Raw genomic sequence first — 56,824 nt, 5'->3', positions numbered from 1 at the left:
ATGTCGTTTTCGAATGCCGCATCGGCAACCGAGGAAATCCTGGTGTGGGTCGAGGCGCCGCCTAGCTCTTCCTGGGTCACGCTTTCATTGGTGACGGTCTTGACCACTTCGGGGCCCGTCACGAACATGTAGCTGGTGTCTTTCACCATGTAGATGAAGTCGGTCATCGCGGGGGAATAGACCGCGCCACCGGCGCAGGGGCCCATGATAACCGAAATCTGCGGCACGGCGCCCGAGGCCTGCACATTGCGCCAGAACACATCGGCATAGCCGCCAAGGGAGGCCACGCCCTCCTGGATGCGGGCGCCGCCTGAATCATTGAGCCCGATCACCGGCGCGCCATTCTGCATCGCGAGGTCCATGATCTTGCAGATTTTCTTGGCGTGGGTTTCGCTGAGCGAGCCGCCGAAGACGGTGAAATCCTGGCTGAACACGTAGGTGAGCCGCCCGTCGATGGTGCCCCAGCCGGTAACCACGCCATCGCCGGGGATGATCGTTTCCGCCATGCCGAAATCCGTCGCCCGATGGGTGACGAACATGTCGTATTCTTCGAACGAGCCTGGATCGAGCAGCACGTCGAGCCGCTCGCGGGCGGTCAGCTTGCCCTTGCCGTGCTGGGTGTCGATGCGTTTCTGGCCACCGCCGAGCCGCGCCTGGGCGCGCTTGTCTTCGAGTTCGGCGATGATTTTCTGCATAAGCCAGGCCTCCGCTGCCTCTTGTTTTCGGTCGGACAGTCAGACGCGAACTTGGCGGGCGCCGCGCAAAAATGCAAACGCGTTTATCGGATCACGCAGGGGTAAAGTCAGCCGTGGTCGTGCCGATCTGGCTCAGACCTGCGGCGAAGCGGCGGGCGTTGCGCACATAGCCGTCAGCGGACGCGGTGAGCCGCCTGATCGTTTCGGCGTCGAGTTCGCGGATCACCTTGCCCGGGGCGCCGACCACCAGCGAGCCGTCGGGGATCTCCTTGCCCTCGGTGACGAGAGCGCCGGCACCGATCAGGCAATTGCGCCCGATCCTGGCGCCATTGAGCACGGTAGCGCCCATGCCGATCAGGGTATTGTCGCCAATGGTGCAGCCATGCAGCATGGCCTTGTGGCCGATGGTGCAGCCCGCGCCGATGGTGAGCGGATAGCCCATGTCCGTGTGCAGCACGACATTTTCCTGCACATTGCTGCGCTCCCCGATGATGATCGGTTCATTATCACCCCGCGCCACCACGCCGAACCAGATGCCGGCATCGGCGCGAACGATCACCTTGCCCACCAGTACGGCAGTGGGGGCAATCCAGGCGGTGTCGGGATCGATCTCGGGCGCAATGCCGTCCAGTGTGTAAAGGGGCATGGTATATCCTCAAACAACGATGCCATAGGCTTCGCGCATTTGAGCGATTTCGCCAAGTGTTTGATGGAAGAGGCTCCAGTCATCGCTTTCGGCGACGGGCGCCCAGATGGCTTCGACTTCCTCGATCAGCATGGTGCGCGGGGTCGCTCGGGCGAAGTAGGGATGTCCCAGATTGAGGTCGGGGGCAGCGGCATATCGCTCGAACCCGTCCGCAACAGGCCGGAAGGCTTCGCTGGCATAATGGGCGGCTGACGGGCCGCGCGCCGCCCGGTCAGCGCTGAGGGCGCCGCCGCGCCAATCGAAGAAGAACTGCTCATAGGGCGCATGGCTCTTGGACAGGAATCCGAACAGGTCTATGACGAAGGCGCCGTCGCGTTCGGTGTCCTGTGGCACCAGCCCCAGGCGGCGCAGCAATTGGCGGGGTAGTGCGGTGCGAAATTCCGGCCAGATCGTGTTGAGCGCCGGTTCGAGCTTTTCGATGCTGGAGAGCGGCAGGAGGCACTCCGCCAGGCGGGTGATGTTCCACGCCAGCGTGTCCGGCTGGCGGCCGAAGCTATACAGCCCGCTCTCGTCGAAATAGGCGGCGGTAAAGGCCGGATCGTAGGTGGGCAGGAACCGCCACGGTCCGTAGTCGAAGCTCTCGCCGGTGATGTTGATGTTGTCGGTGTTGAGCACGCCGTGGACAAATCCGGCGGCTGTCCATTGGGCGCCGAGCCGCGCCACGTTACGGGCGACAGCTTCAAGGAACGCGACGGGTTTATCTGCTGCGTCTGCGAGTTCGGGGTAGTAGGTGGCAATGGCATAGTCGAGCAATCGCGCAAGGTTCTCGGTGTCCTCAAGATAAGCCAGCCGCTGGAAGGTGCCGATGCGGATATGACCGTGGCTGAGACGGACCAGAACCGAAGAGCGGGTGGGGGAGGGCTCGTCGCCGCGATAAAGCTGCTCGCCCGTTTCAACCAGTGAAAAGCTCTTGGAGGTGTAAACACCCAGGGCTTCCAGCATTTCGGTGGCCAGCACTTCGCGTACGCCGCCCTTGAGCGTCAGGCGCCCGTCGCCGCCGCGTGACCACGGCGTCTTGCCGCTGCCCTTGGTGCCGAAATCGAGAAGCCGGCCATCCTCCAGATCATAGCCTTGCGCAAAGAGAAAACCCCGCCCATCACCCAGCTCCGGATTGTAGCTGCGGAACTGATGGCCATGATAGCGCAGCGCCAGCGGGCGGGGAAAAGATCCATCGAGCGGCTCGAAGCGGCCGAAATGGGCCAGCCATTGCTCGTCGCTGAGATCGTCCAGCCCGACACGACTGGCCCAGCGCTGGTCGCGGTGGCGCAAGATGGTTTTGGGGAAATCGGCCGGCTCGACGCGATCGAAGAAGGCGTCGCCCAGCAGCTCGTGATTGCGGGATGGTTTGAAGCGGGACATGGCTTGCTAACGCTAGCACATCGCGTCCAGTTCGCCAGTGCAACCCAGCCTATCGCAACCCTGCCTAGCGGGTTGAAGCAAATCGACCTATATCGAACAGGATGAAATCCCAGACCGACATATTGCGCCTCCAGCCGTTCCAGGCCGTGATCTTCGACATGGACGGAACGCTGCTGGACACCGAAAGCGTGTTCCGCACCATTGTTTTTGAAGTGTGCACCGAACTTGGCTTCGAGATGACCGATGCCGTGCACATGTCCATGGTCGGCGGCAGCCATGAGCGGACCAATCAATTGCTGGTGGAAGCCTATGGCGTGGCTTTCCCCTATACGCTGTTCGACGAACGCTGCCGCGTCATCATGCGGGAGCGCAGCCATGGCGGCGTGCCGGTGAAAGCCGGTGCACGCGAGCTGATTGGGGAACTGCGCGAGCGCGGTATCCCGACGGCCGTTGCCACATCGTCGCGCCAGCCTCATGCCCATACCCATCTGGGCGCTGCCGGATTGCTCGATTTGTTCGAGACGGTGGTGACCCGCGATGACGTGCTCCACCCCAAGCCGCACCCGGAGCCTTATCTGACTGCCGCCAAGCGGCTGGGCATCGATCCGCTGCATTGCCTTGCGGTGGAAGACAGCCATGCCGGGGTGAGCGCAGCCCACGCGGCCGGCATGCAGACCGTGATGGTGCCCGATCTGGTGCACCCAAGCGATGAAATCCGGGCGCTCGGCATTGCCGTGCTGGAGAGCCTCGACCACGTTCGGCTGGCCGCTTTCCCGAAGGACTGACGGCCCTAAAATCCTGTCCTGCATGCAAGCCCTGGCCTCACCGCCGGGGCTTTCTGTTTCCCTCCTGCAACAACGGCCGGGAAAAAGCTGGGGACATGTGGGTAATGCGTAAACTTTTACCGATCCGCGTAAGTGGGGGTTCACCAGCACTCAAGCCATTCTGTTTTCAGGGTTTTCATCTGCCCCAAGCTCGATTAACCGTAATTTAAGATGCTAATGGGTATGGTTAAGCAGTTGTAAATTTCGGCTTCCCCTACGGATGGGCCTTGGCTAGTGTGCCGGCCAACCTCTTCGGGGCAGTCCACCACGACAGTTTCCGCAGATTGAAGGCTCGCCGGATACGACCGGACGAGCTCAGGGGCAAGGACGGGGCATTGACGCAAAGCTGGCAATCTATTGTTGTGCGTGCGGTTTCTCACGCGATTGCCCTTGGCGCGGTAGCGCTGGTTTTGTTTATCACTCTCGTCCCCGTCCATGCGCAGACCCTGCACGTTGCAGCCGTTGCGCCCCTTCCCATGCCTGAAGACATCGCCAGTGTTCGCGCGCAGCCGGCCATTGGGCCGACCATCGTTCCCATTCAGCCCGGCCATCAGCCGCTGACCCCGGCCTTGCTCAGCAACTACCTTGAGCGCCAGAAGGAACTTCGCGCCGTCAACGTTCTGGCCTATGGCGAGCCGCAGGAGCTCAACAGCGAAGTGCTGATGGGCTACATTGCCCGCGGCTCGCTGGGCAGCAACAGCGCCGTTTCGGCCATTGCCAGTTTCACCAGCCCTGCCGAAACGCCGCAGCCAGCTCTCAACCCATCCTCTCTCGCTGCCTATATCGAGACCGGATATGAGCCCATCGAGAAGCGCATCGAGCGCGCCAATGCCGAGCGCGATTGCCTGACGCAGGCGATCTATCACGAAGCCCGTGGCGAGAGTGCCGCCGGTCAGCTGGCCGTCGCCAATGTGATCGTCAATCGCGCCCGCTCCGGCAAGTTCCCGTCGACCCTTTGCGGCGTGATCTACCAGAATGCCGAAAAAGGCCGCTATCGCTGCCAGTTCACCTTTGCCTGCGACGGCCGCAGCGATGCTCCCAAGGAGCGCCGCGCCTGGAGCCGGTCTGCTGCGCTGGCTGAGGGCGTATATGCCGAATTCGCGCTGGGCGAGAATGTCGGCGCCGTACCGGGCTCGACGCTGTATTACCACACCACTGCGGTGCGCCCCTCGTGGTCCAGCACCTACAACGCCGTCGCCCAGATCGGCTCGCATATTTTCTACTCGCCCAACTAAGGCGGTCCCCCTCGATATCCTGACGTGCCGAAGCGCCGCCCGGGCGTGATGCCCTGCGGTTGATGGATCGGTGTTTGTCGCAGAAGACTGCGACATGGGGCGAGGTTCGTCCCGGTGCCGGTCGTCCGGCAAAATTGGTAGAGGTGGAACCCACCTCGCCCCATGTTTCCGGGGGCTCTATGGAGTAAGGACCGTCTGCGGCTAGTCGCCCGTGCCGAAAGTCACACCGGGGGCTTTAATCGGTGCCAGATCATCCTTGTGCCACAGGAGATGGAGCGACCCCCACCTCACCCGGCATTCCCGCACCGACCGTTCGTCGCGACCGCGCAGCATGTGCGGGAATGAGGGGATGATGACATGACGCCCTGGGTGGGGGGAGAAGGGGGATAAGCGGGAGAGGTTTTGCTTCAATGCTTTCACACCCACCATTGCTCCCCTCGGGCCTGACCCGAGGGTCTCTGGTCGCTTGTGCCGTGGGGAGAGTGGCCCTCGGGTCGAGCCCGAGGGAAGCATGGTGGGTGGGTGAGATGGTGCCATGCACGGTTGTGGTAGGCGAGATGATGCCGCGCACGGGTTGTGGATGGGCGGCTACGGGCATCGTGCCACATACTCGATCGTCATCCTCGGGCCTGACCCGAGGGGGCTGCACTTGGATGTGGGTTGGGCAAGTATAGAGCCCTCGGGTCGAGCCCGAGGGTGACGCGCGGTGGGGGCGGGGTGATGCGCGGTGGGTTCGGGAGCCCCTATGCCCACCTACTCCGCCGCTTCGGCAAGCTTCGGCCCGGGCTTGGCGTTTGCGCCGTCGCCGAATTTCTCGAAATTGGCGCGGAACAGGCCGGCGAGGTGGATGGCCTGGCGGTCATAGGCTTGCGGGTCGGTCCAGGTTTGGCGGGGCGTGAGGAGAAGGGGTTCGACGCCCGGGACGGTGAGCGGTACGGCGAAGCCGAAGAGGTCGTCGGTGCGCATGTCGGCTTGGTCGAGTTCGCTGTTGAGCGCGGCGCTGAGCAGGCGCCTTGTGGACGCGATGTCGATGCGTTGGCCGGTGCCGTAGCCGCCGCCGGTCCAGCCGGTATTGAGCAGCCAGGTCGAGGCACCGCTTTGGCGGAGCTTTTCGGCCAGCATGTCGCCATAGACCGTGGGGTGGAGCGGCATGAAAGGTGCGCCGAAGCAGGCTGAGAAGGTGGCTTGTGGCTCGGTGATGCCGCGCTCGGTGCCAGCGACCTTGGCCGTATAGCCCGAGAGGAAATGGTAGACCGCCTGTTCCGGCGTGAGCCGGGCAATGGGCGGCAGCACGCCGAAGGCGTCGGCGGTGAGGAATACCACGGTTTTCGGCGTGCCACCGACGCCGCCCTTGGCAATCGCCGGCAGCACATCGATCGGGTAGGCCGCACGGGTGTTTTCGGTCAACGAGATGTCATCGAACAAAGGCCGCTTGACGTCATCGAGAACGACGTTTTCCAGAACCGTGCCGAAACGCTGCGTCGCAGAATGGATTTCGGGTTCCGCCTTGGCGCTGAGCTTGACCGTCTTGGCGTAGCAGCCGCCTTCGAGGTTGAACACGCCGTTCTCGCTCCAGCCGTGCTCGTCATCCCCGATCAGGGGGCGGGCCGGATCGTTGGAAAGAGTGGTCTTGCCGGTGCCCGAAAGGCCGAAGAACAGCGCGGCCTCGCCGTCACGGCCCAGATTGGCCGAGCAGTGCATGGGCAAAACGCCCTGGCGCGGCGCGTGGAAATTGAACAGCGAGAACACCGATTTCTTGATTTCACCGGCATAGAGCGTGCCCGCGATGACGACGATATTGCGGCTCATGTCGAGCGCAATCACGGTGTCGGTGCGGCTGCCATGCCGGGCCGGATCGGCCTTGAAGTGCGGTGCATGGATGATGGTCACGGCCGTTGCATCATTTCCCGTCGGGATGGTCTCGCCCGGCCTGATCAGCAGATTGCGGATGAAGAGGGCATGCCAGGCGCTGGGCGTCAGCACGCTCACGGCGTATTGATGGTCAGGGTCGGCCCCGGCCAGCAGGTCCTGGCGGAACACTGGGCGGTCCGCGAGAGCGCCGATGGCGTCGGCCAGCAGCAGCTCGAACTGCGCGGGATCCATCGCGGCCGTATTGTCCCACCAGACGCTGTCCTGGGTGAGCGCGTCGCGCACGATGAACTTGTCCTTGGGCGAGCGGCCGGTGAATGCGCCGGTGCGCACCGAAACGGCGCCATCGGCCGTGAGTTCGGCTTCCTTCGCCTCAAGCGTACGGGCAACCAGCACGGGGGCGATATCGTTGAGCGATACGGAACCGGCCCGGGCGCTGGCCTTTGCCCTGAGGGCCTCGTGATCGAAACGGTTCATGGCGAAACTCCGTGCCTTGCGGCGGCCGCAACACTTGGCCGCCATGGGGCGCAAGTTACGGGGTGCAGACGCAAAGCGGCCATCCCGAAATGGGTCTTAAGACGGAAGTTGAATAACTGAACCGTGCGGCGTTAGTGTTGAGCAGCGCCGGCGAAGATCTGGCGGCGCCCTTGGCCGCGCCTTATTTAACGCGTAATTGTCGCCTGCAAGCATGCGCACGGAACATGCTGCCGCGTGTTCCAAAGCGTTGAAACAACAAGAAAGGCAGCTCATGCCCAAAATCGCCCTCGTCGATGACGATCGCAATATTCTCACATCGGTGTCCCTGACACTGGAAGCCGAAGGATATCAGGTCGCAACGTATACCGATGGCGCCTCGGGGCTTGAAGGCCTGACCACCGACAAGCCGGACCTGGCGATCCTGGATATCAAGATGCCCCGCATGGATGGCATGGAATTGCTGCGCCGCCTGCGCCAGAAATCCGATGTGCCCGTGATCTTCTTGACCTCCAAGGACGAAGAGATCGATGAGTTGTTCGGGCTCAAGATGGGCGCCGACGATTTCATCACCAAGCCATTCAGCCAGAGGCTGCTGGTGGAGCGCGTCAAGGCGATCCTGCGCCGCGCGGCGCCGCGCGATCCTTCGGCTCCTGCCGGTGCCCCGGGCGAATCTTCGCCCGGCAAGGCGCTGATCGAACGCGGCTCGCTGGTGATGGACGAGGAGCGCCACACCTGCACCTGGAAGGGGCAGCGGGTGACGCTGACCGTGACGGAATTCCTGATCCTGCAGGCCCTGGCGTTGCGGCCCGGCGTGGTCAAGTCGCGCAATTCACTGATGGACGCGGCCTATGATGACCAGGTCTATGTCGATGATCGCACCATCGACAGCCACATCAAGCGGCTGCGCAAGAAGTTCAAGGCCACGGACGACGATTTCGAGATGATCGAAACGCTCTATGGCGTTGGCTATCGCTTCAAGGAACAATAGAAAGCCAAGTGGCCATCATCGATCCCGAACGGGAGCACAAGACCGACGCGTCATCCGAGTGGCGGCAGGCAGAGGGCAAGGCGCCCGCCAAGCCAAAATCCCGTTCGCGCCGGCGTCGTCGCCACATGATGGTCAAGCCATTCTACAAGGTGGTCGAGGCAGTCAACCGCTTCCTCGACTTCACCATTTTCTCGAGCCTGACCAAGCGCATCATCGTGCTGAACATGGCGGGCCTGCTGGTGCTGGTGGTGGGTATTCTGTACCTCAACCAGTGGCGGGCCGGGCTGATCGAGGCACGGGTGCAGTCGCTGCGCGTGCAGGGCGAGATCATCGCGGCGGCGATTGCGGCTTCCGCTACGGTGGATAGCGACGTGATTTCGGTGAACCCGGATCGCCTGCTGCAATTGCAGGGCGATGGCACGGTGTCGTCGCTCTCCTACTATGATCCGAGCCTGGAATTCCCCATCAATCCCGAACGCGTGGCGCCGCTGCTGCGTAACCTGATTACGCCCACCCGCACCCGCGCCCGCATCTATGACCAGGGCGGGCTGCTGATCCTTGATAGCGACAACATCTATGCCCGGGGCGAGGTGATGCGGCAGATCATCGAAACCAAGCGGGAGGAGAGCTTTTTCCTGTGGGACTGGTGGAACGCCATCGTCAGCTGGGTGCCGGGCGATAATTATCCGCCCTACCAAGAATATGGCGTGGATGAAGGGACCCGCTACCCCGAAGTTGCCTCGGCGCTTTCGGGAGCGGCGGCCGATTTCGTCCGCGTCGACAGCCAGAACCAGCTGGTGGTTTCGGTGGCCGTACCGGTGCAGCGGGTGCGTGCGGTGGTCGGGGCCATTTTGCTTTCGACCGCACCGGGCGACATCGACTCCATCGTCTCGCAGGAGCGCTGGGGGATCTTGCGGATCGCGCTGATCGCCGCCGTCGTGCAGATTGCGCTCTCGCTCGCCTTGGCAGGCACCATCGCGGGGCCGATGCGGCGCTTGTCGGAAGCGGCCGAGCGGGTGCAGACAGCGGGCAATGCGCGCGCCGAAATCCCCGATTTCACCGACCGCCAAGACGAGATCGGGCATCTTTCCGGCGCGTTCCGGCGCATGACCGACAATCTCTATAACCGCATCGAAGCTATCGAGCGATTTGCGGCGGACGTGGCCCATGAGCTCAAGAACCCGCTGACCTCCTTGCGCAGCGCCGTGGAAACGCTGCCACTGGCAAAGCGGGCCGAGGACCGCGAGCGGCTCAACGCCATCATCCAGCACGATGTGCGGCGGCTCGACCGGCTGATCACGGACATTTCCAGCGCCAGCCGGCTCGATGCCGAACTAGCGCGCGAAAGCGCCGAACGCGTCGATGTGGAGAAGCTGGCCGAAACCATGGTTGCCATCCAGCGCGATATAGCGGCGGGGCGAGGCGTGCGCGTCGAAATGCACAAGCGCAGCGGCAAGGGCGCAGCCATCGTGCGGGGGCATGAAAGCCGGCTGGCGCAGGTGCTCGCCAATCTCATCGACAATGCCGTCTCGTTCTCGCCGGAAAACGGCGTGGTCCAGGTGGCCCTGGCGACGGACCCGGAAAACATCATCGTCACGGTGACCGATGAGGGGCCCGGCATCACCGGTGATTTCGGCAAGATCTTCCAGCGTTTCTACACCGACCGGCCCGATACCGAGAGCTTCGGGGATCACTCGGGCCTCGGCTTGTCGATTTCCAAGCAGATCGTGGATGCGCACAAGGGTGCCATCAAGGCGCATAATCGCGAGGATCGCAGCGGGGCCGTGTTCACGGTTGTGCTGCCGCGCACCCGCAAATAGGCTGAAGCGATGAGCAAGCCTCTTAATGTACACGGGACCGGTCTGCTGCTGGGCAGCGCCGGCATATTGCTGCGCGGTCCTTCCGGGGCTGGTAAATCGGTGCTGGCGTTGTCGCTGCTGGAGCGCTGGGAAAGCCGCGGCGAGGCGGCCTTTCTGGTGGCCGATGATCGGGTTGACCTGCAATTGGTCCAAGGCCAGTTGCGCATGCATGCGCCACCAAACTTGACCGGCCTGATCGAGTTGCGCGGGCGCGGCATTGTCAATCGCCCGCATCGAAACGACGTATCGCTGCATCTGGTGATCGACCTCGTGCCAGAGTTGATCCGCATGCTGGAAGAAGACGAACTGGTCACCGAGCTCGGCGGGCTGACCCTGGCACGAGCCCCGGTTCCCGCCAGCGGCGTGGTGAGTCTGGGTCACCAGATGCTGCTGGTCGGCGAAGCAATGGCTGCACTTGGCAGGCTGTGACAAAATTGTGCTTGAAACCGCGCCCATGCAGGGCAAGAGTGCTGCCCTGTCGTCCAGATGGGACAGGTTCAGCCTTGCGTAACGTTCCGGACGGATACTGCGCGGGCAGGGGGCATGAATGGCTGCTACGCAGACGCGTTGCGGCACGCTGAGGAATTTTCATGATTGGTCTGGTTTTGGTGACGCATGGTGCGCTCGCCAATGAATTCAAGTCGGCGCTGGAACATGTCGTGGGTCCGCAGGACCATTGCGAGACCATCGCAATCGGTCCCGAAGACAACATGGAAGGCCGCCGCAACGATATCCTTGCCGCAGTGGATAGGGCCGACGACGGCTCGGGGGTGATTATCCTCACCGATATGTTCGGTGGCACGCCATCCAACCTCGCCATCTCCGTGATGCAGAACCGCGCGGTCGAAGTCATCGCTGGCGTCAACCTGCCCATGCTGGTCAAGCTGGTTCGCGTGCGGAGCGAGATGGACATCAGGGACGCCGTCAACCTCGCCCAGGAAGCGGGCCGCAAATACATCACTGTGGCCAATTCGATCCTCGGAGCGAGTTGATGGACGGCGCCGCTGGAGGCGGAAGAGCCGTCGCCCAACAATTGACCATCGTCAATCGCAAGGGCCTGCACGCCCGCGCTTCGGCCCGCTTCGTGCGCACGGCCGAGTGCTTCGATGCCTCCATCAGCGTCATCAAGGATGGCACGTCGGTGGCAGGCGATTCCATCATGGGCCTGATGATGCTGGGCGCCGGTCCGGGATCGACCATTCTCGTGCAGGCCAGCGGCAAGCAGGCGCGCGAGGCGCTGGAGGCGATTGTGGAACTGGTGAACAACGGGTTCGACGAGGATAGCGACGGGGCGGCTGGGTAGCTTCGGTCGCGGAACGCAGCGGAATCTTTCGCATTGTTGGCCAGAAGCGGAGAATGGCATGCGGCGTGCGGTTGCCAGTATCGGGGGATTGGGCCTGGCGCTGGCCTTGAGCCAGTTTCCTGAATATGCCCAGCAATATACCCAGCGCCTGGGTGGGGCCGTGGACGAGTTGCGGGTCATCACCGAAGAGTTCGACCGCGCAGCTTCGGCCGGCGGGCTTGGCCGGGAGGCGGCGCTGGCGCGGTATAATTCATCCAATGACGAGTTCCTCGCCGGACGCGGCACCTCGATGACGGCGACTTTCCAGCGCTTCGAGCAATTGGATGCCACGCTGCAGCAGATCCAGGGTGCCAACGCCATCGAGCGTTTCCAGTCGCTTCCTGCTTATCTCGATAGCGATATTGGCCAGCGCACGCTGGCGAACTACAAGCCCGCCGTCCCGGTCACCATCGAGGGCGTGCTCTATGCGGGCGCCGGGTTCATCCTGGGCTATTTGATATCATCGGGCTTCTGGAGCTTTTGCGCCCTGCCGTTCCGGCGCCGGCGCTATGCCTACAAGTACTAGCATATAAACATTTCTTTATGTCCGGTTGATCCTCGACCCGCGCTTGCGTATAGGTGAGGCAGTGAAATTCACCTGCCCGGAGCCTCCCATGAGCATCAATGCGATCGACTATGCGGTCCGCGACATTTCCCTCGCCGATTTTGGCCGCAAGGAAATCCAGATCGCGGAAATCGAAATGCCGGGCTTGATGGCGATCCGCGAGGAATACGCAGCCGCCCAGCCGCTCAAGGGCGCGCGCATTGCCGGCTCGCTGCATATGACAATCCAGACCGCTGTGCTGATCGAGACGCTGGTGGCGCTGGGTGCCCAGGTGCGCTGGGTCAGCTGCAACATCTTCTCCACCCAGGACCATGCGGCTGCAGCAATCGCCGCCGCCGGTATTCCGGTGTTTGCGCACAAGGGCGAGACACTGGAAGAATACTGGGCCTTCACCGACCGCATGATGGACTGGGGTGATGGTCTCACCCCCAACATGATCCTCGATGATGGCGGCGACGCCACCATGTACGTCCTCAATGGCGCCAAGGCTGAAAAGGACATCTCCGTGCTTGATAAGCCGGGCAGCGAGGAGGAAGAAATCTTCTTTGCCACCATCCGGCAGCGCCTGGCCAAGAGCCCGGGCTTCTTCACCGCGATCCGCAATGCCATTCGCGGCGTATCGGAGGAAACCACGACGGGCGTGATGCGGCTCTATCAGTTGCATGCCAAGGGCGAACTGCCGTTCCCGGCGATCAACGTCAACGACTCCGTCACCAAGTCCAAGTTCGACAACAAATACGGCACCCGTGAATCGCTGGTGGATGCCATCCGCCGCGGCACCGATGTCATGCTGGCGGGCAAGGTCGCCATCGTCTGCGGCTATGGCGATGTTGGCAAGGGTTCGGCTGAATCGCTGCGCGGCGCTGGTGCACGCGTGCTGGTGACGGAAGTCGACCCGATCTGCGCCCTGCAGGCCGCCATGGAAGGCTTCGAGGTCGTGACCCTCGCCGATGCCGCGCACCGCGCCGACATCGTCGTCACCGCCACGGGTAACCGTGACGTGCTGATGGTCGATGACATGCGCAGTCTCAAGGACATGGCCATCGTCTGCAATATCGGCCATTTCGACAACGAGATCGATGTGCTGGGCCTGCGCAACTTCAAGTGGACCAATGTGAAGCCACAGGTGGACATGATCGAAAAGCCCGATGGCAAGCGCCTGATCCTGCTTTCGGAGGGGCGCCTGGTCAATCTGGGCAATGCCACCGGTCACCCCAGCTTCGTGATGTCCGCCTCCTTCGCCAACCAGACACTGGCCCAGATCGAACTGTGGACCAACGGCGAAAAGCTGGAAAAGAAGGTGCATGTCCTACCCAAGCACCTCGATGAGAAGGTCGCGGAACTGCATCTGGCCAAGCTGGGGGCCAAGCTGACCAAGCTGACCAAGACGCAGGCCGACTATATCGGTGTGTCGACTGAAGGTCCGTTCAAGTCGGGTGAGTATCGGTACTAGAACTGCTGGAGGCAGTGGCCAGATGGTGCGGCTGCCTCCTCTTCCTATGGTCGGTTGGAAGCAAAGGCCCAAAAAATCCGGGCCAGTCTTCCCCCGCCCTTGATCCCTCCCCGCAAGGGGGAGGGTGTCGACTTTGGCCGCATGGATCAGATCTATCCCCGCCCACCGTGCTTCCCTCGGGCTCGACCCGAGGGTCACGCCCCGTAGGCACAATCGCTCCGGCTAGGGCTCCCTGAACGGCCCTCGGGTCAAGCCCGAGGGCAACGCGGCGTTCTTGACTGCCCTGTGCCAATGACGCGTCTTGTGTAAATGCTCCTGTTGCGGAGGGTGTCGACCGCAGTTTTTGCGCCGATGTATTCGGACGAGCGAAGTTCCTGCTTCGTTCCGGGTCAATCCTACATATCTGCCCTTTGCCCATAATGCACAGCCATTAAGACTCTTTTAGCTGATTCAGCTGGCCGGTATGGTCAGGGTGATTCGGCCGCTGGGGGACAAGCTGCCGCGTCGGAGGCAGCCGGATTCCCTGGGGGCTCTGCGTTAGGTTGCTTCTTGCAAGTTCAGGCGTACCGGCATTTCAGGCCGGGCTGGCAATGAAACAAGACCAAGAGGGCTGCGCATGGCGCCGGATATCTTCCGGAAGCATTGGGGATTCGCATCGGTTGCGGCAGCCCCTCTTACCCTGATGACCGCGGCCCCCGCCCTGGCACAGGACGTCAATCCAGCCAGTTTTGCTGGAGCCGCGCCCCTCGCCATTGCCACGGGTGCGGGAGCATTCGCGGTTCTGGCAATGGCCGTCGTGCGCACCATGCTTTCGGATGGCAAGGCCGCGCGGATCAAGGCGGCGGAGCAGATTGCGGGCTTGCGGGCGCTGGTGGATGAATATGAGGCGCTGCTTTCCGGCACCCGCGAAGTCACCATCCTCTGGACCGAGATCAGCGGCGGTGCGCCAAGGCTGTTGGGGCAAGCCTCGGCAGTGCTGCCGATCGGGCGGCAGCCCGACAGCGTGCTCAACTTCCATAGCTGGCTGCGGGCAGATGATGCGGACCGGCTTGCAGGCTTCCTCGAAGATCTGCGCGTGCAGGGGCACACTTTCGCCGTCAGCCTCAATGCGCTCGATGGCCGGCTGATCCGGGCCAATGGCTGGGTGCTGGGTGGTGGTGTGGCCATGCGCCTACGGCCCGCCTTCCTGCAGCCAAGCGCCGAACCCCACTTGGTTGCCGCGGCCGCCCATGGCGATCTCGACAGCGTCCGCGCCGTGCTTGACGCGTTGACCAAGCCCGCCTTTGCCCGCGATGCCTATGACCGGCTGATCTTTGCCAACCAGCCCTATCTGCAACTGGCCCGGGCCCTGGGCAAGGATGGCAACGAGGCAAAGCCGCCGGAATTGCTGGAGGGTTCGCGCCTCAAGCAGCATCTGATTGCCTGTACATCGAGCGACAAGGCCGCCACGCTTTCGCTGGCCTGGCCGGGCCAAGGCGCCTTTGAAATGGTGGAGTTCCCCATTGCAGGTGGTCGCGCCGGCTATTTGCGGCCCCTCGAAGATCAGGCGGCCAAGCCGCACGATCCGGGCATCGCGCATATCAACGGCATCATCGATACGCTGGCCACGCCCATCGCCATCTTCAACGGCAAGCGCGAACTGATCCAGTTCAACCAGGCCTATGCCAATCTCTGGCATCTCAGCACCAATTTCCTGACGCTTGGGCTCGACGAGCGGGCCATTCTGGACAAGCTGCGCACCGAGGGCATGCTACCCAACCAGGTGGATTACCAGACCTGGCGCACCAAGCATCTGGAATCCTACGCGCGCAAGGAGCCGCACGAGAACGAGCCCTGGCATTTGCCGGACGGCCGCACCATCAAGGTGATCTCGGCGCCAGCCAGCCCAAGCGGCGGCGTGATCTATGTGTTCGACGACATTACCGAGCGCCTCAAGCTTGAATCCACCAACAAGGCATTTAGCAATGTACAGCGCGAAACCATCAATGCGCTGAGCGAAGCCGTTGCGGTGTTCGGTACCAATGGCCGGCTGACGCTTTCCAATCCACGGCTGTCGGCGCTGTGGAAGCTGCCGATGAACGAGCTGGGGCAGAACCCCCATATCGACCAGATCGCCGAAGCCAGCGGGCGGGCCATTCCCCAGGATGGCGCCAGCATTTGGCGGGATCTCAAACGCGGGATCATCGACCTCAACCCCACCCGCTCGGACCAGACCGGGCGGCTCAATCGCTCCGATGGGCGGCTGCTGGATTATGCCATCACGCGCCTGCCCGACGGGCAGACCATGATGACCTTCCTCGATGTGACGGAGAGCGCCAGCTATTCCAAGGTGCTCAAGGAACGCAACGACGCGCTGGTGGCGGCCGATCTGCTGAAGGATGCGTTCGTGGAGAACGTGTCCTATGAACTGCGCAGCCCGCTCACCAACATCATCGGCTTTGCCGATCTGCTGGCCACCGAAGGCGGGGCGCTCAACGAGCGGCAGCGGGCTTATGTCGACTATATCCGCGCCTCCTCGGTGACGCTGGGCGTACTGATCGACAATATTCTCGATCTTGCCTCGGTTGACGCCGGCATTGCCGAGTTGCGGCCCGAACTGCAGGATGTGAGCGCGCTGGTGGACAAGGCGCGCGCCGGCCTGTCGGCGACCTTCCCTGAGATTTCCGGCGAAAAGCCGATCAACCTGGTGGTGGATGTCGAAGGCGAGTTGCCACCCTTTATCGCCGATGGCACGCGCATCGTGCAGGTGCTCTACAATTTGCTATCAAATGCGGCGCGTTTCTCTCCGCCGGGTGGGGAAATCAAGCTCAGCATTTCCCATCGCGCCGAGCGCATGCTGTTCATCATCGAGGATGAGGGGCCAGGGCTGACCGACGAGATGAAGTCCGCCATCCTGACACGGCTGGACAACCCATCCTCGGGTGGGCGCCAGCGTGGCGCGGGGCTTGGCCTTTCCATCGTCCGCACCTTCGTCAATCTGCACGGTGGCACCATTTCGGCCGAAAAGCGGGAGCCCCGCGGCAGCCGCATCATCGTGAACCTGCCGCGCGACAGCGCCATGGCCAGCGTGGCCGAATAGATGGAGCGCATGCTCCCAAACGACGAGGCAACCACCACCTTCGGCGCCGAACTGGCGACGACGCTGGCGCCGGGTGACCTGGTTATTCTGGAGGGTGATCTGGGAGCGGGGAAAACCGCTTTGGCGCGGGCGGTGATCCGTACGCTGGCCGGCGATCCCACGCTGGACGTGCCCTCGCCCACCTTTGCCCTGGTGCAGCCCTATGAGACGGCCAGGGGGCCGGTGCTGCATGCCGATCTTTATCGGCTGGGTGATCCACGCGAAGTGGACGAGCTGGGGTTGCTGGACAATCTCGATGCCATCGTGCTGGTGGAATGGGCGGAACGTTCGCCCGAGATCGTGGCGGCGGCCAATGTGGTGGTCAGTTTGGCTATTCCCCCCGGTGGGCAGGGGCGGCTGGTCGGCGTGCGCCGGAACTGATCGGGCCCCGCAAGGTTGGTTTCCTATGGAAAAGGAGACCGACCATGCAGATACCGCCCGCTGAGACCATCCCCATGCCCAACGACGGCAATGACCCCGTGCCGCCGATGGGGCCCGGCGAGATCATGCCCGACCGCGAGGATTTTCCCCTCGAGCCAGACAGCCCGGGCGAGCCGCCCAAGCTGCCGCCCAAACAGGCGCCGTTTCCCGACAAGGAGCCGTTTAGCGACCGCTAGGACACTCCCGGAACAGCGCGGCGAACATCGCTGGCATCGGGCGCATCGACCTCGCGATAGAGCCCCTGGATGATGCTGTAGCCGCCGAAAGCCACCAGCCCCAGGGCAGCAATCCCATAGAGCCAGCGGCCGAACGGCAGCGCGTGCACCCAATCGAGCGCTTCCGAGATGCCGCCGGCACTATCCGGCGACACGGTGAGCGCGGCATAGAAAATAAACCCTCCCACCACGGCCAGCAGCACGCCGCGGGCGATCAGCCCGAACTGGCACACGAAATTCAGAGCGTTCGCGTGGGTGGAGGGAATTTTGACGTGCTTGCGGTATTCCTTGGCGGCACCTTTCCAAATCTGGATGAGGCCCGCAACGATGATGCCCAGTGCGGCAATGCCGAGCAAATATGGCCCGAACGGTTGTTGCAGCAACCACGCCGAGGCGTTTTCCTCGCCATTACTGTCACCGCCGCCGCTGCCGCCTAGGGCCATCCTCGCCGCGGTGAGGGCGAGGAACACATTGGCACCGGCGCTGATCAGCGAGCCGACGCGACCGGCAAAACCCTTCCAGTCATCGTCCACGCCATCGGCATTGAGCAGGCCCTGCGCCAGTCGCCACAGCACGTATCCGGCCAGCCCAATGGCGACGAGGCCCATCAGGATGCGCCCGAAGGGCCAGCCCAAAATGGTGGAAAGGGCATCCGACGAACCCTCCGCGCCACCTCCGCCATAAACGGCGGAGGTGAGGGCGAGCCCGCCCAGCAACAGGTAAACGACGCCGCGGGCCATGTAGCCGCCGCGCGCCAGGGTCTCGAAGTGATTGCGCATGCCATGCCTCCATTCGGGAAGGCAACGGGCAGCAACAAAGCTTGTTCCCACGGCTGGAGCGCGGCGCTTATTTTCAGTCGTCGCGCCGCTTGTGGTGCTCGCTTTCCTGGTTGGCGCCGCGCTTGATCGAGCGGTCGCCATGGGAAATCTCGTATTCCCCTGCGGGCTGTTCTACGTCGGCGCGGGCCTCGGCGATCGGGCGTTGATGGGGATCGACATCGACCCCCTTGGTTTTTTCGTGGCCTTCAAAGATTGCCTTCTGCTGCTCGCGGGTCTTGCTACCCTGGCTGGTGCTGTTTTGCGGCATGATGGTCACTCCTTTCGCGGTGAGAAAGGCCAACGCAGGGAGCCGATGCGAGTTGCCCGATTGTGATCGGGACCGGGGAACTTGAACGGAGGCCGCGCCATTGGCCTGTTCGAGGGCATCAAGGAGCTTTTCCATGACCAATCAGCACCCTAAGACCCAGCATCCCAGCGACACCGACCTCAAGCGCAATCCTGGCATCGGGCAGACGACGCGCGGCATCGACCAGGAGGAAATGACCTTCGAAGACGAGGAGGGCGACAACACCATCGAAGGCGACGTGATGAACGACACTGCGGGCGATGGCAGCATAAAGCCCAATCATCGGGGACGGACCAACCAGTAACCGGCTCCTCCGCTCGGCCACCGCTTCCCTGATACTCGGTGTTATCCCGGCCTTGAGCCGGGATTCATCTTGAGTTGGTTGGCTTTTAGGTGGTCTCGACGATCCACCTCGCGGCGCTTGCATGCTCCCCTCAATGCGCCTCGTCCCAATTGTGCGCGGCGTGAGCGTCCACCTGGATCGGCACGGCTAATCGCACCGCTGGCTCCGCCGCGTTCTCCATCACGCGCTTGATGACCGGAATGGCGTCGTTCTCCGTGCCCAAGGGTACTTCGAAGATGAGTTCGTCGTGCACTTGCAGCAGCATGTCGGCTTCGATCCCGGCCCGTGCCAATTCGCCTTCCATGCGGATCATGGCGCGGCGGATGATGTCGGCGGCGGTGCCCTGGATCGGGGCGTTGATGGAGGCGCGTTCGACGAAAGAGCGCTCGCTGGGGTTGTGGGAATTGGCGTTTGGGAAGGAGATCTTGCGGCCGAAAAGGGTCATGACGTGGCCCTCGGCTTTAACGCGCCGGCGTTGCTCGTCCATGTAGGCGCGAATGCCCGGAAAGCGCTCGAAATAGGTCTTGATGTAGTCGCCGGCTTCGCCGCGCGGGATGCCGAGCTGGTTGGCGAGGCCGAAGGCGGAAATGCCGTAGATGATGCCGAAATTGATGGCCTTGGCCCGGCGGCGCACATCGGAGGGCATGCCTTCGACGGGCACGCCGAACATTTCCGATGCCGTCATGGCGTGAATGTCGAGGCCTTCCTCAAAGGCATCCTTGAGGGCCTGGATATCGGCGATATGGGCAAGGACGCGCAGCTCAATCTGGCTGTAGTCGGCCGAAATCAGCACCTTGCCAGGGGCGGCGACGAAGGCGGTGCGGATCTTGCGGCCGTCTTCGGTGCGGATGGGAATGTTCTGCAGGTTCGGATCGTTGGAGGAAAGGCGCCCGGTCAGCACCGAATGCTGCGAATAGGTGGTGTGCACGCGCCCGGTGCGCTGGTTGATATATTCGGGCAGGGCGTCGGTATAGGTGCCGCGCAGCTTGTTGAGCTGGCGCCAGTCGACGATGGTGCGCGCCAGCGGCACGCCCTTGGCGGCAAGGTCCTCGAGCACATCGGCGCCGGTGGACCAGGCGCCGGTCTTGGTTTTGGTGCCGCCCTCAAGGCCCATGCGATCAAAGAGGATTTCGCCGAGCTGCTTGGGGGAGCCGAGATTGAAATTGGAGCCGGCCAGCTCGTAGGCTTCGGCTTCGAACGCTGCGGCGCGCTGGGCGAACTCGCCGGAGAGGCGCGACAGGATCGAGCGATCCACGGCGACGCCGCGGGCTTCCATGCGGGCGAGGACCGGCGCCAGTGGCCGCTCGATGGTTTCATAGAGCGTGGTCATGTTTTCCGCGACGAGGCGGGGCTTGAGGATCCGCCACAGGCGAATGGTCATGTCGCTGTCTTCGGCCGCATAGCGGGCAGCCTGCTCGATGGGCACCTGCGCAAAGGTCTTCTGCGTTTTCCCCGAGCCGATCAGGTCCTTGATCGGGGTGCCGGGCACGCCCAGCCAATGGTCGGTCAACTCGCTCATGGTGTTGAACTGCGGGCCATCGAGCGAATAGCTCAGCAGCAGCGTGTCATCGATGGAGTGAACCTCGATGTCATAACGGGCGAGAATGCCGAGGTCGTATTTCGCGTTGTGGAAGATCTTGAGAATGGACCGGTCGGCGAACATTGGACGAAGCATGTCCAGCGCTTCGCGGATCGGCATCTGGCCTTCCACGGGACCGCCGCCGAAGATATCGGCCTGGCCTTCGGTGTGGCCCAGGGGGAGATAAGCGCCGGTGCCGGGGGCGATGGAGAATGAGATGCCGACGAGGTCTGCTGTCTGGTTGTCGAGCCCGGTGGTTTCGGTGTCCGTAGCGACATGGCCGGTCATCTCGATGGCGTCGAGCCAGCGCTGCAGCTGGGTGGCGTCGCGGATGATCTCGTAGGCATCCGCGTTGAAGGGGATGGCCTTGATGGCCTGGTGCACCGCGGCGGCGTGTTCGACCGTGGCGGCATTGGCGCGGCCGGTTGCGGCTTGGCGGGCGGCGCGGGCTTCGGCACGGGCCTCGTTGTTGAAGCCGACGGCGGGAACCGGCTTGGCGGCAAGCTCCGGATCGGGCTCGAAATCGTCGGGATTGGCATCCAGCAGGCCGGCCAGGCGCTTGGTGATGGTGTTGAATTCCATCGCCTTGAGGAAGGGGAAAAGGTTTTTGGGGTCCATCGGCTGGCGGGCGAGACCGTCGAGATCAAGCTCGACCGGCACGTCCTGCGACAGGGTCACGAGGCGCTTGGAGATGCGAGCAAGCTCCGCATTTTCTCGCAATTTCTCGCGGCGTGCATTCTGTTTGATCTCGTCGACATGCTCGAGCAGGTTTTCGATGGTGCCATAGGTATTGATGAGCTCGGCGGCGGTCTTGACGCCAATGCCGGGGACGCCCGGGACATTGTCGACGCTGTCGCCGCACAGGGCCTGCACTTCGATGACCTTATCGGGCGTCACGCCGAACTTGGTGAACACCTCGTCGATCCCGATCCAGCGCAGGGGCGGCTGGCCGGGGCGCGGAATGGTATCGAGCATGCGGATGGAGCCATCGGCCTCGATCAGCTGCATCATGTCCTTATCGGAGGAAACGATGGTGGCCTTGCCGCCGGCAGCTTTGGCCATGCAGGCATAGGTGGCGATGATGTCATCGGCCTCCCAGCCTTCCATTTCGATGGAGGGAATGGAAAAGGCGCGGGTGGCGGCGCGGGTCAGTGGGAATTGCGGCACGAGCTCGGGCGGCGCGGGCGGACGTTGCGCCTTGTAGTCGGGATAAAAATCGTCCCGGAAGGTCTTGCCGGAATGATCGAAGATCACCGCCATATGGGTGGGCGCGTCCTCGCCCTTGAGATCCTCGGTGAGCTTGTAGAGCATGTTGCAGAACCCCTGCACGCAGCCAACGGGGAGCCCATCGGACTTGCGATTGAGTTGGGGCAAAGCATGGAAGGCGCGGAAGATATAGGCCGAGCCATCGACGAGCAGCAAATGCATGAGCAGCGATTCCGTTGAACGAGCGCGCAGGACTTTAGGGGAGATTGCCTGCCGCCAAAAGACCCCGCGGGCGGAACCGCCAAATGCGTTCGCGCGTTTGCGGCCATTGGGGCAAATCTGCTCCTGCAGGGACAATCGGTTAAGGCGTCATGTCGGACATTACTGCGGAAAGCAAAGCGGGACTCGGAGTGCCGGGTCTCGATGATATTCTTGTGGGTGGATTTGCCCGTGGACATCTCTACCTGCTCGAGGGCAGCCCTGGCACCGGCAAGACGACGATCGCGCTGCAGTTTCTGCTGGAAGGCTTCAAGGCGGGCGAACGGGGGCTTTATGTCACCCTCTCGGAAACCGAGGCAGAGCTGCGCCTGACGGCCCATTCCCATGGCTGGGAAATTGACGACAAGTTCGACGTGTTCGAACTGGCGCCGCCGGACAGCCTGCTCGACAGCGAGCAGCAGCAATCGCTGCTCTATTCATCCGATCTTGAGCTGGGGGAAGCGACCAGGTCGATGTTCGAGGCGGTGGAGCGCCTCCAGCCCGATCGCATCGTGCTCGACAGCCTGTCTGAAATACGCCTGCTGGCGCAAAGCTCGCTGCGTTATCGCCGGCAAATCCTGCTGCTCAAGCATTACTTCGCCCGTAACGGGGCGACGGTGCTGATGCTCGACGATCTGACCAGCGAGGCCAATGACAAGACGGTCCATTCGGTCGCCCATGGCGTGATCCGGCTCGATGAATTGGCCCCGCTTTACGGCGCCGAGCGTCGCCGGCTGCGCGTCATCAAATATCGGGGGCAGGCCTATCGCGGTGGCTTCCACGACTTTGCCATCAAGGCGGGCGGCGTCGATGTGTTCCCCCGGCTTGTTGCGTCCGAGCATCGCACCAAATACGAGCGTATCCCGTTGACCAGCAATATCGCCGAACTCGATGATTTGCTCGGCGGGGGTGTGGCGCGCGGCTCAAGCACTCTGGTGCTGGGGCCAGCGGGCGCCGGCAAGTCGCTGCTGACCCTGCATTTCGCCCGCGCTGCCATCGAGCGCGGCGAAAAGGCCGCGCTGTTCGTGTTCGATGAAGAACTGGGGCTGCTCTTCACGCGGGCCAAGGCGATGGGGATCGACCTGGAACAGATGCGCGACGATGGCAATTTGCTGGTCGAGCAGGTGGACGCGGCCGAACTCTCCCCGGGCGAGTTCGCCCACATGGTGCGCGCGCGGGTAGACGAGGCGCAGGTCAAGACCGTGGTAATCGACAGCCTGAATGGTTATCAGGCCTCGATGCCCGAAGAGCAATCGCTGCTGCTCCATGTTCATGAACTGCTGCAATATCTCAACCGGCAAGGTGCCACGACCTTCGTAACCGTGGCCCAGCATGGGCTGGTGGGAGACATGAAATCGCCCGTCGACATCACCTATCTAGCCGACAGCGTGATCCTGCTGCGCTATTTCGAGGCAGAAGGACGCGTGCGGCGCGCCATATCGGTGATCAAGAAACGCTCGGGCAGCCACGAGGACACCATCCGCGAATATCGCATCGGCAATGCCGGGCTTTCCATTGGCCAGCCATTGACGGACTTTCTCGGCGTCCTGCGCGGCGTTCCCACCTATAATGGACATAACAATCCATTGCTGGACATCGAGGATGAAACGCGCTCCAGTGTCTCCACTGGAGGCGAGCCGGTTTGATCAGCTCGGAACGTGCATTGATCCTGGCGCCACGAGGGCGAGACGGTGTCGTGGCCGAATCGCTTTTGCGTGGCGCGGGCCGGGTGGCCGATATCGTAGCCAGTCTTGGCGAACTCGTCGCCAGCCTGAGCGGCGAGGGCGCGGGCTTGGCCGTCATCACCGCAGAGGCCCTGCAATATGCCGATCTGGGTCCGCTGATCCAGTGGATCGAGCAGCAGCCACCCTGGTCCGACTTTCCGTTCATTATCCTGAGCCAGCGCACTAATTCACCCGAGCCGAGCCCGGTCATCACCCGGATGCAGAGCCTGCTCGGCAACGTTATCGTGCTCGAGCGGCCGTTTCATCCCACGTCCCTATTGAACGTCGTCGATAACGCCCTGCGTGGCCGCCGCCGCCAGTACCAAGCCCGGCGCTACCTCGAAGACGTGCGCGAGGGCGAGCAGCGCCTGCAAACCGCCTTGCTGGCCGGACGCATGGGTTCTTGGGAACTCGATATCGCCGAGCAGGTGTTGAGCGGTTCGGACCAGTTCCGGGCCTGCTTTGGCCGCCAGCCCGGCGATCAGTTCGTCTTTGCCGACCTGATCGAAAGCGTGTCGCTGCTCGATCAGCAACGGGTGCAGCGTGCGTTCGATGACGTCAACCGCACCGGCGCCGATCTGGTGCTGGAGTTCCGGGTGCATTGGCCCGATGGCGCCGAACACTGGATCGATGCGCGGGCGCGTGTGCTGCTGGATGCAACCGGCAAGCCGCAGACACTGGTGGGCGTTGCCTCGGACATCACCCCGCGCAAGGCGGCCGAGGCCGAACGCGAAAAGCTATTGGCGGCGGTGGCGGCCGAACGCGAACGCACCCAGCAGGCCCTGCGTGGCGAGCGCGCCCTCTCCGGCCTGCTGCTGACCAGCGTGCCTGCCGGGATCGTGGCCTATGACGCCGATATGCGGGTGACCATCTGGAACCCCGTGATGGAGCGCATCTTCGGGCTGCCGGCACCCGCCGTGCTCGGCCGCCCGCTGGCCCGGGTGATCGGGGACGAGCAGGGCCAGACCATCGAGCGGCGTCTGCGGGACGCGTTGGCCGGGGTATCCGGGCCCATCGAGGAAATCGAGCTGACCACGGCCCATAGCGGCAATGTGGTGCTGGAAAGCCAGCATGCGCCGCTGCGCGGTGGCGATGGCGAAATCGTCGGGGGCGCGGCATTCTTCCGCGAAATGACGGAGCGGCGCCGGGCCGAGGAGCAATTGCGCCAGGCCCAGAAGATGGAGACCATCGGCCAGCTGACGGGCGGGGTGGCGCATGATTTCAACAATCTTTTGGCCGCCATCCAGGGCAATCTGGAACTGCTCCGCAAGCGCCTGCCCGACGATCCGCAAATCCGGCGCTTCATCGACGGCGCGCTGCAGGGCACCCAACGCGGCGCTTCGCTGACCTCGCGCCTGCTGGCCTTTGCCCGGCGGCAGGATCTCAAGCCCGAACCCACCGACCTCAGCGCCTTGCTGGAAGGCATGCGCGCCTTGATGGAGCGCTCCATCGGCCCGCTGATTTCCATCGAACTCGATATCGCCCCCAATCTGCCGCCGGCCAAAGTCGACCCCAACCAGCTTGAACTGGCCATTCTGAACCTGGCGGTGAACGCGCGCGACGCCATGCCCGATGGCGGGCGGCTGAGCGTGTCACTGCATCAGGTGGAGGGCGCGCAAAGCGGGCTTGGGCTGAACGGGGCCTTCCTGTGCCTCACCGTGGCCGATACCGGCATGGGCATGGATGCCCAGACGCTCAAGAGCGCAATTGAGCCATTTTTCTCCACTAAGGAATTGGGCAAGGGAACGGGGCTGGGCCTCTCCATGGTGCACGGCTTGGCCGTGCAGCTCGGCGGCGCCTTGCAGCTCAAAAGCGAGGTGGGCCGAGGTACGACAGCCGAGCTTTGGCTGCCCGTATCCGCAGCGCCGCTAACGGAGGTCCAGACCATGGAACCCGAAAACATCACTGCACCGCAAGCCTCGGTTATCCTCGTCGTCGACGACGACGCGCTCATCAACATGAGCACCGTCGACATGATCGAAGACCTTGGGCATACCGTGCTGGAAGCCTATTCCGGCAAGGAAGCCCTCGAAATCCTGCGCAGCGGCAAGCAGATCGACGCGCTGGTAACCGATTACGCCATGCCCGGCATGACCGGCGTGGAACTGGCCAGCAAGGCTCGCGAACTGCACCCGGATTTACCGATATTGCTGGCCACCGGCTATGCCGACCTGCCTAGCGGCACCACCACCGACCTGCCGCGCCTGGCCAAACCCTATCAACAGACGGAGTTGGCCAACCAGATCAGCAAACTGCTCAGCCGCTCGACGGTGGCGGGATAGGGGCGCGGGCGGCGGCGTTGAGTGCCGCTCTGGTGAGCATGCGTTGAAGCTAACGCAACCGCAGTGTCATCCCGGCCTTGAGCCGGGATCCATCTTGAGACGCTGATTAAGCCTGGATCGCTCGAACGCCCTTGCGGGCTGTGGCGCGATCTCGGGATGGACCCCGGAGTGACATCGTGGGTGCGGCGGAATGGTGCGACAAAGCCGCTTGTTGCCTACCGCAGACCGGAGACTTCCAACAAACCGGCGCGCTTGGCGTCGTAGTAGAAGCCGCGGGCATAAAAGCGTACGGCTTGGTCGTGATTGCCCCTGGCCGTGACATAGGCGCCGGCCAGATAGCGCACTGCATAGCGCAGATTGGTTTCGGCATCGAGCAGGCCGGAAGGCGAGCCGCGATAGCCCATGCCGCTCGCGGTGGCATGAGAAATCTGCATCAGCCCGTAATAGGGCCCGTTGCGGGCCGCGGGATTGTAATTGCTTTCGCGCACGATGACCCGGCGGACCAGGCTTTCGGGAACGCTATATTGCTGGGAATAATGGGCAATCAGCGGATCGAGCGAACCGCTGGCATATCCCATGGCCGATGGCGCGGCTGGAACGACTGCCGCATCGGGCACATGGCCGGCGGGCGTGGGCGCAAAACTGGCCAGGGCTGCCGTCGCGGGTGCGGGCTTGAGGGAAGCCGTCGAGCAGCCAACCACCAGCAGGGCCAGCACCGCCGTGCTGCTCAAAAGGATGGGGGATTTGCGGGGACTGATCGGGCTTGCCATCACGCCATCCTAATGCGTTTACCTTAATGGGCGGATAATGGCCAATAGCGGCGGCTTGATGGCAGCGGCGTGGCGGGGTTCCGGCGGAGCCCTCTCGCCACGCGCATCCGCCCAAGCAATCGTCGAAAACATGCCACAAGCCCGTTGCGCGGATCGCCACCTTTGGCTAGGTTGCGCCCTGTTCAGCCGGGGCATGCCCCGCGTGACGGATGCACCCGTAGCTCAGCTGGATAGAGCGCTGCCCTCCGAAGGCAGAGGCCACACGTTCGAATCGTGTCGGGTGCGCCATTTCGGTTCAGAAAATGTCGGGCCAAATCGTGTGTGGGTCGATTCCAAAGATTCTTGGGTCGATTTCTGTTTCGGCTCGATTGGCTCTCCAAGCTCTTAGGGGTGGGGATTAGTCATTCGCCGCTAAAGCAGAACCGGTTGCCCGTGCGGGCGTTGTCGAAACAAGCGGCATACCCCTCAAGATACTTACGTTGAGCAGCATCATCGTTGATGCGGTAGTTGATTCCAAAAGAGCGTATCTGGGTCCGGCTTCCGCTCGGCCATGTAAAGGTCTGCACGGCTGTTGGCTGTGTGCCGCTATACTCAAAGTTCACCGACACGAAACAACTCTCATTGTCGGTGAGGGTCCCGGCCGCAGAGTACACTTGGCAGGTCCCATTCTTCGTTGCCGAAACCCAGCTTGTGTTGATGTCACGCAGCTTTGTATCTGGACGCCAAAGAGCGAGGTAATCCACCCATTCAAAGCCTTCGCTGGCATCGGGAGGACAGCTTCCATTGCCAATTTTAATGCCGGTGTACTCGTCCTCGCCGCAGATCCGGACGCCTTGATCAGTGAAGTCCACGAGACATCCTGCGGCAGCATAGCCGGCCTTGCGGCTGGTGACGCTAAAGCGCTGCCCATGTTGGGCCGGCACCTGATAGGAATAAGCCGCAGTCCAATGGCCGGAAAGGTTCAAGCCCACATAATCCAGGGGCTCATCATGCAGCGCCACTTTCCATTGCAGTGCGTTCTCGCACGCATAGTAAGCGTGCTCCTCATCGATCATTGTGGGGCTGTATCTCACCCCCATTAACTCGATATCCCACCGAGCGGCCTTTTCGACCGTATCGATGTAGAACATGTCGTCACCTGGGGTTGCGAATATCCGCTCTACCAAATCGGAGTGGACCATCGGGCGGTTTGACCAGGGTGCCGTCTTGTTCGCGAGTACAATGTAGTCGACGACGGATGTCACCGCCATGTCGTAGGTCGCTTCCAAGTCCCCTGCGCCGAACTCGTCCTCCATTGGCAACCTAAGGCTTGGCCGATGAAAGCCAAGCAAACCTTCAACGTGCAATTTCCGGTTGATGAAGGAAACTTCAGACCCGACTGCACGGCCCATCATGAACATGAGCGCGCATGCCGAGGCGCATAGATCACCGCTACGCACGACGGTCCCGACACCTTTCTCATAGAAGTGTTTGGCCAGACGCATCCCCTCGAGCAGGCTTCCGCCCGGGTAACGGATGTAGTTCGATGCCTTTTTCCAGGCTTGAACCAGCACATAATCCTTGCTGGCATCTTCAATGGTCGAATTCAGTCGAAGCATGGAAAATCCAAGCGCTCATGTAGTTGGCGTGAGCGCACCCCCGAAAAAATCTTGGGGTGGATTGGCTTTCAAGGCAACGGCAATTTCACCTTCAACGAGCAGATTGGAGCGATAGGAATGGCGTTGAGCTGATAGTCAGCCGTTCGGCTCCGTGTCGGCAGCCAATGACCATCGAATATTCGTGGGCACATATCCACGAAGAGCGACAACCCGACCGTCCGGCAGGGTCTCAGACGACGCTGCTTGTGAAACGACTTTGATGCCCGGTTGAAAGCAGCGAACCGCGTGACCTTGCATAATCGAAAGCTTTTCACCCACGGCGTTGGCTACCGCCATGCTCTGGTCGTCTTCAGCTATCGCAATCACCAGTGTGGGCACCTGCCCGTGCGGGGTGTCGATATTGCGATCCATAATGTAGTAAAGCACGTAGTCGATACTTGGAGCTTTGCCCTGGCTCCTCATCCACCCGAGTAGCGTGCCGATGCCGTGGCCGATGTTGCTCATGTTCACTCCCGGCATGCCGCTCTCTATAATGAGCAGACCTCCAGAGTACTCCGGGAAGCCAGCTGCCTTTAGGGCCGTTATTTGCTTGTCGGCGCCATTGATGTAGTATTCATAACAGCCAACGAACCCACGCAGAAATGCCTGCCATTCTTCTTCCGGCAATTCCTCTAAGTTAAACGTGCCCTCCTGAAGCTTTTCGATCAGCGATGGCTCTATCTTCTGAAGGCACTCTTCCAGTGTGCGACCGTCCGCAATGCGGCACTTGATCTCTACAATCGTTTGCAGTGAGTGATCTACCATGTCTGGACGCTGGGCCGAGAAGATCTCTTGCACTCGCTGCATACCGCTTAATTTCATCAGCTCGACCGCGGCAGCCTCATAATCTGTCGCGGCGCGGTCCTCAGCGGTCATCAGCTTCTTGAAGAGCGGGAAATCATCCTTCGAGAGGTCTGAGCGTGTCTCGATCTCAACAGCTATTGGATCTGGGGCCGGAGTAGTGGGCTTGGGAGAAGCCCTGAAAGAGATCGTCTTGCGCATCTGAAACCCTCACAGCAGATACCTTTACAGTGAGGGTTTCCGGCGAAAGTGACCATCCACCAACGTCTGTATCAAGTGAAGGCCCGGCGCTGCTCAGCTTGGACCGAGGATGCAGCGCTGAGGCATCGACCCAAAATACTTTGGTGAATCGCAGAATCGACCCAAAAACCTTTGGCAAATCGACCCAAGAAAATTTGGCGCTTTGTGCTATTTCAGTTGGTTAGGCGACCCACATACGTTTTGCGCCGACAGAAAACTGAACTATTTCACCTGAAGAATTTCTGGCATTGGCGGCGGCGTATAGCGTTTCGCGACTGCCCGTAATCAGGATTTTTTCCGGACCGACTTCGACGTTGAGCAAGGATCGCAGATAGGCCTTGCGCGTGGGATTGTCGGCGTTATCCAGAACATCACGCATGAGCTTGGAGAAAGCGGCGATCTTTTCTGGATCGAGAGCAACCTCTCCACCGACCTCACGGCGGGCGCGATCAAGCGCCGCCTGCGCTTTCTCACGATCGGCCTTCAGGATCGAGATGCGCTCGCGCAAAAGATCATCCATTTCGGCGAGACCGTCTTCAACGAGAGCGTATAGGCGCTGCAAGCGCTCCCTGGCATTGTCGGCTTCGACCTGGAGCGCGACGAGACGGGTATTTTGCGCTTCGGCGCGTTCAGACCGTTTGGCCGCCAGTGCGGTCAGCAAGGCGGCGAGCCGCTCGGGGGCAAAGAGTTTCTCACGAAGCACCTTCAGGACCAGTTCGTCCAGATGGGCCATTGGAATTGTGTTGCCTTTGCAGGCGGTCTGCCCCTTCTGGGCCTTGGTTGCACAAGTATAATAGGCATAGACGCGCCCGGTGGCCGATGTGCCGGTGCGCTGAGTCATGCCGCCGCCGCAATGGGAGCATGTGGCAATGCTGGTGAGAAGGATCGGGCCGCTGATGGCTCGGACGGGGCTAACGCGCGGATTGTTAGCAGCGAGCTTGGCCTGGGCAGCGGCGAAGACGGCTTGCTCCAGAATGGCCGGCACCGGCACTTCCACAACTTCATTGTCTGGATGCTTGCCACCGGATTTGGAGTTCCGCGAATGGTAATGCCAGCGCCCGACATAAGCGGCGTTGGTTAGAATATGATGGACCGGGCCGACGCCAAAAGCGCCTCCCTTTTTGGTGCGGTGGCCGTGGCATTGAGCCAGCTGACGACGTTCTTGATGCCCATGGGCGGCTTTGAGGTTGCCGGGTCACCCTCCAGATACAATCTAAAAATGAGCCTCACGGTCTCCGCTTCGACCGGATCGATAGCGAGCTTCTTCTTGACCTTTTGGCCCCGGCGCTCCGCTTCGACGATGGTGTAACCCAGAGGTGGCGTTGCGCCATTCCAAAAACCTTGCCGGGCATTTTCGGTCATAGCGCGCGTCACCTGGCGTCCATTTTCTTTGGACGTATACTCGTCGAAAATGCCGATGATCTGCCGGATCATTGAGGCAGATGGATCATCGCCATTGGGCTGTGTAACGGAGGCAACTTCGACACCATGCTTGCGCAATTTGCGGATGGTCAGTTCCATGCCCGCGCCGTCGCGATAAAAGCGCGAGAATGCGTGGAACACGATGACATCATAGGGATGGTCTGGATCGCAGGCGCGGTCGATCATAGACTGGAAGGCGGGGCGACGATCATCGGTAGCGGTCAGACCGGGCTCGACATATTCATCGACCACGCTCCATCCCTGCCGTTCACAGAACTCGGCATTGAGCGTACGCTGAGACGGGAGGCTGACGTCGTGCTCTGCTTGTCTGCCGGTGGAAACGCGCAGGTATAGCGCGGCGCGCAATGGTGCCGGTGCGGGCATGACGGCATTGCTGGCGGATTTTTTCCCAAAGGTCATTTTTTTAGGCCTCGCGTGGGCTTGCGCCGTGCGTCGCCCTCATCGCGCTACAGGGGGACAAAGGCCCAAGGGATTGTGCTTCCCCCGGACTTAGTCCGAAGGTCGTTTACTCCGACTTGCTCCGGAGTCCCTTGGCGGCTTCCGTGGTGCGAAACTGCCGCAACGAGTCCCGTGTATTGGTGACGATGCGCACGATGAAACGTCTGACGATGACGGCTTCATCGGGAGACAGATCTGCAATCACGTCGGCGTTGAGGCGGAAGAGCTTCTCCCGCAGCTTCAGGAACTCCTGCTCACGCGCCGCCTGCCCAAGTGAAAGCAACACGCCGCGCCGGTCGGTGGGGTGGGGCGTGCGCACGATGTAGTCGCGTGCCTCGAGGCGATTGAGCAGGATCGCCGTTGCCCCGGTGGTCAGCCCCAGATGTTCCGCCAGGGACTTAGGCGTGGCCGTGCCGTCGGCCCGGTTGATGAAGTAGAGCCCCATGAGGTCGGTCTGGTTCAGTCCGGCCTGTTCGGCGATCCAGCGATAGACCTGGCTGAGCTCGGACGAGAGCTCGCGCATCAGATCTTCAATTCCAAGCTGCGTTTCCGGTCTCATATTCCCCACAAGCATACTGCCTATGCATCAAAGTAACTTTGTTGCAAAGGTATATTGGATGGCTTATGTCACACTGCAAGGAACGCAGCGGAGCTCAATATGGCACAGGTAACAGCATTTGTTGGCAACGGGGAGAATAGGTTTACCGGCTCCAGGCTCAATGACGAAGGCGCGGAGCAACAGGCGCGGGTGACGACGCTCGAGCAAACCTCGCGCCAATTGCAGCCGGCCGTTCAAGATGAGATTCTGGGTGCGGAAGCAGCCAAACCCAGCGCAAAGCGTAAAAAAGCCAAGGCATTTGGCTTGCTGCTGCTGGCCGGGCTTGGCGCGTGCATCGCTTGGTATCCGCTGTCGGATCACCATGCGCCGTTCGCTGGCGGCGCATCGATCATTGCCGACGTAACCCAGATTTCCCCACGCGTGCCCGGACCGGTAACCGAAGTCCTGATTACCGATAACGCCAGCGTCACGGCAGGCCAGACTCTGTTCCAGATCGACCCAACCACCTATCAGATGGATGTGGAGCAGGCGCGTGCCCAACTGTCCCAGGTGCTCAACAGCGTCGGCTCAGGCTTCGCCGCAATCCCGGCGGCGGCGGCCAAGCTGGAACAGGCGGAGGTCGCTCTCGACACCGCAAATGACGATCTCGACCGCGCTCGCCAACTGGCTGACAAGGGGCTCCTGGCACCGGCAAAGCTGAGCCAGGCCGAGGCCGCGCAACGTTCTGCCCAGCTTAACGTCGATGCAGCCGCCGGCGAGGTCGAGCGCCTGACGGTCGCTGCAGGAGCAAGCGATGCGGACAATCCCAATGTGCGCGCAGCCCGGGCAGCCCTCGAGAAGGCAGAATTTGCCCTGGCCAGCACCAGGATTGTCGCGCCAGCCGATGGCTATGTCTCGAACCTCTCGCTCACCCAAGGACAGTTTATCGGCGCAGGCACGGCAGCGCTGACCTTCATCAATCCGGCGACGCAGATGGTGATCGCCGATTTCCGGGAGAACCAGCTGATCAATGTCCAGCCGGGCGACCAAGCCATCGTGACGTTCGAGGCGGCGCCAGGGCGGCAGTTTCAAGCCACGGTCGAAAGCGTCGCCTGGGGCATCAGCAGCGGGCGCACCAGCGTCAACGGCCTGTCGCAATCCTCCAACGATACGCGCTGGTTTCCGCCCGCTCGCAAGATCCCTGTCCGGGTCAAGCTCGATGACATTGGGGCGCTGCCGGCCAATGTCCGCCTGGGCTCGGAAGCCGGGGTGCTGATCGTTCCTGAAGACGGGCTCATCCCGGCCATTGCCAAGGCACTGCTCGCCATGGGCGGGTTCACGGCCGGCTTCAACTGAGGCTCGCGCGATGGAAGAGCTGCCACGGGTTGACCCCAATGAAGACCCCTATCTGGCCCTGCGGACGGCATTGGCCGTTGCGATCTGCCTGATCCTGGCCGAGCCGCTGGGCATCACCATGCCGATGTTTCCGGTAGTGCTGGGCATGAGCATCATTTCGGGTCATCGCGGGGCACTGTCGCCACGCACGTTTGCGACCCCGATCATTCTGCCGATCATCGCAATCTTGTTCAGCTGGCTGGCCGCTATCACCGTCAACACGCCGATGCTCTTCATTTTGCTCAATTCGCTGCTGGCCGTTGGCGGCCTCGCGCTCATGCTGTTCTGCGGTTCGCGCGGCGGCATGATGCTCACCGTGTTTCCATTGATGATGGCCATGGCCGCGCTCTACAGCGATTTTGCACTGGCGGCGATCCGCGACAGCATGGTTTTGGGCGGCGTAGTGCTCGGCATCGCCATCGTGGTGCTCAATCTGCTGTTCCCGCCGCAAACCAGGCGGGTGCATGTCGAGATCGTTGCACCACTGGTGACGAAGCGCCCGCGCACGGCGCTCATGATCCGCGTCGCGGTTTATGTACCCGTGATGCTGGCAGTGTTTGCTACCGGCGACATGAACATGATGATCGTGCCGATCATGCTCCTGTTCATCTGCGCCGAACCCAGCCATGGCACGCGCATGCACCAGGTGATTGATCGTGGGGGCGGCACTCTTGTGGGTGGGGCTATCGCGGCCGCAGTGTTGATCGTCTACAGCATCGTGCCGCAGGTCCCGGTCGAGATCCTGCTGCTCACGGCGGTCACCTATTTTCTGATCGACAAGATGACGACGGGCAAACGCCGGCCGCTGCTGTACCAGTACGTCTGCTCTACGGCCCTGGTCATGGTTCTGTCGGCGACCAGCGGGGGGCGGGATGCCTTGGAGGTGGTGTTGCAACGGGTCGTGATAACGTCCGGCACGATGATCGGTGGGATCCTGCTGCTGGCCCTGCTGGAAGCCATCTTCCTGCCCGAGGAGAACGACGCTCAGGCCGGTGCGGCACTGGCCTGACCGTCTGCCGGGGGCCGATCGCCGCCACCTCGCAGGAAATCTCTTCTTCTCCCGGACAAGCAGTGGACAAAATCATCATCACAGGATAACTGGTTGGTCCAGCAGTCCAGTGAGGAGTTGAAATGCATATTCTTGTCGTGGGTGCAGCGGGCATGTTGGGCCGGAAGCTCACCAGGGAACTGGTGCGGAACGCAACGCTGGGCGGACGCCGCATCGAAAAGCTGTCGCTTGTCGATGTTGTAGCGCCTGATCGTCCCGGTTTCGCAGGCGAAACCGATCTGCGCGCGATTGACCTTTCGGCCTCAGGTGCGGCGACCGAACTGGTCGCGGGTCGGCCCGATGTGATCTTTCATCTGGCGGCGATCGTCTCGGGGGAGGCCGAGGCTGACTTCGAGAAAGGCTACAGAATCAATCTGGACGGCACGCGCGCCCTGCTCGAGGCGATCCGGGCCGAGGGGGCGAAAAACCCATACTGCCCGCGCGTCGTTTTTACGTCCTCGATTGCCGTGTTCGGCACCCCATTCCCAGAAGTCATCGGCGACGACCACGTCTTGACGCCGCTCACCAGCTATGGCGTGCAGAAGGCAATCGGCGAATTGCTGCTGGCCGACTATTCGCGCCGCGGATTTCTCGATGGCGTCGGCGTGCGCCTGCCCACCATCGTCATCCGGCCGGGCAAGCCGAACAAGGCGGCCTCCGGCTTCTTTTCGGGCATTCTGCGCGAACCGCTGGCGGGGCAGGAAGCAGTATTGCCGGTGGCCGACACGGTGCGGCACTGGTTCGCCAGCCCGCGGGCTGCGGTGGGTTTCCTGATCCATGCGGCAACGCTGGACACGGCGCCACTGGGCATAAGGCGTTCGCTCAACATGCCGGGCATTGCCGCCACGGTCGCCGAGGAGATTGCCGCGTTGCAGCGGGTTGCGGGCGAGGATGCAGTCGCTCTCATCCGCCGGGAGCCCGATCCGGTCATCGAGAAGTTCGTCGATGGCTGGCCGCGCGCCTTCAATCCCGAACGGGCGCTGGCGCTTGGCTTTACTGCGGACTCGTCCTTCGACGATATCATCCGGGTTTATATCGAGGACGAAATGGGCGGGGAGCGCCCCCGAGCCTAAGACTAACGCCGGCGCAGGGTTTCAACCTGGGCCGGCGTCAGCGGGCGCAAGGCGCGCCCGGCCAGCAACAGATGCAGCCGGGCGGTTTCTTCGAGTTCCTCGGTCGCGTATTGCGCGTCGCGCAGCGAAGTGCCGGCGACCACCGGCCCGTGATTGGCGAGCAGCACCGCGTGGTGCTTGCCAGCCTGTGCCTTGACTGCAAGCGCCAGTGCTTCGTCGCCCGGCGCGAAATACGGCACCAACGGCAATGTTCCCACCCGCATCACGTAGTAAGCCGTCAGGGGCGGCAGCACATCGGTGGGATCGGCATCGGCGAGGATGCTGACCGCCACGGCGTGCGTCGAATGCAGGTGCACCACCGCGCCGGCAGCAGGGCGCTCGCAATACATGCAGCGGTGAAGAAAGGCTTCCTTGGTCGGCCTGTCGCCGTCGACGTGTTTGCCATCAGCATCGAGCAAGGAGAGGCGCGCCGGATCGAGGTCGCCGAGGCTGGCGTTGGTCGGCGTCATGAGCAGGCTGCCATCGCTCAGCCGCACACTGATATTGCCGGTCGAACCCGCCGTCAGGCCGCGGTCGAACAGCGACTTGCCGACTGCGCAGATATCGTCCCGCACGCGGCTGGCTTCCGATAGTACCGCAGTCATTGCAAACGCTCCCACGCCTTGAGGAAAAAGTCATCCGCCCCGAAATTCCCCGATTTGAGGGCAAGCGCCAATTGTGGTCCTGCGCCTGAAGACAGAGTCCAGGGCACACCGGGATCAATTTCCGGGCCGATCTCTAGCGCGGTGACACCGAGCGAGTGGATCACCGCGCCCGATGTTTCGCCGCCGGCCACGATCAGGCGGGTGAAGCCGCGCTGCGTCAGTTCCTGGGCCAATTGCCCCATGAAGTGCTCCACCAGCTCACCGGCACGACTGCGCCCGAGTTGTTCCTGCACCAAGCGGATCTTTTGCGGATCGGCACTGGAATAGACAATCGGAGCGAGGCTGCCGGCACTACGTTCGATGAACGCGGCAGCGTCGTCGACAGTCATCCGATGCTCGGCGATATCGGTTGCTTCCACCTGGAGGGAAGGCGCGCCCTGAGCCTGGGCCATTTCGATCTGGCGCCGCGTGGCCGCCGAGCAGGAGCCGGCGATGATGGCGGCGCGTCCCGGCGGTGCGGCAAGTGTGACAGGTGGTGTGATCGGCCGGAACAAGCCCGCCTGGCGAAACATTTCGGGCAGGCCTAACGCGACCCCAGACCCGCCGGTGATGAGCCGCAGGCCGCTGACGGCAGCGCCGATGGTGCGCAGATCATCGTCACTGACGGCATCGACGATGGCGATGCCATCGACCGCGGCAAGGCTCCGGCTGAGGGCGTCGGCACCGGCGCGAACCTGATCGTGGTCCAGCAGCACCACAGGCGTTTTCGTCTGGCGCCCGAGCACGCGGGCAAGATTGGCGTCGCGCATGGGGGTAAGCGGATGGTCCTTCATCGGGCTATCGCTGAGCAGGAGATCGCCGACGAAAAGGTGGCCCTTGTAGACAGTCCGCTTGTTGGTCGGGAATGCCGGGCAGGCGATGGTGCGGGCTTCCCCCAGGAGATCAAGCAGGGCGTCGGTCACCGGCCCGATATTGCCCTCGTCGGTGGAATCGAAGGTGGAGCAATATTTGAAAAAGAGTTGCCGGGCTCCGGCAGCCAGCAGCACCTTGCCGGCCGCGACCGACATTGCCACGGCTTCCGCAGCCGGAATGGTCCGCGATTTGAGCGACACCACCACCGCATCGGCATCGTCGAACCGAGCATCTGGGGAGGGCACACCCACAACCTGCAGGACTTTCATGCCGCCGCGAGACAGTGTCAGGGCCAAGTCTGTCGCGCCGGTGAGGTCGTCGGCGATAGCGCCAAGCAGCATGATCGGTGGGCTCCGGTGGTTTGATTGCTGGCGAAAGCCGCTAAGGCCGCAGGGATCTGGTCTCGGCAATGGCTTCCAGCGTCGTGCGGTGGATGCGGTTGAGATGATTCTGCATCGCCTCGGCGGCCGCCGCCGCATCCCGCCGCTCGAAACCGTCGAGGATCTCGATGTGATCGGCAAGGCTGAGCGGCACCGAGTCTTTGCGCAGCAGCACATGGCGGCGATATTCCATGCCGAAGCTGAACAGTTCATGCAGGAACCCGGCGACAAGTTCGTTGCCGCTCGCCTGGTAGATGGCATCGTGAAATTCGGCGTCTGAAATCTGGAAACGGACGGTGTCGCCCACCATACCGCGTTGCGCATCCACGAGCCGGCGCAGGCGGGCGATCCCGTTATCGTCGATCCGCTCAACCGCCGCACGGATCACTGGAATTTCGACCAGCAGCCGCGCCTGATACACCTCGTCCGCCGACCGCCCGGGCAGGACCGGCTGAGTCACGCTGTTGTATTGGGGAAATCCCTCGGTGCGGGCGATCCGCGTCCGGCTGCCCTGCGAAATTTCGACCATGCCGATTGCTGCCAGCATTTGAATGGCTCCACGAACCGTTTCCCGGCTCACCTCAAGGGTCGCCGCGAGCTCGCGCTCGCTGGGGAGTTCGTCGCCTGTGCGCAAGATACCTGACTGAACCATCGCAGCAAGACGATGGCTCACCTGCTCGCGAATAGTGAGCTTGGAGAGACCGTTCTTCAGATTTTGCAGATTGAGAGGTGCGTCCATGGTGCTCACCTGCCGGCTTTTGGTTCGGTAAATCAATATGAATGATCGTGCGGCACAGGTCTAGTGGTATCATGGCCGGACCAGTTGACAAGTTTAAAGCCCCATGCTTGTTTCTGGCCACTGAGTGCGGCTGCGGAGGAGAACGAGCCATGAAGCCACGTCTGGCAGTTGTGTTGGGCGACCCCGCAGGGATCGGCCCGGAATTGATCGCCCGGCTGCTCGCTTCGCCGGAAAATCGCGACAAGGCCGACATCCTGCTCGTCGCCGATCGCGACGAGGTGGAAGAGGGCATGCGCATTGCCGGGCAGCGCTTCAGCTATCGGGTTGTGGAAGGCGAACCGGAGTTCCGGCCCGGCGACAACATTATCCTCGAAGATGTCAAGGGCACCGCGGCGCGGCCTTTCGAGCGTGCAGTGTCCACGGTGAGTGGTGGCCGCTATTGCCTCGAAACACTGGAACGCGCCGTAAGATTGACCACGGCGGGCGTGACGGACGGCGTGCTGTTCACGCCGCTCAACAAGAATTCCATGCATCAGGCGGGCCTGCCGCATGAGGACGAAAGCCAATGGTTTGCCGCCATGCTGGGTGTCACGGGGCCGCATGGTGAACTCAATGCGCTGGACAATCTGTGGACCAGCCGGGTCACCAGCCACGTCGCCCTCAAGGAGGTCCCTGGGCTGATCACCAGGGAACGCGTCATTGCCGGGATCGAACTGGCACACACGACACTGGTTGCGGCGGGAGTGGCTCAGCCGCGTATCGCCGTCTGTGGGCTGAACCCGCACAATGGCGAGAATGGCAGCTTTGGCCGTGAGGAGATCGAAGTGATCGGTCCGGCCGTCGAAGAGGCGAGGCGCAGGGGCCTGCCGGCCACGGGACCGTTCCCCGCCGACACCATCTTTCTGCGGGCCAAAGAGGTCGATGCGATCGTCACCATGTACCATGACCAGGGCCAGATCGCGATGAAGCTCATGGGCTTTTCGCGCGGTGTCACCGTTCATGGCGGGCTGCCGATCCCCATCGCGACGCCCGCGCACGGCACGGCTTTCGATATTTACGGCCAGGGCAAGGCCAATCTCGGCGCGACCCAGGCCGCGTTCGACATTGTCGTGGCCCAGAGCGTCAGCCGCAGCCGGATCGCGGCGTGACTGGACGCTCATTCCATAACAAAGGCCGGATAAACCGGCCGATCTTCACCGCTCAGGCGGTTCCAACGCACTGCTCGCTCGCCGCGGGCAGGGCACAGAATACCAAACCTGCCGAGGAGGGCAGTTCCAATGAAGAAAACCTCTATCGTTCTCGCACTAGCTGCGACCCTGCTGTTAAGCGCAGGCGCCTTTGCACAATGGGCCCCCGAGCGCCCGGTGGAATTCATCGTCGCCTCGGGCGCAGGTGGTGGTACGGACAATTTCGCCCGCACCATTCAGTCCATCATCGCCCAGCACGACCTGATGGATCAGTCGGTCGTGGTATTGAACAAGGGTGCGGGCAGCGGCGCCGAGGCCTTCGTCTATGCCAAGGGCAATGCCGGCGACCCGCACAAGCTCATCTTCGGCACCAACAACGTCTACCTGCTGCCCCACGTTGCCAAGATGGCCTATACCTCTGAGGATCTGGTGCCGGTGGCGGCGCTTGCCCTTGATGAGTTCCTCATCTGGGTCAAGGCCGATGCGCCCTATGCGGACGCTGCCGCCTTCATCGAGGCAGCCAAAGCCAGTCCCGGTTCGATCCCGTTCGGCGGTAGCCAGTCCAAGGATACCGACGAGACGCTCGTCGCCCTGGTCGAGCAGAAGACCGGCGCCGAGTTCAAGTATGTTCCGTTCAATGGCGGCGGCGAAGTGGGCGTACAACTGGCTGGCGGCCACATTGCGGCCAACGTCAACAACCCCAACGAAAATCTGGGGCAATGGCAGGCTGGCGCGATCAAGCCGCTGTGCGTCTTCAGCGACGAGCGCATGGCCGAGAGCGAACCAATCCATGGCGACATGGGCTGGCATGACATTCCGACCTGCGCTGAGTCCGGTATCGACATTTCGGCCTACCAGATGCCGCGCACCGTCTGGCTGCCGGCCGGTGTTTCCGATGAGCAGTTGGCCTTCTATGTCGACGTGATGGAAAAGGTCAGCCAGACCCCTGAATGGCAGGAATACGTCGCCAATACCTCCCAGACCGGCCGTTTCCTTGCCGGCGATGATCTCGCAAGCTTCATCGACAACAGCGAAACCAGCACCGTCGAGGTCTTCAAGGCCGAAGGCTGGACGGCGCAGTAACGCTCCTCCCAGGCAGGGGCGGGCTTATGCTCGCCCCTGCCGTCATGCCAGTGCGGAGACCTTGGCTATGGTGATCAAGCGCATTCACATGGAGATCCTCGTCGCCTGCCTCACTGCGATTGCGGGCGTGGTAGTGGCGGGCGGCTCGCTTGAATTGGGCGTCGGCTGGACCGATTCCGGCCCCGATGCGGGGTATTTCCCCTTCTATGTGGGCCTGCTGCTGGCCGCCGCGGGCTTTGCGAACGCGGTGTGGACGGTCATCGTGCATCGCGGTGAGGCCGAAGTTTTCCTCGAACAAGAGCAGGCCATGCGTCTGCTTGGTTTCTTCCTGCCGATGGTTGCCTTCGTCGCGGTCACGCTGGTGCTTGGCCTTTATGTCGGCGCCGCGCTTTACCTCTTCTACGTGGCCTGGCGGCAAGGCAAGTACAACCCGCTATGGGCCGCCGCCCTGGGCATCAGTTTTGCCGTGTTCCTGTTTGTCGTCTTCGACGTCCTGTTCAAGGTTCCGCTGCTCAAAGGGCCGCTGGAAGCCTTCCTGAAAATCTACTGATCGGCCCGTTCGGGACGAGGAGAGACGACCATGGGAAATTTCGGATTGCTGATGGAGGGCTTTCAGGTCGCCATCACCCCCATGCATATCGGCATTATGGTGGTCGGCGTCATGCTGGGGCTGATCGTTGGCGTGCTGCCGGGGCTGGGGGCGCCCAACGGCGTCTCGCTGTTGATCCCGCTGACATTCACTATGGACCCGGTTTCGGCCATCATCCTGCTGGCCAGCATGTATTGGGGGGCGCTGTTCGGCGGATCGACGACCTCGATCCTCTTCAACATACCGGGCGAGCCATCCTCGGTCGCCACCACATTCGACGGCTATCCCATGGCGCAAAAGGGCCAGACCACGCGGGCGCTGACGCTGGCGTTCATGTCGGCCGGCATCGGCGCGCTGGTCGGGGTCGTGGTGATCACGCTCCTATCCACCTGGGCGGCCGAGTTCGCGCTCCGCTTCGGCGCGCCGGAATATTTCTCGGTTTATTTCCTCGCCTTCTGCGCCTTTATCGGCATGGGCAGTTCCGCCCCGCTCAAGACCATCATCTCCCTGCTGGTCGGGCTGGCGCTCTCCACCGTGGGAATGGATACCATCACCGGCACGCTGCGCCTCACCTTCGGCGTCAACGAACTGATGGGTGGGGTGAGCTTTCTTGTCGTCGTGATCGGGCTGTTCGGCATTGGTGAACTGCTGATGACGGTACAGGACGGGCTGCGCTTCCGCGGCGTCACCTCCCGCATCGATCTTCGCGACGTCTTCCGGACCATCGCCGAACTGCCGCGCTACTGGGCGACCTTGCTGCGCTCATCGGCCATCGGCACCTGGATGGGCATTACCCCCGGCGGCCCCACCGCGGCTTCGTTCATGAGCTACGGCGTAGCCCGGCAATGGTCGCGGCCGGGCGAGCCGTTCGGCAAGGGCCGCCCTGAAGGCATTGTCGCGCCCGAGACGGCCGATCACTCGGCCGGCACTTGCGCCATGCTGCCGATGCTGGCGCTGGGCGTGCCCAGCTCCGCCACGGCAGCGGTGATGATGGGCGGCCTGATGATCTGGGGCCTGACCCCCGGTCCGATGCTGTTCGCCACCAAGCCGGATTTCGTCTGGGGCCTCATCGCCTCGATGTATATCTCCAATATCGTGGCCGTCGTGCTGGTCATGGCGACCGTGCCGATGTTCGCTGCCCTGTTGCGCATCCCCTTCGCCATCATCGGGCCGGTCATCGTCGCCATCTGCTTTGTCGGCGCCTACACCGTCAGCAGCGCCACGTTTGATCTATGGCTGGTGCTGCTGTTCGGGGTGATCGGCTATCTCTTCAGCAAGCTCAACTATCCTCTGGCCCCGCTGGTGCTGGCCATGGTGCTGGGGCACAAGGCCGAGAACGCCTTCCATCAGTCGATGATCCTTTCGGACGGCTCGTTGGGGGTATTCTGGTCCAACCCGCTGGTGGGCTCGATCATGACGCTGGCCCTGATCCTGGTGCTCGTTCCGCAACTGTCGCGGCTTGTTTCCAAATTCCGCAGCCGCGGCACGCTGCGCTCGGCACAGTAACGCGCTCTCAAAGGCAGATCCTGCAATGAACTTTCATACCTATTTTTCTGCCTCCGACCGCACGACGCCGGTGCAGACTTGCATTGTAGGCACTGGAGGCTTCGGACGGAGCTTTCTGGCGCAGGGCTTGCGGGTTCCGCTAATGCAGACGCGGGTCGCGGTGGATGTCTCGGCCGAAGTCGCCGCCGAATCGATGCGTTCGGCGGGGATTGCCGCAGCCGATATCAGCATCTGCGAGACGCGGGAAGCGGCTCGGCAGGCCTGGGACGCGGGCCGCTACATTGCCGCAAGCCGGCTCGAAACGGTGCTCGAGCTGCCCATCGACGTGGTCGTGGAGGCAACCGGCCAGCCCGAAGCAGGCGCGCGCCATGTTCGCGCAGCAGTGGATGCGGGCCGCCACGTGGCCCTCGTCTCCAAGGAAGTGGACAGCGTGGTTGGTCCCCAACTGGCCCGGCGGGCGCTTGAGCGCGGCAGGCTTGTTTCCCCGGTCGATGGCGACCAGCCCAGCCTGCTGATCGGGCTGATTACCTGGGCCGAGGTGATCGGGCTCGAGATCATCGCTGCCGGCAAGTCGAGCGAATATGATTTCGTCTTCGATCCCGCGACGCAGACGCTCACCAGCAACGGCCGGACCGTCAGCGCTCCCGACTTTGCCACCTGGTTCGATCTGGGGGCGCGCGGCTGCGCGGAGGTCGCGGCCGGACGGGCCGCCGCAGCATCGGCGCTGCCGCAGCGGGCGGTGCCCGACCTTTGCGAACTCACCGTTGTCGCCAATGCCACCGGCCTCCTGCCCGACCGGCCGGACTTGCACGCGCCCATTGCCGCCATTGGGGAAGTCGCCGATTTCTTCGCCATGCAAGCTGATGGCGGGCTGCTTGCCGGCACGCGGCGGCTCGACGTGTTCCATTGCCTGCGCCTGCCGAACGAGGTGAGCTTTGCCGGTGGCGTCTTCGTCGTGGTGCGCTGCGACGATGAAGTGACCTGGGCGATGTTGCGCGACAAGGGGCATGTTCTCAGCCGCTCGGGCCGCACCGCCATGCTCTATCTGCCCCGCCATCTGCTCGGCCTCGAGGCGGCGACCAGCGTGCTGGAAATGGCTTTGCGCGGCGTTTCGAGCGGATCACAGGAGCCCAGCCACCATGCGGACCTCGTGGCGCACGCCGACGCCGACCTGCCGGCGGGCACCGTGCTCACCATGGGCGGCCATCATCATTCCATCGACAAGGTCTCGGCCCGCATGGTGCCGGCTGGACCGCTTGGGCTGGAAACGGTGGTGCCCTTCTACCTCGCGGCAGGCCAGCGGCTCGTGCGCCCGGTGGCCAAGGACACGCCGATCCGCCTTGCGGACATCGAAATCGACGAGACTTCCGAACTCTGGACCCTGCGTAAGCAGCAGGACGCAGGTTTCTTCCCTGGCCGGTGATTGCCGGGGTAATCTAGCTTTCGCAAATTTCCTTGGGGTTCAAGATGACAGGCAAGAGCGCAATCGTGACCGGCGCCGGGACAGGCGTGGGCAAGGCGATCACCAGGGCCCTGCTGGCGGACGGCTTTCGGGTAGCGCTGGTGGGGCGCCGCCGGGAAGTGCTGGAAGCGACGGCCGCCGAACTCGATCCGGGCCGGGCCAATACCCTGTCGTTGCCGGCGGATATTGCCGATGCCCCCGCGGTGCAGGCCGTGTTCGACGCTGTCGTCCGGCAATGGGGACGGCTCGATCTTCTGGTCAACAATGCCGGGATCAACGCGCCCCTGGTGCCGCTCGAGGACACCACGCCTGAGCAGTGGCACAATGTGGTCAATTCCAACCTGACGGGCGCATTCTTTTGCACCCAGTCTGCATTCCGGGTGATGAAGGCGCAGAACCCGCAGGGCGGCCGGATCATCAACAATGGCTCGGTGTCCGCCACGACGCCCCGCCCCTGGTCGTCCCCCTACGCCGCAACCAAGCACGCGATCACCGGGTTGACCAAGGCGGCGGCGCTGGATGGGCGTCCATTCAATATCGCCTGCGGCCAGATCGATATTGGCAATGCGGGGACGGAGATGACCACGACCATCGCCAAGGGCGTGCTGCAGGCCGACGGCTCGACGGCCGCCGAGCCGACCATCGACGCGGGCCACATCGCCCGCGCCGTGAGCTACATGGCCGGCCTGCCGCTCGAGGCAAACGTCTTGACCATGACCGTCATGGCCACCCAGATGCCATTCGTCGGCCGAGGATAGACGGAACCCCTACGCGGCGAGCGCCACCGCGTCAGCGCCGGCCGGCAGCCGGACAGGGCACGACGGATCGGTTGCGGCCCGCCAGACCGCCTCCGCAACATCTGACGAGCGAGTCTTGGGCGCGTCCGGCTGCTGCAAGGTGGCCAGGACCTCTCGGGCAAGGCCAGCATAGGCATCGGGGAAACCGCCATTGCCTTGAATACGCGAGAAGGCGGTGGCGCCGAAGCTGGTGTCAGGTGCCGAGCCCGGCAGCACGATCCGGGCCTGGATATTGAACGGCTCCAGTTCCAGCGCCAGGGACTCAGTGAAGGCGTTCACGGCCGCCTTGCTGGCCGTATAAACCGACAGCAATGGCAAGGGTTTCAGGGTCACGCTCGAGGTGACGTTGATGACCATGCCGGACTTTCGTTCCCGGAACTGGGGCAGCACAGCCTGGGTCATTCGCATGGTCCCCAGCGTATTGGTTTCGAAAATTTCGCGCGCGACATCTATCGGCGTTCCTTCAAGCGCATTGAGCCAACCGATGCCGGCGTTGTTGACCAGGACATCGATCGGTCCGGCCGCATCGACGGCATTGCGCACGCTCTCGTCGCTGGTGACATCGAGCGGCAGGATGAGCAGATTGTCCGATGGCGGGAGGATATCTCCGCGCGGCGTGCGCATCGTCGCGATAACCTTCCAATCGCGTGCGAGGAAATATTTAGCGATATCGAGGCCGAAGCCAGACGAGCAGCCGGTAATCTGTACGGTCTTCATGGCGAGTTCCTTTGGTGGCATTGCACGACACCGATGTGGACCTCGGGGGCAAGACTTTCTATATTGGATCGTCCAGCTTCCATTTGAGATAGTCCGGAATGACCGATCCCTTTGCCGAAGTCGTCGCCTTGCTGCAGCCGAGCTTGCCGTTTTCGAAAGCCGCCAGCGGCTCCGGTGCGTGGCGAGTGGAAAGCTCCGGCAATGGGGAGCCGCTGTTTTGCCTGATCCTTGAAGGATCAACCCGGATCTCGATCGAGGGACTGGGCGACCTCGATCTGGCGCAGAACGATTTCATCCTGGTTCCCGCAGCCCAACGGTTCACCATGGTGAGCACCGAGCAAGGCAGCGAGGGCAGCATAGGTGACCCGCTCGCCGTCACCAAACTGGGCGACGAGACGCGCCATGGCGACCCGGATGGCTTGCCCAATATGCGCATCCTGGTGGGGCGACTGGCGTTCGGATCGCCCGATGCCGCGCTCCTCGTCGCGTTGCTGCCCCGGCTTATCCATGTGCGTGGGCAGCAGCGCCTGCCCATGATCGTGCAACTGATCCGAAGTGAGGCGCAGGATAATCGTCCTGCCCGTGAAATGGTGCTTGAACGGCTGTTGCAGGTGTTGCTCATCGAAGCCCTCCGCTCCGCATCGGACAACATGGCGTCACCCGGCCTGGTGCGAGGGCTGGCAGACGCTCGCCTCGCCACCGCCATCCGCCGCATGCATGAAGAGCCCGCACGGCAATGGACGGTGGAGCAGTTCGCGAATGAGGCCGCCCTTTCACGCTCGGTGTTTTTCGACAGGTTCCGCAAGGAAGTTGGGGTATCGCCGATGGAGTACCTGCTGTCGTGGCGGATGGCTCTGGCAAAGAACCTGCTGCGCCGGCGGGAGGGCGGGATGAAGCAGATCGCGGAACGTGTCGGCTATGGATCGGCCAGCGCGTTCAGTGTTGCGTTTACGCGCTTTGTCGGAGTGCCTCCCACCCAATACGCGCGAGACAATGTCGCGTAGATCACTCGGCTGTAGCGCACAGGCTCTATCGCAGCGCAAATCTTATAGTGGCCGACAGTGCTCTGCCGACCAGATTTGCTGGCGGCGCGGGCAAGGGCGAGGCTTCCCGCGCGGTGTCGACGGCCGCCTGGTCCAGGGATGGAAAGCCCGACGAGCGTGCCACGCCGATGCCGCTGATCCGCCCGCTGCCGTCCACCGAAAAGGAAATCAGCACGGAGCCGGCCTCGCCACGCTGGCGGGCATCGCGCGGATAAACCTTGCGCTGATCCAGTTGCCGCAGCACCTGCGATTGCCATTCCTCGGGAGAAATTCGGCTCGCAGCAGGGGCGGCGGCAGGCTGGGTCGCGGCAGCCCGAGGCCGTTGGGCTGGCTCGGCGGCGGGTGGCTCGGGCTCACGCCGAGGCTGGGTTCGAGGCGTGATTGGGGTCTCCTCGCGCCGCCTCCGCAACTCCGCCGACATGGTGACGGGCGCCGGTACATCAGCAACAATCCCTTCCGGCTCTGGTTCCGGCTCTGGTTCGGGCTCAGGTTCCGGCAAAGGCGCTGGCTCCGGCTCAGCGATGGGCGGAGGCGGCGGCTCGACCAAGGGCTCCGGCGGCGGTGGTTCTACCGCCGGTGGTTCAGGCTCGGGCTCAACTGTTGGTGGTGGAGGCGGTGGCTCCGGTTCGGCTGGCTGCTCCTCCGCCGGCGGCTCTTCCGGCTCGACGATCTCGGGCTCCGGTGGCGTCTCCGCCACGGGTTCGGGGACAGGCGCCAAGTCAATCAGGATCGCCGGCTCTTCCCCCGGCATGGCCAGCGCCGGAGGGCTCCAACGCTGCACCAGCACACTGCCGGCGCCAGCCGCACCCGCCACAAGGACAAATGCAAACGCCCACCGCGCGATATCACCCGCGGTGACACGTCCGAAAGCCGCCGTATCGACCTGACCGGGACGTGTCATGGACCCGCTTGCCCCTCCGCAACCGCGGGAGCCGTCTCGAGCCCCACCAACGCTACCTTGAGGTATCCCGCCGCTCGCAACTGGTTGAGCAGGGCCATCAACTCGCCATAAGGCACCGCCTTGTCGGCGCGCAGAAACATGCGCTGCTCGCGATCGCTGCCGGTGAGGGCATCAAGCGCCGGACCAAGATTGTCCCGGCTGACCGCTTCATTGCCGATGGTCAGCGACAGATCATCGAGCAGGGTCACGTAAATTGGCTCATCGGGGCGCGCCTGCGAGGTGGCGCTCGAGGGTGGCAGGTCGACATTGATGTCGACGGTCGCCAACGGAGCGGCGACCATGAAGATGATCAGCAGCACGAGAATGACGTCAATGAACGGAGTGACGTTGATCTCGTGCTGTTCGGCGAGGTCGTCCTCGTCTCCTCCGCTCTCGCGGATGCGGCCGGCCATCAGCGCTGATCCCCGGCGGGAGCCACGCGATAATCCAGGTCGCGCGACACCAGTCGCTCGATGCCCGCGGTCACGTCCGCCACCAATTGCCGATAGCCGGTGATCGAGCGGGAGAAGACGTTGTAGATGACCACTGCCGGAATGGCGGCCACAAGGCCGATGGCGGTGGCCAGCAATGCCTCGGCGATGCCGGGTGCAACCACTGCCAGATTGGTGGTCTGGGCCTGGGAGATGCCGATAAAGGCGTTCATGATGCCCCACACGGTTCCAAACAGGCCGACAAACGGGGCGGTCGAGCCGATGGTTGCCAATACGCCTGTGCCGCGCGACAGCCTGCGGCCGGCTGCCGCCTGCAGCCGCGCGAGACGAGATGCGACCCGATCCTTGAGGCCATCCCCGCCCGCATTGTCCAACGCATCCTGCGACAGCAACACTTCGCCCTCGGCTGCGCGCAGCAGCAACGTGCCGGTGCCGCGCTGTTTTTGCGCCGCCTGGAGGGCTTCGTCCAGTGATCGGGCATCGCTGACCAGCCTGAGCGTCCGGCGCATCCGCCGCGTGGCGCCGGCGATCTCGAGCACCTTGGCGACGAGGATGATCCAAGTCAGCACCGAGGCGAAGGCCAAGCCGATCATCACCGCTTTGACCACATAGTCGGCCGCCATGAACATGGCCCAGGGCGACAGATCATGCGGCAGGTTCGCCGATACGACGCTGGCGCCTTCAAGCGCGTCCTGCGCCCAGGCAGGTGAAGTCGTGAGCAGCGGCAGGCCGAGTGCTGCAATTAGCCAGCTTGAACGAAGGACAATATTGAACGGCATGGACCGGCTACCTTGGAAATGGATGTTCCGGCCGCCGCAGCGACCGGAACATCCGTGATTGTCAGTGCCAGTGAGCTGTTACCAGCTCTTGTGCACGCTCAGCGTCGCCGTGCGGCCAGCGCCATAACCACACGAGGTGAGCGACTGGCAGCTGGACACATAGGAGGTGTCGAAGATGTTGGAGACGGTAAGAGCCACGCCCCAATCGTCCTTTTTGTAACGCAGGCTCGCGTCGAACAACGCGACGTCATGGACCCGGGTGGTGTTGGCATTGTCAGCCCAGCTTTCGCCGAGATAGCGCATGCCAGCCCCGACCGCAACGCCTTCCAGCGCACCTTCGGGGATGGTGTATTCGACCGAGAGCGATGCCGTGAGCTCGGGGATCTGCACCGGCGAATTGCCGGCAGGGACCGGATCGAACGCCGAGCCGGCAGATTCCAGCACTTCGGCTTCGAGGAGGGTCAATGCACCTTTGACGGTGAAGTCGCCCACATTGGCGGCCGCTTCAAGTTCCGCGCCCCATAGGTTGACGGTGCCGATGGCGGCCTGCGTGCCGGGGAACAATGGATCGGGACCCGATACATTGGCGCGCTCGATGTTGAAAACCGACGCGGTGATCAGCCCATCGAAGAAGTCGGGCGCGTATTTGACGCCAGCTTCCCACTGCTCGCCCGTTTCGCTGCGCAGCAGATTGCCGTCCACATCGGTCGAAACCGTCGGATTGAACGAGGTGGCATAGCTCACATAGGGCGTCAGGCCATTGTCGAATTCATAGCCCAGGCCCACGCGTCCGGTGAAGTTGCCTTCCTCACGGCCGGTCGAGGTGCCGTTGACAAAGTTGTCCAGATCGGTCCGGACGTGATCGTAGCGCCCATTGAGCGTCAGGATGAGGTCATCCAGCCGGATCTGGTCCTGAACGTAGACGCCAAGCTGGTTGAGCGAGATTTCGTTGTCGAGATAGGGTGCAGCCAGTGGCGGCAGGGCGGCGCCATAAACCGGATTGAACACGTCAATCGGCGGCACCGGCGTCAGCCAGTTATTGACAGCCTGGCTCTGGTCGATGTGGTAGTTCTTGTAGTCGAGGCCGACCAGCAGGCGATGCTCCAGCAGACCGGTGTCGAATTTGCCTTCAAGCTGATTGTCGATGCTGATCGTGCCCACTTCGGTATCGTGGCCGAAGCGGATGCGCGGCAGTTCGGTGCCGATGAGATTGCCGTTGCCGTAGACGAATTCTTCCGTCAGATCGACGGTGGCATAGCGCGCGTTCTGCCGGACGGTCCAGTCGCCATTGATCTCGTGCTCGAGTTCGTAGCCGATCATGATCTGCTGGCGGTCGTAATGGTCGGCATCCGGCTCGCCATAGTTGAGGTCGCGCGGGATACGAACGCCATCAGTCGTATCCACCTGCGTGCCAAAATAGGGCAGGAAGCCGGTCGAGGTATGGTCAAGGCCGACGTTCTGGTAAGAGCCGTAAACGGTGATCGCCGTGGCTTCGCTGGGCGTCCACTTGACGCTACCCAGCACATTGCCGCGCAGATCCTGGGCGTCGTCGGTCTCCCAGCTGCCACCCGAAAGCTTGCCGGTGACGCGATAGGACAGATCGCCATCGGCCAGCACGTCGCCCCCGTCGAGGCCGACATAGGCATTGCCGAAATTGTTGACGCCGGCTTCCGTGCGCAGGAACCGCTCGCCATTGGGACGCTTGCTGACATAATTGACGATGCCGCCGACATTGGCGCCGCCGTAAAGCACCGATGCAGGGCCCTTCAGCACTTCGATCCGCTCCAGCAGGAAGGGATCAACCAGGAAGGTGCCGAAGCCGGTCTGGTAGAGCGGCAGATTGTCGAGGAACATGCCGCTCTGGTCGGCCTGGAAGCCGCGGACATAGAGCCAGTCGGTATCAGCATCGGTGCCATAGGTCGATGGGTTCACGCCGGCAGAATAGCGCAGAGTCTCGTCTGCCTTGGCGCCGGGATATTGATCAAGCTGCTCCCGCGTCACCACCGAGACCGATTGCGGCACTTCACTGACGGCCAAAGCCAGCTTGGACCCTGCCGTGGTGGAAACAGCGGCGTAGCCTTCGCCGGTTTCGCCGTCAGCCTCGACCACGATTTCGCCCAGAGCAATGAGTTGGCTCTGGGCATGGGCTGCACCCATGGGAGCCAGGGCCGTGGTGATGAGCAGCAGCCGGGTTATGGCGCGGCGAGAGGACGACGTCATGCAGGAGCCCCTTTGATTGCCTCCGACACAATCTGGCCGCAGGCATGAAGAAAATATGGTGACGAGATATCTCAACTTAAGCGCCGGCGATTGTATATCCTTGCTGTCGCTTGAAGGATTTATCGATCCGTTGCAGGCTTTCCACCGTGGTGTTGCAGCCATGCAGCAGGCGTCACGCCCACATACTGCTTGAATACACGGGTCATGTGCGCCTGATCGGAAAAGCCGGCGACGCTTGCAACGTCGCTCAACCGGCTGCCGCTATCCTTCAGCAGTGATTTGACCCGATCGATCCTGGCGCGCATCAGCCACTGATGTGGCGTGAACCCACTCGAAGCACGGAAGGCCGTGCAGAAATAGGATTGGGACAGGCCGAGCTTGCCGGCGATTTCACCGAGCCGGATCGTCCGCAGGCAATTGTCTTCCAGATATTCCTGCGCCATCCGTAGCCGCCGTGGCGACAGGCCGCCGCGGTCATCTCGACGGGTGCGGCCGACCTCGAACAGTTCCACCAGCATGGCGGTGACAAGGCTCTCGCCATAAAGATCATGCAGTCCGGGCCCGGTGCATTCCTGGGCCATGAGCGTAGCCAGGGTCAGCAGGCGCGGATGGTCGAACATCAGGCGGGGCATTTCGAGCCTGTCATTGTCGATCGCATCGGCAAGCCGGCTCAAGGGCAGGTCAATGTCGAAATGCAGATCCAGGTGCCGCAGATGGGTCTGCTCGCCGACGAAGGAAAAGGTGCGCATTCCCGCAGGGATATAGCTCAGCCGGCCCTGTGTTCCGGGGGAGTGCTGCCGGCGCTCGGTGGCGATTTCGATAGTGCCGGGACTGGTTTGCTCCAGCACCACGAACAGCCGGGGATGGGAGGAGACATATTCGCCGCGCGCCCCGGCAAACCCATCCACATCCCACACGTCCGCCATCACGCCCGGCCAGACGCGCCAAGCAGGCATGGTGCTGGGCGCAAAACCTTCGACGCTGGCCTGCATGTTGGGGTGAAACACGGGTGTACTCTAAAGATGACGCTTTGTGTCATCTTATCAGAAAATAACGCGCGAGCCAGCCGTCGTTTTCAGCCCAGCAAGGCGCTCAGCAGCGGCACCAGTCGATCGACCGACCAAGGAATCGACAAGACCGATGGCGCCGACAGGGCAATGGCAAACGAGCGATCGACCACCGCCAGATGGCGGCCGGAGGCGACGGGGGCAAAACGCGCAAACAAGGGATTGGCATTGAGTGCCTCCAGCTCGGACTGATCGCCATGCCAGGTGATCAGCACGTCTGCATCGACGGAACCCAGATTCTCGAAACTCACCGGCACGTAGAAGGCGCCGTCACTCGGCAAGGCTGCAGCCCCCGGCGACAGCACCAAGCCAAGCTCCTGCAGCATTTGCACGCGCGGATCGCTTGCAACGTAAATCCCCAAGCCGTTGCTGCCCGGATCGGCATAGCCGAAGGTGAAACTGCGACCGCTGAACTCGGGATGGGCTTGCGCGACGGCAGCGAGCTTTTCCTCGACGCCGGCGACCAAAGTCTCTGCTTCCGGCGTCTTTCCCAACGCCTGGCCTACGGTCGTCGTCACGTCCTGCCAGGTGCCTGACCAGGGACCAGTCGCCCACGCCACGGTCGGCGCAATGGCCGAGAGCCGCCTATATTTCTCGGCATCCAGATCGCTATAGGGTGCCAGGATCAGGTCTGGCCGCAAGGACAGAATCTGCTCGTAGGAGATTTGCTGCGGATTGAGCCGCGTAGGCAACTCACCACCCAGTTCGGCAATCGCGTCGGCAACCCAAGGTAGAACGCCGTTTTCGTCGCCACCCCATTCCTGCAGGGGAATGCCGACCGGCACTTCTCCCAGGGCCAGCACCACATCCTGGGTGATCCAGCCAATGGTCACGATCCGCTGCGGCTCGTCGGGAATGATTGTCTCGCCCAAGCCGTGAGTGATGGTCACGGGAAAGGCCTCCTGCGACAGGACGGGCGATGAGAGGCCAAGCAGCGCCACAAGGCCAACGACGATGGACAGTTTCACAGCACTATACTCCTGCAACAGGCGTGGGCGCCCCGCGCGGAATGACCAGCGGCGTATGGGCGATGGGGTCTTCGATGATGACGCAGGCCAGCCCGAACACCGCCTCCACCAGTTCGGCCGTCATGATGTTGCGCGGCGCACCTTCGGCGACCACAGCGCCATCGCGCATGGCGATCAGATGAGTGCCATAGCGGCAGGCCTGGTTGAGGTCGTGCAGCACGGCTGTCACCGTCTTGCCGCCGCGCTGGTTGAGGGCGCGCAGCAGTTCCATCAGCTCGATCTGGTGGGTGATGTCGAGATAGGTGGTCGGCTCGTCGAGCAGCAGCAATGGTGTTTCCTGCGCCAACACCATGGCGATCCAGACGCGCTGCCGCTGTCCGCCCGACAGCTCATCCACGCGCCGATGGGATAGGGCGGTAATGTGGGTCGCTTTCATCGCCGCGATCACGGCCGCTTCGTCTGCGTCCGACCATTGCTGGAGGAAACTCTGGTGCGGATAGCGGCCGCGCGCCACGAGGTCGGCCACGGTGATGCCATCGGGGGCAATCGAGCTTTGCGGCAATAGCCCCAGCCGTCGCGCCACTTCCCGCGCCGGATAATCGGAGATGGCCTTGCCATCCAGCACGATCTGCCCGGCACTGGGCTTGATCAGCCGTGCCAGCGCCCGCAGCAATGTCGATTTTCCGCAGGCATTGGCGCCGACGATGACGGTGAAGCTACCATCGGGAATAGCGACCGACAGATTGCTGGAAATCACCTGGCGGTCATAGCCGATGGTCACGTCGTCTGCATGAAGCCTGCTATGGGGCACGCTGTTGTCCATTATTGACGCCTCGCTTCGGCGACCAGCAGCCAGGCGAAATACATCCCGCCCAGGCTGATCGTCACCACGCCGACAGGCAATTGGGTGGGGGCAAAGGCGCGCTGCGCCAGATAGTCGGCGGCAACGAGCAGCAGTGCGCCCATGGCGGCTGAGGGCAATAGCGCAACGCCCGCCGCCCGCGTCAGGCGCCGCGCCAATTGGGGGGCAACCAGCGCGACGAAGCCGATCGGTCCCGCCGTTGCGGTGACGGTTGCGATCAGGGCAACGCCCAGCACCATCAGCAGGACCCGCGTCCGTTCCGCCGAAATGCCGAGGGCGCTCGCCGCATCATCGCCCATTTCCAATTGCGCCATGGGCCGGGCTAGCAGCAGGCTGGCTGGTATCAGCACCAGCAGCAACAAGGCGGCAATCAGCAGCCGATCCAGCCCCAATCCGTTGAGCGATCCGGCGTCCCACATTGCGGCACTCATGGCGACCTCAAGCTGCGCCCGCAACAGCATGAACTTGTTGAACGCGGTCAGCATGGCCGAAACGCCGATGCCGACAATGATGAGCCGGAACCCCTGCACGCCGTGCCGCCAGGCGAGGCCATAAACCAGCGCGGCCGTGACCAGGCCACCCACCAGCGCGCCGCCAGCCACCATCAGATAGCCACCGCCCAAAGCAACCATCACCAGCAGAGCGCCCGTGTATGCGCCCGCTTCGAACCCGATAATGTCGGGGCTGCCCAGGGGATTGCGCGTGATCGACTGGAAGATGGCGCCGGACAGCCCGAGTGCAGCACCAAGCAGCAGCGCCAGCGCAGCGCGTGGCAGGCGCCACTCGACGACAACCATCTGCACGCTTGGTTCGGCCTGCCCCACCAGGGCGCGGAACACCTCTCCAAGCGGCACAGGAAAGTCGCCGCTGGCCAGCGTGAGCAAACCGAAGCCAAGCGCCAGCACAACTAGGCCAGCACAAACCACCATTCTGCGTATGCCGATCAGCCGTGACAACCGGCCGCCGAACGGACGGAGCGCCTGCGCGCGATGACCGAAATTGATGGTTGCGGGAAGCATGCTCACAACCCGCTGACCCTGCGCCGCCGCGCCAGCGCAATCAGCACCGGCGCTCCGATGAAGGCGGTGACGATGCCCACCTGCAATTCGCCCGGCCGCAGCACCAGCCGTCCCACGATGTCTGCCGCCAGCAGCAGGATAGGCGCCAACACGGCCGTATAGGCAAAAATCCAGCGCTGGTCGGTGCCCGCAATCCAGCGCGCCAGATGCGGCACCATGAGCCCCACAAACCCGATCGGCCCGGCCGCAGCCGTCGCAGCGCCCGCCAGCAGGGTGGTGGCGAGGATCACCACCACGCGCGTGCGCCTGACGCTTACCCCAACGGACAGCGCCAGATCATCACCAAGCGCCACCGCATTGAGCGGGCGGGCTACCACAAAAGCGAGCAGCAGGCCGGCGGCGATAAAGGGAAATGTGACGAGGATGGTCTCATGGCTTTGCCCGACCAGCGAGCCGGCTGCCCAGTGCCGCAGGCGGTCGAACGTGCCTGGATCGAGCAGCGTGATCCCCGCCGAAATGCCCGACAGCACAGCGCCGATCGCCACGCCCGCCAATGTCAGCCGCACCGGCGTGCCGCCGCCTCGTCCGGCCGACCCGACCAAATAGACCAGCACTGTCGTCACGATTGCCCCGGCAAACGCAAACCAGATGTAGCCGCCAATGCCGCTCAGCCCGAACGCGCCCACCCCAACCACCACGGCGAAATAGGCGCCGGCATTGACCCCCAGCAGGCCCGGATCGGCCAGCGGATTGCGCGTCAGCGCCTGGATCAAGGCACCGGCCGTGCCCAGCGCCAGCCCGACACCCAGCCCCAGAATGGTCCGCGGCAGCCGCAGCGCGATGACGATAACGTGCTCGTCACTGTCGTCATAAGCAAAGAGCGCATCGAGTACCCTGCCAATGCCGAGATCGCGCGACCCCACCATCAGGCTGGCCAGAATCGTCGCCAGCAAAACCAGGACAACCACCGCGAGCCAGAACCAGCGCCTTGCATTGGTTTCCACCAAGCCCGGCCGCTTGGCCGCCGCCCGGGCCAATTGCTGGCTTGTCGCGATAGTGGCGCTCATCACCTAGAGCCCGAATCGCTCAAGGGTGGCATAATACTCGTCGCGCACAACCTCGCGGTCGCGCCCGGAATCCCAGCCTGCCGCAATCGCCGCACGAACGGCTTCGGGCAAGGCGTCGTAGCGCTCTTCCCAGGCCCGTGCGTCTTCGGTCCAGTATCCGACCAACTCGTACCGCTCGGCGGGCATGCGCAGATCGTGGCGAATATAACGGCGCAGGCTGCGCACCACCCGCTGCTCACCGGCGACCCAGATATATCCGGGCGTTGGCGGCAGGGGCAGCGCACGCACCACTTCGCCCACCCGGCTTGCCGCCACGCCATTGCCGCTGCCATGCAGCCAGGTCACGCTGGCATGGGGATGATAGGGCAGATCCAGCTCATGACTGGGTTCAGCAACCTCGATGAAGGCCCGCGTCTGCACATGCTCGGGCGTCTGCTCCAGCAGGCGCGCCAGGGCCGGCAGGCCCGTTGCATCCGCCACTAGCAATTGCCAGACGATGTCGTCGGGCGGCGCATAAAGCGCGCGCGGCTTGTTGATTGTCACGGTATCGCCGGCGCAGCAGCGCTGTGCCCAGTCGCTCGCCATGCCACCATCGTGCACCACGAAATCGACGTCGATCTCCCTTAGGTCTGATCGATAGTCCCGCACCGTGTAGGTGGAATAGCGCACGGCTTTCTGGCCGTCAGGATAACTCCAGCGGCCGTTTTCATCGATATGCGGCAGGTGGATGCGGCCGGTCTCGGCGTTGGGGAAAAACAGGCGCACATATTCATCGCCCACCCCTGTGCTTTGGAAATCGGCCAAGCCCTCGCCGCCGAACGTCAGACGGAGCATTCCCGGAGTGAGCACTCGCTTGGCAAGCACCTCGGCCTCATGGAAGATCTTGGTCAAGCGCTTCGTCCCGTTATCTATCAGGTCTGGATTGTGCCACTTGGCTGGCACGGCAGCGGCGCTTTCTGGCCACCGTCAGGTAAACATGACAGTTCCTATCATTTTTTCACAATCACACAAGCTTGGCGCTGTGGCGATGGCGGGCCGCATAATGGTTTCAACCGGTGGACTTGCATGTCATTCTGCCAGCATGGCCAAGCAATTCCCCGCACTAGAATCCCACCACCATCGTTTCATCGCCGCGCAACACATGTTCTTCACGGCTTCGGCAGCGCCGACCGGGCATGTGAACGTGTCGCCACGCAGCACCGACATGTTCCGGGTCCTGGGAGACAATGCCGTCCTGTATCTCGATCGCACCGGTAGCGGCAACGAGACTGCCGCACACCTGAAGGCGGACAGCAGGCTGACCATCATGTTCTGTGCGGTTGAAGGGCCGCCGCTCATCATGCGG

At 62.8% G+C, this 56,824-nt stretch carries 52 protein-coding genes, 1 tRNA gene and 2 pseudogenes (2 of these 55 running past the window's edge); 27 read left to right on the top strand and 28 right to left on the bottom strand.

Annotated features, from left to right (window positions below):
- The 3 genes from C8264_RS11445 to C8264_RS11435 form a co-directional block, all read right to left on the bottom strand.
- Nucleotides 1-695, bottom strand: partial view of an acyl-CoA carboxylase subunit beta gene (locus tag C8264_RS11445; protein ID WP_108461107.1) — the 5' portion only. It extends 838 nt beyond the left edge of the window; only the first 695 of its 1,533 coding nucleotides appear in the window; the start codon lies at nucleotides 693-695; its stop codon lies off the left edge, out of view.
- 91 nt (nucleotides 696-786) lie between these two features.
- Nucleotides 787-1,341, bottom strand: coding sequence for a gamma carbonic anhydrase family protein (locus tag C8264_RS11440; RefSeq protein WP_108461106.1), 555 nt, complete (start codon nucleotides 1,339-1,341; stop codon nucleotides 787-789).
- A 9-nt stretch (nucleotides 1,342-1,350) separates the two neighbouring features.
- Complete coding sequence (locus tag C8264_RS11435; protein WP_108461105.1) at nucleotides 1,351-2,760, bottom strand: protein adenylyltransferase SelO; 1,410 nt, start codon at nucleotides 2,758-2,760, stop codon at nucleotides 1,351-1,353.
- 101 nt (nucleotides 2,761-2,861) lie between these two features.
- Here C8264_RS11435 and C8264_RS11430 point away from each other — a divergent pair, with 101 nt between their 5' ends.
- Nucleotides 2,862-3,545, top strand: a complete 684-nt coding sequence (locus C8264_RS11430) for an HAD family hydrolase (protein ID WP_108461104.1) — start codon at nucleotides 2,862-2,864, stop codon at nucleotides 3,543-3,545.
- Between the two features lie 275 nt (nucleotides 3,546-3,820).
- Complete coding sequence (locus tag C8264_RS11425; protein ID WP_245893109.1) at nucleotides 3,821-4,819, top strand: cell wall hydrolase; 999 nt, start codon at nucleotides 3,821-3,823, stop codon at nucleotides 4,817-4,819.
- 753 nt (nucleotides 4,820-5,572) lie between these two features.
- Here C8264_RS11425 and pckA read toward each other — a convergent pair.
- The gene (pckA, locus tag C8264_RS11420) at nucleotides 5,573-7,165 is read right to left on the bottom strand and encodes a phosphoenolpyruvate carboxykinase (ATP) (protein WP_108461102.1); all 1,593 of its coding nucleotides are present in this window, start codon (nucleotides 7,163-7,165) and stop codon (nucleotides 5,573-5,575) included.
- A gap of 271 nt (nucleotides 7,166-7,436) precedes the next feature.
- Here pckA and C8264_RS11415 point away from each other — a divergent pair, with 271 nt between their 5' ends.
- The 10 genes from C8264_RS11415 to C8264_RS11370 all read left to right on the top strand — a co-directional run bounded on the left by C8264_RS11415 (nucleotide 7,437) and on the right by C8264_RS11370 (nucleotide 17,107).
- Entirely contained in the window at nucleotides 7,437-8,153 is a 717-nt protein-coding gene (locus C8264_RS11415) for a response regulator transcription factor (protein ID WP_108461101.1), read from the top strand.
- Between the two features lie 8 nt (nucleotides 8,154-8,161).
- Nucleotides 8,162-9,973, top strand: a complete 1,812-nt coding sequence (locus tag C8264_RS11410; protein WP_245893092.1) for a sensor histidine kinase — start codon at nucleotides 8,162-8,164, stop codon at nucleotides 9,971-9,973.
- 9 nt (nucleotides 9,974-9,982) lie between these two features.
- Nucleotides 9,983-10,441, top strand: coding sequence for an HPr kinase/phosphorylase (locus tag C8264_RS11405; protein WP_108461100.1), 459 nt, complete (start codon nucleotides 9,983-9,985; stop codon nucleotides 10,439-10,441).
- A 161-nt stretch (nucleotides 10,442-10,602) separates the two neighbouring features.
- Nucleotides 10,603-11,004, top strand: a complete 402-nt coding sequence (locus C8264_RS11400; protein WP_108461099.1) for a PTS sugar transporter subunit IIA — start codon at nucleotides 10,603-10,605, stop codon at nucleotides 11,002-11,004.
- Nucleotides 11,004-11,315 (top strand): HPr family phosphocarrier protein, encoded by a 312-nt coding sequence (locus tag C8264_RS11395; protein ID WP_108461098.1) that lies wholly within the window; start codon nucleotides 11,004-11,006, stop codon nucleotides 11,313-11,315. Before C8264_RS11400 ends, C8264_RS11395 begins: the two co-directional genes overlap by 1 nt.
- Nucleotides 11,316-11,373: 58 nt before the next feature.
- A complete protein-coding gene (locus tag C8264_RS11390) occupies nucleotides 11,374-11,880 on the top strand; it encodes a DUF2937 family protein (protein WP_108461097.1) in 507 nt (168 codons plus the stop codon).
- A gap of 88 nt (nucleotides 11,881-11,968) precedes the next feature.
- Nucleotides 11,969-13,372, top strand: coding sequence for an adenosylhomocysteinase (gene ahcY, locus C8264_RS11385; protein ID WP_108461096.1), 1,404 nt, complete (start codon nucleotides 11,969-11,971; stop codon nucleotides 13,370-13,372).
- Between the two features lie 616 nt (nucleotides 13,373-13,988).
- Entirely contained in the window at nucleotides 13,989-16,451 is a 2,463-nt protein-coding gene (locus C8264_RS11380) for a sensor histidine kinase (protein ID WP_108461095.1), read from the top strand.
- 9 nt (nucleotides 16,452-16,460) lie between these two features.
- Nucleotides 16,461-16,871: a tRNA (adenosine(37)-N6)-threonylcarbamoyltransferase complex ATPase subunit type 1 TsaE gene (gene tsaE / locus C8264_RS11375; RefSeq protein ID WP_245893089.1), complete on the top strand. Its 411-nt coding sequence runs from the start codon at nucleotides 16,461-16,463 to the stop codon at nucleotides 16,869-16,871.
- A 44-nt stretch (nucleotides 16,872-16,915) separates the two neighbouring features.
- On the top strand, nucleotides 16,916-17,107 hold the full coding sequence (locus C8264_RS11370) for a hypothetical protein (RefSeq protein WP_108461093.1): 192 nt from the start codon (nucleotides 16,916-16,918) through the stop codon (nucleotides 17,105-17,107).
- Here the strand turns inward: C8264_RS11370 and C8264_RS11365 are convergent.
- Nucleotides 17,104-17,925, bottom strand: coding sequence for a DUF1206 domain-containing protein (locus C8264_RS11365; protein ID WP_162783589.1), 822 nt, complete (start codon nucleotides 17,923-17,925; stop codon nucleotides 17,104-17,106). The two genes, C8264_RS11370 and C8264_RS11365, sit on opposite strands and share 4 nt — an antisense overlap.
- 73 nt (nucleotides 17,926-17,998) lie before the next feature.
- Nucleotides 17,999-18,232 (bottom strand): hypothetical protein, encoded by a 234-nt coding sequence (locus C8264_RS22170; RefSeq protein ID WP_162783588.1) that lies wholly within the window; start codon nucleotides 18,230-18,232, stop codon nucleotides 17,999-18,001.
- A gap of 133 nt (nucleotides 18,233-18,365) precedes the next feature.
- On the opposite strand from C8264_RS22170, the gene C8264_RS11355 reads away from it, so the two are divergent.
- Complete coding sequence (locus C8264_RS11355) at nucleotides 18,366-18,575, top strand: hypothetical protein (protein WP_108461090.1); 210 nt, start codon at nucleotides 18,366-18,368, stop codon at nucleotides 18,573-18,575.
- A gap of 130 nt (nucleotides 18,576-18,705) precedes the next feature.
- Here the strand turns inward: C8264_RS11355 and polA are convergent, their stop codons facing one another.
- Nucleotides 18,706-21,621, bottom strand: a complete 2,916-nt coding sequence (gene polA / locus C8264_RS11350; RefSeq protein WP_108461089.1) for a DNA polymerase I — start codon at nucleotides 21,619-21,621, stop codon at nucleotides 18,706-18,708.
- A 149-nt stretch (nucleotides 21,622-21,770) separates the two neighbouring features.
- On the opposite strand from polA, the gene C8264_RS11345 reads away from it, so the two are divergent.
- Together C8264_RS11345 and C8264_RS11340 are read left to right on the top strand one after the other, a co-directional pair.
- A complete protein-coding gene (locus C8264_RS11345; RefSeq protein WP_108461088.1) occupies nucleotides 21,771-23,303 on the top strand; it encodes an ATPase domain-containing protein in 1,533 nt (510 codons plus the stop codon).
- A gap of 50 nt (nucleotides 23,304-23,353) precedes the next feature.
- Nucleotides 23,354-25,663: a hybrid sensor histidine kinase/response regulator gene (locus tag C8264_RS11340; protein ID WP_162783587.1), complete on the top strand. Its 2,310-nt coding sequence runs from the start codon at nucleotides 23,354-23,356 to the stop codon at nucleotides 25,661-25,663.
- A gap of 215 nt (nucleotides 25,664-25,878) precedes the next feature.
- Here C8264_RS11340 and C8264_RS22535 read toward each other — a convergent pair.
- A pseudogene (locus tag C8264_RS22535) lies at nucleotides 25,879-26,226 on the bottom strand (transglycosylase SLT domain-containing protein); the annotation flags it as partial.
- A gap of 418 nt (nucleotides 26,227-26,644) precedes the next feature.
- Between C8264_RS22535 and C8264_RS11330 the strand changes: the two are divergent.
- Nucleotides 26,645-26,721 (top strand) — tRNA-Arg (locus C8264_RS11330).
- Between the two features lie 113 nt (nucleotides 26,722-26,834).
- On the opposite strand, the gene C8264_RS11325 is transcribed toward C8264_RS11330, so the two are convergent.
- The 6 genes and pseudogenes from C8264_RS11325 to C8264_RS11305 form a co-directional block, all read right to left on the bottom strand.
- Complete coding sequence (locus C8264_RS11325) at nucleotides 26,835-28,031, bottom strand: hypothetical protein (RefSeq protein WP_108461085.1); 1,197 nt, start codon at nucleotides 28,029-28,031, stop codon at nucleotides 26,835-26,837.
- Nucleotides 28,032-28,166: 135 nt separating this feature from the next.
- On the bottom strand, nucleotides 28,167-29,072 hold the full coding sequence (locus tag C8264_RS11320) for a hypothetical protein (RefSeq protein WP_108461084.1): 906 nt from the start codon (nucleotides 29,070-29,072) through the stop codon (nucleotides 28,167-28,169).
- Nucleotides 29,073-29,292: 220 nt separating this feature from the next.
- Nucleotides 29,293-29,844 carry a hypothetical protein gene (locus C8264_RS22165; RefSeq protein ID WP_162783571.1) on the bottom strand — a complete coding sequence of 184 codons (552 nt, stop codon included), beginning with the start codon at nucleotides 29,842-29,844 and terminating at the stop codon, nucleotides 29,293-29,295.
- A gap of 21 nt (nucleotides 29,845-29,865) precedes the next feature.
- Nucleotides 29,866-30,195 (bottom strand): annotated as a pseudogene (locus tag C8264_RS22920) (recombinase zinc ribbon domain-containing protein); the annotation flags it as partial.
- Nucleotides 30,189-30,953 carry a recombinase family protein gene (locus C8264_RS11310; protein ID WP_108461082.1) on the bottom strand — a complete coding sequence of 255 codons (765 nt, stop codon included), beginning with the start codon at nucleotides 30,951-30,953 and terminating at the stop codon, nucleotides 30,189-30,191. The gene C8264_RS11310 and the pseudogene C8264_RS22920, both read right to left, overlap by 7 nt.
- Before the next feature lie 106 nt (nucleotides 30,954-31,059).
- Nucleotides 31,060-31,515, bottom strand: a complete 456-nt coding sequence (locus C8264_RS11305) for a MarR family winged helix-turn-helix transcriptional regulator (protein ID WP_162783586.1) — start codon at nucleotides 31,513-31,515, stop codon at nucleotides 31,060-31,062.
- Between the two features lie 135 nt (nucleotides 31,516-31,650).
- On the opposite strand from C8264_RS11305, the gene C8264_RS11300 reads away from it, so the two are divergent.
- From C8264_RS11300 to denD, 3 genes are all read left to right on the top strand, one after another.
- The gene (locus tag C8264_RS11300; protein WP_108461080.1) at nucleotides 31,651-32,886 is read left to right on the top strand and encodes an HlyD family secretion protein; all 1,236 of its coding nucleotides are present in this window, start codon (nucleotides 31,651-31,653) and stop codon (nucleotides 32,884-32,886) included.
- Nucleotides 32,887-32,896: 10 nt separating this feature from the next.
- Entirely contained in the window at nucleotides 32,897-33,934 is a 1,038-nt protein-coding gene (locus tag C8264_RS11295; RefSeq protein WP_108461079.1) for an FUSC family protein, read from the top strand.
- Nucleotides 33,935-34,056: 122 nt separating this feature from the next.
- Nucleotides 34,057-35,046 (top strand): D-erythronate dehydrogenase, encoded by a 990-nt coding sequence (gene denD / locus C8264_RS11290; RefSeq protein ID WP_108461078.1) that lies wholly within the window; start codon nucleotides 34,057-34,059, stop codon nucleotides 35,044-35,046.
- Nucleotides 35,047-35,048: 2 nt separating this feature from the next.
- Here denD and otnC read toward each other — a convergent pair whose 3' ends face one another.
- Genes otnC through C8264_RS11275 form a run of 3 tightly spaced genes read right to left on the bottom strand, consistent with a single transcriptional unit; the run spans nucleotide 35,049 to nucleotide 37,721 of the window.
- On the bottom strand, nucleotides 35,049-35,690 hold the full coding sequence (otnC, locus tag C8264_RS11285) for a 3-oxo-tetronate 4-phosphate decarboxylase (RefSeq protein ID WP_108461077.1): 642 nt from the start codon (nucleotides 35,688-35,690) through the stop codon (nucleotides 35,049-35,051).
- Nucleotides 35,687-36,943: a 3-oxo-tetronate kinase gene (gene otnK, locus C8264_RS11280; RefSeq protein WP_108461076.1), complete on the bottom strand. Its 1,257-nt coding sequence runs from the start codon at nucleotides 36,941-36,943 to the stop codon at nucleotides 35,687-35,689. The genes otnC and otnK overlap by 4 nt, the downstream gene beginning before the upstream one ends.
- A 40-nt stretch (nucleotides 36,944-36,983) precedes the next feature.
- On the bottom strand, nucleotides 36,984-37,721 hold the full coding sequence (locus tag C8264_RS11275) for a FadR/GntR family transcriptional regulator (RefSeq protein ID WP_108461075.1): 738 nt from the start codon (nucleotides 37,719-37,721) through the stop codon (nucleotides 36,984-36,986).
- A gap of 149 nt (nucleotides 37,722-37,870) precedes the next feature.
- On the opposite strand from C8264_RS11275, the gene C8264_RS11270 reads away from it, so the two are divergent.
- From C8264_RS11270 to C8264_RS11245, 6 genes are all read left to right on the top strand, one after another.
- Nucleotides 37,871-38,869 carry a 4-hydroxythreonine-4-phosphate dehydrogenase PdxA gene (locus C8264_RS11270; protein WP_108461074.1) on the top strand — a complete coding sequence of 333 codons (999 nt, stop codon included), beginning with the start codon at nucleotides 37,871-37,873 and terminating at the stop codon, nucleotides 38,867-38,869.
- A 129-nt stretch (nucleotides 38,870-38,998) separates the two neighbouring features.
- Nucleotides 38,999-39,991 carry a Bug family tripartite tricarboxylate transporter substrate binding protein gene (locus C8264_RS11265; RefSeq protein WP_108461073.1) on the top strand — a complete coding sequence of 331 codons (993 nt, stop codon included), beginning with the start codon at nucleotides 38,999-39,001 and terminating at the stop codon, nucleotides 39,989-39,991.
- 67 nt (nucleotides 39,992-40,058) lie between these two features.
- A complete protein-coding gene (locus C8264_RS11260; protein ID WP_108461072.1) occupies nucleotides 40,059-40,541 on the top strand; it encodes a tripartite tricarboxylate transporter TctB family protein in 483 nt (160 codons plus the stop codon).
- Nucleotides 40,542-40,571: 30 nt separating this feature from the next.
- The gene (locus C8264_RS11255) at nucleotides 40,572-42,086 is read left to right on the top strand and encodes a tripartite tricarboxylate transporter permease (RefSeq protein ID WP_108461071.1); all 1,515 of its coding nucleotides are present in this window, start codon (nucleotides 40,572-40,574) and stop codon (nucleotides 42,084-42,086) included.
- Nucleotides 42,087-42,111: 25 nt separating this feature from the next.
- Nucleotides 42,112-43,509: an NAD(P)H-dependent oxidoreductase gene (locus C8264_RS11250; protein WP_108461070.1), complete on the top strand. Its 1,398-nt coding sequence runs from the start codon at nucleotides 42,112-42,114 to the stop codon at nucleotides 43,507-43,509.
- Nucleotides 43,510-43,553: 44 nt separating this feature from the next.
- Nucleotides 43,554-44,306 carry an SDR family oxidoreductase gene (locus C8264_RS11245; RefSeq protein WP_108461125.1) on the top strand — a complete coding sequence of 251 codons (753 nt, stop codon included), beginning with the start codon at nucleotides 43,554-43,556 and terminating at the stop codon, nucleotides 44,304-44,306.
- Between the two features lie 9 nt (nucleotides 44,307-44,315).
- On the opposite strand, the gene C8264_RS11240 is transcribed toward C8264_RS11245, so the two are convergent.
- Nucleotides 44,316-45,062: an SDR family oxidoreductase gene (locus tag C8264_RS11240; protein WP_108461069.1), complete on the bottom strand. Its 747-nt coding sequence runs from the start codon at nucleotides 45,060-45,062 to the stop codon at nucleotides 44,316-44,318.
- 98 nt (nucleotides 45,063-45,160) lie between these two features.
- Here C8264_RS11240 and C8264_RS11235 point away from each other — a divergent pair, with 98 nt between their 5' ends.
- Nucleotides 45,161-46,066 (top strand): AraC family transcriptional regulator, encoded by a 906-nt coding sequence (locus C8264_RS11235; protein WP_108461068.1) that lies wholly within the window; start codon nucleotides 45,161-45,163, stop codon nucleotides 46,064-46,066.
- Between the two features lie 25 nt (nucleotides 46,067-46,091).
- On the opposite strand, the gene C8264_RS11230 is transcribed toward C8264_RS11235, so the two are convergent.
- The 10 genes from C8264_RS11230 to C8264_RS11185 form a co-directional block, all read right to left on the bottom strand.
- Complete coding sequence (locus tag C8264_RS11230) at nucleotides 46,092-47,006, bottom strand: energy transducer TonB (protein WP_108461067.1); 915 nt, start codon at nucleotides 47,004-47,006, stop codon at nucleotides 46,092-46,094.
- Nucleotides 47,003-47,458, bottom strand: coding sequence for a TonB system transport protein ExbD (gene exbD / locus C8264_RS11225; protein ID WP_108461066.1), 456 nt, complete (start codon nucleotides 47,456-47,458; stop codon nucleotides 47,003-47,005). The genes C8264_RS11230 and exbD overlap by 4 nt, the downstream gene beginning before the upstream one ends.
- Entirely contained in the window at nucleotides 47,458-48,276 is an 819-nt protein-coding gene (gene exbB / locus C8264_RS11220) for a tonB-system energizer ExbB (protein WP_108461065.1), read from the bottom strand. Before exbB ends, exbD begins: the two co-directional genes overlap by 1 nt.
- 78 nt (nucleotides 48,277-48,354) lie before the next feature.
- On the bottom strand, nucleotides 48,355-50,496 hold the full coding sequence (locus C8264_RS11215; protein WP_162783584.1) for a TonB-dependent siderophore receptor: 2,142 nt from the start codon (nucleotides 50,494-50,496) through the stop codon (nucleotides 48,355-48,357).
- A gap of 119 nt (nucleotides 50,497-50,615) precedes the next feature.
- Entirely contained in the window at nucleotides 50,616-51,503 is an 888-nt protein-coding gene (locus tag C8264_RS11210; protein ID WP_108461063.1) for a helix-turn-helix transcriptional regulator, read from the bottom strand.
- Nucleotides 51,504-51,571: 68 nt separating this feature from the next.
- On the bottom strand, nucleotides 51,572-52,531 hold the full coding sequence (locus C8264_RS11205; protein ID WP_162783583.1) for an iron-siderophore ABC transporter substrate-binding protein: 960 nt from the start codon (nucleotides 52,529-52,531) through the stop codon (nucleotides 51,572-51,574).
- A 4-nt stretch (nucleotides 52,532-52,535) separates the two neighbouring features.
- Entirely contained in the window at nucleotides 52,536-53,354 is an 819-nt protein-coding gene (locus tag C8264_RS11200) for an ABC transporter ATP-binding protein (protein WP_108461061.1), read from the bottom strand.
- Nucleotides 53,354-54,412 carry a FecCD family ABC transporter permease gene (locus tag C8264_RS11195; RefSeq protein ID WP_108461060.1) on the bottom strand — a complete coding sequence of 353 codons (1,059 nt, stop codon included), beginning with the start codon at nucleotides 54,410-54,412 and terminating at the stop codon, nucleotides 53,354-53,356. The genes C8264_RS11200 and C8264_RS11195 overlap by 1 nt, the downstream gene beginning before the upstream one ends.
- Nucleotides 54,413-54,414: 2 nt before the next feature.
- Nucleotides 54,415-55,479, bottom strand: coding sequence for an iron chelate uptake ABC transporter family permease subunit (locus C8264_RS11190; protein WP_108461059.1), 1,065 nt, complete (start codon nucleotides 55,477-55,479; stop codon nucleotides 54,415-54,417).
- Nucleotides 55,480-55,482: 3 nt separating this feature from the next.
- Nucleotides 55,483-56,370, bottom strand: a complete 888-nt coding sequence (locus tag C8264_RS11185; RefSeq protein ID WP_108461058.1) for a siderophore-interacting protein — start codon at nucleotides 56,368-56,370, stop codon at nucleotides 55,483-55,485.
- Between the two features lie 190 nt (nucleotides 56,371-56,560).
- Between C8264_RS11185 and C8264_RS11180 the strand changes: the two genes are divergently transcribed.
- A protein-coding gene (locus C8264_RS11180; RefSeq protein WP_108461124.1) for a pyridoxamine 5'-phosphate oxidase family protein crosses the window boundary here: on the top strand, nucleotides 56,561-56,824 show its beginning. 294 nt of this gene lie beyond the right edge of the window; the window shows 264 of its 558 coding nt (coding positions 1-264); its start codon is at nucleotides 56,561-56,563; its stop codon lies off the right edge, out of view.

This window comes from Devosia naphthalenivorans (assembly GCF_003056355.1).
In the GTDB taxonomy this organism is placed as follows: Bacteria; Pseudomonadota; Alphaproteobacteria; order Rhizobiales; family Devosiaceae; genus Devosia; species Devosia naphthalenivorans.
Note: the sequence above shows the minus strand (reverse complement) of the source record. Positions and strands in the feature narration are given on the sequence as shown.

Bases quoted from the DNA above. Each gene is read 5' to 3' on its own strand.
- C8264_RS11440 (WP_108461106.1), bottom strand. From the start codon at position 1,341: ATGCCCCTTTACACACTGGACGGCATTGCGCCCGAGATCGATCCCGAC.
- C8264_RS11435 (WP_108461105.1), bottom strand. From the start codon at position 2,760: ATGTCCCGCTTCAAACCATCCCGCAATCACGAGCTGCTGGGCGACGCC.
- C8264_RS11430 (WP_108461104.1), top strand. From the start codon at position 2,862: ATGAAATCCCAGACCGACATATTGCGCCTCCAGCCGTTCCAGGCCGTG.
- pckA (WP_108461102.1), bottom strand. From the start codon at position 7,165: ATGAACCGTTTCGATCACGAGGCCCTCAGGGCAAAGGCCAGCGCCCGG.
- C8264_RS11415 (WP_108461101.1), top strand. From the start codon at position 7,437: ATGCCCAAAATCGCCCTCGTCGATGACGATCGCAATATTCTCACATCG.
- C8264_RS11405 (WP_108461100.1), top strand. From the start codon at position 9,983: ATGAGCAAGCCTCTTAATGTACACGGGACCGGTCTGCTGCTGGGCAGC.
- C8264_RS11400 (WP_108461099.1), top strand. From the start codon at position 10,603: ATGATTGGTCTGGTTTTGGTGACGCATGGTGCGCTCGCCAATGAATTC.
- C8264_RS11395 (WP_108461098.1), top strand. From the start codon at position 11,004: ATGGACGGCGCCGCTGGAGGCGGAAGAGCCGTCGCCCAACAATTGACC.
- C8264_RS11390 (WP_108461097.1), top strand. From the start codon at position 11,374: ATGCGGCGTGCGGTTGCCAGTATCGGGGGATTGGGCCTGGCGCTGGCC.
- ahcY (WP_108461096.1), top strand. From the start codon at position 11,969: ATGAGCATCAATGCGATCGACTATGCGGTCCGCGACATTTCCCTCGCC.
- C8264_RS11380 (WP_108461095.1), top strand. From the start codon at position 13,989: ATGGCGCCGGATATCTTCCGGAAGCATTGGGGATTCGCATCGGTTGCG.
- tsaE (WP_245893089.1), top strand. From the start codon at position 16,461: ATGCTCCCAAACGACGAGGCAACCACCACCTTCGGCGCCGAACTGGCG.
- C8264_RS11370 (WP_108461093.1), top strand. From the start codon at position 16,916: ATGCAGATACCGCCCGCTGAGACCATCCCCATGCCCAACGACGGCAAT.
- C8264_RS11365 (WP_162783589.1), bottom strand. From the start codon at position 17,925: ATGCGCAATCACTTCGAGACCCTGGCGCGCGGCGGCTACATGGCCCGC.
- C8264_RS22170 (WP_162783588.1), bottom strand. From the start codon at position 18,232: ATGCCGCAAAACAGCACCAGCCAGGGTAGCAAGACCCGCGAGCAGCAG.
- C8264_RS11355 (WP_108461090.1), top strand. From the start codon at position 18,366: ATGACCAATCAGCACCCTAAGACCCAGCATCCCAGCGACACCGACCTC.
- polA (WP_108461089.1), bottom strand. From the start codon at position 21,621: ATGCATTTGCTGCTCGTCGATGGCTCGGCCTATATCTTCCGCGCCTTC.
- C8264_RS11345 (WP_108461088.1), top strand. From the start codon at position 21,771: ATGTCGGACATTACTGCGGAAAGCAAAGCGGGACTCGGAGTGCCGGGT.
- C8264_RS11325 (WP_108461085.1), bottom strand. From the start codon at position 28,031: ATGCTTCGACTGAATTCGACCATTGAAGATGCCAGCAAGGATTATGTG.
- C8264_RS11320 (WP_108461084.1), bottom strand. From the start codon at position 29,072: ATGCGCAAGACGATCTCTTTCAGGGCTTCTCCCAAGCCCACTACTCCG.
- C8264_RS22165 (WP_162783571.1), bottom strand. From the start codon at position 29,844: ATGGCCCATCTGGACGAACTGGTCCTGAAGGTGCTTCGTGAGAAACTC.
- C8264_RS11310 (WP_108461082.1), bottom strand. From the start codon at position 30,953: ATGACCTTTGGGAAAAAATCCGCCAGCAATGCCGTCATGCCCGCACCG.
- C8264_RS11305 (WP_162783586.1), bottom strand. From the start codon at position 31,515: ATGCGCGAGCTCTCGTCCGAGCTCAGCCAGGTCTATCGCTGGATCGCC.
- C8264_RS11300 (WP_108461080.1), top strand. From the start codon at position 31,651: ATGGCACAGGTAACAGCATTTGTTGGCAACGGGGAGAATAGGTTTACC.
- C8264_RS11295 (WP_108461079.1), top strand. From the start codon at position 32,897: ATGGAAGAGCTGCCACGGGTTGACCCCAATGAAGACCCCTATCTGGCC.
- denD (WP_108461078.1), top strand. From the start codon at position 34,057: ATGCATATTCTTGTCGTGGGTGCAGCGGGCATGTTGGGCCGGAAGCTC.
- otnC (WP_108461077.1), bottom strand. From the start codon at position 35,690: ATGACTGCGGTACTATCGGAAGCCAGCCGCGTGCGGGACGATATCTGC.
- otnK (WP_108461076.1), bottom strand. From the start codon at position 36,943: ATGCTGCTTGGCGCTATCGCCGACGACCTCACCGGCGCGACAGACTTG.
- C8264_RS11275 (WP_108461075.1), bottom strand. From the start codon at position 37,721: ATGGACGCACCTCTCAATCTGCAAAATCTGAAGAACGGTCTCTCCAAG.
- C8264_RS11270 (WP_108461074.1), top strand. From the start codon at position 37,871: ATGAAGCCACGTCTGGCAGTTGTGTTGGGCGACCCCGCAGGGATCGGC.
- C8264_RS11265 (WP_108461073.1), top strand. From the start codon at position 38,999: ATGAAGAAAACCTCTATCGTTCTCGCACTAGCTGCGACCCTGCTGTTA.
- C8264_RS11260 (WP_108461072.1), top strand. From the start codon at position 40,059: ATGGTGATCAAGCGCATTCACATGGAGATCCTCGTCGCCTGCCTCACT.
- C8264_RS11255 (WP_108461071.1), top strand. From the start codon at position 40,572: ATGGGAAATTTCGGATTGCTGATGGAGGGCTTTCAGGTCGCCATCACC.
- C8264_RS11250 (WP_108461070.1), top strand. From the start codon at position 42,112: ATGAACTTTCATACCTATTTTTCTGCCTCCGACCGCACGACGCCGGTG.
- C8264_RS11245 (WP_108461125.1), top strand. From the start codon at position 43,554: ATGACAGGCAAGAGCGCAATCGTGACCGGCGCCGGGACAGGCGTGGGC.
- C8264_RS11240 (WP_108461069.1), bottom strand. From the start codon at position 45,062: ATGAAGACCGTACAGATTACCGGCTGCTCGTCTGGCTTCGGCCTCGAT.
- C8264_RS11235 (WP_108461068.1), top strand. From the start codon at position 45,161: ATGACCGATCCCTTTGCCGAAGTCGTCGCCTTGCTGCAGCCGAGCTTG.
- C8264_RS11230 (WP_108461067.1), bottom strand. From the start codon at position 47,006: ATGACACGTCCCGGTCAGGTCGATACGGCGGCTTTCGGACGTGTCACC.
- exbD (WP_108461066.1), bottom strand. From the start codon at position 47,458: ATGGCCGGCCGCATCCGCGAGAGCGGAGGAGACGAGGACGACCTCGCC.
- exbB (WP_108461065.1), bottom strand. From the start codon at position 48,276: ATGCCGTTCAATATTGTCCTTCGTTCAAGCTGGCTAATTGCAGCACTC.
- C8264_RS11215 (WP_162783584.1), bottom strand. From the start codon at position 50,496: ATGACGTCGTCCTCTCGCCGCGCCATAACCCGGCTGCTGCTCATCACC.
- C8264_RS11200 (WP_108461061.1), bottom strand. From the start codon at position 53,354: ATGGACAACAGCGTGCCCCATAGCAGGCTTCATGCAGACGACGTGACC.
- C8264_RS11195 (WP_108461060.1), bottom strand. From the start codon at position 54,412: ATGCTTCCCGCAACCATCAATTTCGGTCATCGCGCGCAGGCGCTCCGT.
- C8264_RS11190 (WP_108461059.1), bottom strand. From the start codon at position 55,479: ATGAGCGCCACTATCGCGACAAGCCAGCAATTGGCCCGGGCGGCGGCC.